Consider the following 44,082-nt stretch of genomic DNA (forward strand, 5'->3'; position numbering starts at 1 on the left):
CGACATGTTCATGCTCATGGCGCCGACCTCGCTGCTGGTGCCCGCCAAGACGCCCGATGCCGTGGTGGAGAAGCTGAGCCGCGAAGTCGCCGCGGTGGTGAAGCAGCCCGAGGTGCAGCGCCGCATCGAGGACATGGGCGCCGAGCCCATCGGCAACACGCCGGCGGAAGCCACGGCAGCCTACAAGGCGTTCCTGCCCGTGTCGCTGAAGCTCACGCGGGCCACGGGCGTCACGCTGGACTGATTGCGCCGCCGGCCGAGAACCGTGCATCACCCGCCTCCCGATTTCGAACCCCGGGTGTACACCCCGCAGCGCATCGCCGCGATCGTCGCCACGCTGGCCTCGGACGGCATCCCCGCCGCACAGGCCCTGGCCGGCAGCGACCTCGACGAGGCCGCGCTGCGCGATCCCGGCACGCGCGTGTCGTATGCGCAGACGGTCACCGTGCTGCGCAATGCGCTCGCGCTGGCACGCAACCCCACGGTGGCGCTGCGTGCGGGCGCGCGCATGCACCTCACGGCCTACGGCATGTGGGGCTATGCATTGCAGAGCAGCCCCACCTTCAGCGCGTTGATCGAGTTCGCCATCACCTACCGCCGCGCCATCGGGCCGCTGGCCGACATGCACCACGACCCCGCGCGCGCGCCCGGCACCTGCAGCTTCGAGGTGCTGGTGTCGCCCGACCCGCGCGACCCGCTCTACCGCTTTGCGCTGGCCTTCACCTTCGCGGCCCACCTGACGCTGGCGCGCGACCTGTACGGCGATGGCTTCGGCTTCACGGGCCTGCGCCTGGCCTGCCCCGCGCCCGAGCACGGCGCCAGCGTCTGGGAGGCGTGGTTCCAGTGCCCCGTGCAGTTCGACCAGCCCGACAACGCACTGCAGTTCGACGAGGCCTGGTGCACGCGCGCGCCGCGCCTGCACGATCCGCTCACGCACGCCATGGCCAGTGAGAGCTGCCAGCAATTCGTGGCCGGGCTCGCGCATGCCGGCGGCATCGCCGCGGCGGTGCGGCGCACGCTGGTGGAGCAGATGCCGTGGCGTTTTCCGAGCATCGAGTCGATGGCCCGCACGCTCGCGCTGGAGCCGCGCACGCTGCGGCGGCGGCTCGCCACGCACGGCACCACGTACCGGTCGATCCTCAACGAGGTGCGCCTGCGGCTGGCCATCGAGTACCTGCGCAAGACCCGCATGACCACCGAGGAGATCGCGGAGCGCCTGGGCTACAGCGAGGCGGCCAACTTCCGGCATGCCTTCGTGCGCTGGACCGGCACCAGCCCGCACGCCTACCGCCTGAGCTGCGCGCCGTGCTGAGGCTTCAGCTCAGTCTTCCGCGGCGATGCGGTGCAGCCGAGGCAGGTCGACCACGGTGACCAGGCGGTAGCCCTCGTTGCAGCCGAGCACGCCCTCGTCCTTGAACTGCGCCAGTTCCTTGCCGACGGTCTGGCGCGACACGCCCAGCATGTTCGCCAGGTCGGTCTGCGAAACGCGCAGCTCGGTGTCGCACGGCGCGCCGCTCGCGTCCCCGTAGCGATACACCATGTTGAGCAGCGTGATCGCCGTGCGCCGGCGCACCGAGCCCAGCACCTGGTCCTGCAGGATCTCGGCGCTCATGCGATAGCGCCGCAGCATGGTCTGGGCGATGCTGCGCCACAGCACCGGCTCCGCATCGAGGATGCGCCGCATGGCGGCACCGGGGATGTGGATGATGTGCGAATCGGCGCGCGCATCGAAGGCGAAGATGGGCTGCATGTCGTCGATCAGGTGCACCATGCGCGTGATCTGGCCGGCCCCGAGCACCGAGAGGATGTACTTGTCGCCGGCCGCGTTGGTGGCCGCGATCTCGATCGAGCCCGACACGATCACGAACACCTCCCGCTGGTGGTTGCCGCGGCTCACGAGCGGCGTGCGGCGCCGGTAGTGCCTGGCGCGCGCGGCGTTCGCCAACTCGCGCAGCCGGTCTTTCGGCCAATCGAGAAACACCGCGCACGTGCTCAGCCCGTGCTCGATCTCTTCCCTTGTGCTCTGCGATACGGGTTGCGGGTATTCCATGGGATGACTCAGCAAAAACTGTTGCCTGGTTGACGGATTCGAAGAGCAGCGATTCCTATCATAGGACCGGCCAATCAAAGAACAACGAGGAACTCCCTAAGTGAGACATGCACGTTCCCTGCCTGCACGCCTGCCGCTGTTTCGCAGCACCGCGGCGCGTTCATTGATCCGGCTTCTTGCGTCGCGCATGCGACGCGATGCGCGAACGACGAGACCCCTGCGCAGCATGCGCGGCTCGCGCGACGCGATGCGAATGCCGTGATGCGCGGCCACACGCCCTGCGTGCGCGGCTAGAGGCCGCCCCCCTTTTTCCCGAAGTCCCCGAAGGGCATCCGCCCTTCGGAACACCCGAGCCCTGGAACGCAGCGATGCGCACCAGCGGACTCGTTCATCCCTGAAGAAGCAAGCAAAGCAAGACCTGCCATGAAACATCACTCCCTGGCCGCACTGGCTCTCCTCACCGCCGCCGGTACCGCGTCGGCGCAATCGTCCGTCACGGTGTTCGGCATCGTCGACGTCGGCATCAGCCGCTACACGTCCAAGAGCACGTACCACAGCCCCAACCCCTTCGCGCTGCCACCGGCGAACGCCGCGGGCGGCAGTGCCAAGACGAGCCAGACCGCGCTGTCGAACTCGGGCTATGCGGGCAGCCGCGTCGGCTTTCGCGGCACGGAGGACCTGGGGGGTGGCCTGGCGGCGAGCTTCTGGCTGGAGTCGGGCATCACCAACGACGACGGCGCCAAGGGCATCACCAACTTCAACCGCCGCTCGACGATGAGCCTGTCGGGTCCATTCGGCGAACTGCGCCTGGGCCGCGACTACGCCGCGACCTTCTGGAACGACACCGTCTTCGATCCCTTCGGCACCAACGGCGTGGGCACCAACCTCATCGCCAACATCAACAGCCGCATCGCCGCCATCGCCGGCCCCGGCTCCGTCGTGGCCGCGACCGACAACTACATCCGCACCGGCAACTCGATCGGCTACTTCCTGCCGCCGAACCTGGGCGGCGTCTACGGCCAGCTGCAGTACACGCTGCACGAGAACACCAAGCGCAGCGACCAGCCCGGCACGCCATCGGCCAAGGGCCGCTACGTGGGCGGCCGCCTGGGCTATGCCAGCGGACCGCTCGGCATGGCCATCGCCTACGGCCAGAGCACCGCCGCCGACAGCACCACGCTCAACGCGCTGGGCATCGCGACCGCCACGCAGGAGCGCAAGATCAACGCGCTGAACCTGGGCGCGTCGTACAACTTCGGCCCCGCCAAGCTGTTCGCCGAGGTCTCGCGCGTGCAGGACAAGAACGAGACCGGCACGCTGCAGAACCTGCCGGGCCTGGCGGTCCCGTTCATGAACACCGCCACGCGCAAGGACAAGTACAACGGCTACATGCTGGGCGTGACCGTGCCCGTGGGCCCGGGCCTCATCCGCGCGTCGTACGCCTCGGTGAAATACAAGAACGGCGCACCGGCCGCGACCGACCTGAACAGCCTGCTGTGGGGCCTGAACGGCAACCGCGACACCACGGCCAACCAGATCTCGCTGGGCTACGTGCACAACCTGTCCAAGCGCACCGCGCTGTACGCCTCGGTGTCGCGCATCCGCATCAAGGACGGCTGGAACAACTCCGGCGTGATGGGAGCCATCACCGGCGGCTCGGCCGCCTACCTCACGGGCGGCACCGCGCAGGCCGCGGGCTGGGCGCCGCGCTCGTCGATGGGCTACGACTTCGGCATCCGCCACGCGTTCTGAGCGCATGCGAAAAGAGGTACCCATGGCTTTGAAACACCTGTCGCCGCTGCTCGTGGCGGCCCTGCTCGCGGGCGGCTGCGCCACGCCGCCCGCGCCGACCACCTCGGCGGCCGATGTCGGCGAAACACGCCCGGGGTCGGGCTATCTCAAGGGCTACCTGGCCTCGGCCGAGATGCCCGACAGCCTGGCGCTGCTGCCACCGCCGCCCGAGGCCAACTCGGCCGCGCTGGCGGCCGACGTCGCCGCGTTCCGCAGCCTCACCGCGCTGCAGGGTTCGCCGCGCGGCGCGCTCGCGGTGCGCGATGCCAACCTGCGCTTTCCGGAGGCGGCCTCCACCTTCTCCTGCGCGCTGGGCGTGCGCATTTCCGAGCAGCAGACGCCGCACCTGAACATGCTGCTGCGGCGCACGCTGGCCGATGCCGGCGGCGCCACCTACAAGGCCAAGGAGAAGTACCAGCGCACGCGGCCCTTCGTGGCGCTGAAGGCCGCCAGCTGCACGCCGAAGGAAGAGGCGCACCTGGCCAAGGACGGCTCCTACCCCTCCGGGCACTCGGCGCTGGGCTGGGCCTGGGCCCTGGTGCTGACGGAGCTCGCGCCGGAGCGCGCGGACGCGCTGCTGCAGCGTGGCCGCGCCTTCGCGCAAAGCCGCGGCATCTGCGGCGTGCACTGGCGCAGCGACATCGAAGCGGGACGCCTGATCGGCGCGGCGACCGTGGGCCGGCTGCACGCCAACCCGGTGTTCACGGCGCAGATGAACGCGGCGAAGAACGAGATCGCGCAGGCACGCAGCCGCCCGGACAGCGCCCCGCCTGCCGCCGACTGCGCGGCCGAGGCGAATGCGATCGCGGGCTCCGCGGCGCTGACGCCCTGAGCACGCGCCGCGCCCCTCGACCACCTCGCCCACGGCCGGCGTGTGTGCGGGTTGTCGAGGGGAACGCTGCGTGTGCGAAGCGGGTAGCCTCGCCAACTCCAACCACTCCAAGGAGACCTCGCATGCGCCATCGTTCCGTTCTGTCATGGGGTGCCGCGGCCTCGGCGGTCGCACTCCTCGCTGCATGCGGCGCCATGTCTTCGGGCAAGGACGCCAACCCGATGAGCTTCTTCATCACGAGTGCCAATCCCGGCAAGGGCGGCGACCTCGGCGGCCTGGCCGGCGCGGACCGCCAGTGCCAGGCGCTGGCCGCGAGCGCCGGTGCGGGCGGCAAGACCTGGCGTGCCTACCTGAGCGCCACCGAAGCGGGCGGCCAGCCGGCCGTCAACGCACGCGACCGCATCGGCGCCGGGCCGTGGCGCAATGCCAAGGGCGTGGTCGTGGCCACCAGCGTGGCCGACCTGCACAGCGCGAACGCCAAGCTCGGCAAGGACACCTCGCTGACCGAAAAGGGCGAGGTGGTCTCGGGCTTCGGCGACCCGGTCAACCGGCACGACATCCTCACCGGCTCGCGCCCCGACGGCACGCTCGCGCCGGCCGCCGCCGGCAAGGACACCACCTGCGGCAACTGGACGCGCAGCGTCGACGGCTCGGCCATCGTCGGCCACCACGACAAGAAGGGCACCAACCCCGACCCGGTCGCCAACGCCTCGTGGAACGCGTCGCACGGCACGCGGGGCTGCAGCGTCGACCAGCTCAAGCAAAGCGGCAGTGCCGGCCTGATGTACTGCTTCGCCGTGAACTGAGCCCGCAGGGCGGCGCCCCGGCCCGTGCGTCGATCCACGGGCGGGCGCGCTGCGATGTGCCACAGACGACCCATCGGAGGACTTCATGATCCAAGCCACCCAGCCCCTTCGTGCAGCGCCGCGGCGCCTGCTTCTTTGCCTGGGTGCCGCGGCACTCGGCCTGGGCGCCTTCGGGGCAAGCCCCGCGTGGGCACAGACGGCCTGGCCCAGCAAATCGGTCACGCTGCTGATCGGCTTCCCGCCCGGCGGGCAGACCGACTTCGCCGGCCGCGTGTTGACGAACGGCATGCAGGGCGCGCTCGGCCAGCCCGTGGTCATCGACAACAAGGCCGGCGTGAACGGCAACATCGCGTCCGTCGAACTCATGAAGGCACCGCCAGACGGCCACAAGCTGCTGGTGGGCAACGGCTCGATGACGATCATGCCGCACGTGTACACCAAGCTCGGCATCGTCGATCCGCAAAAGATGACCCCCATCGGCATCATGCTGCAGTCGCCGCTGGTGCTGGTGGTGCCCGCCACGTCGCCGATCAAGACCTATGCGCAGTTCGCCGAAGAGGTGAAGTCGCGTGCCAAGAGCGGCAAGGGCATCGACTACGGAACGGGGGGCGCAGGCTCGCTGATCCACGTCACGATGGAACTGCTGCGCGAGCGCCTGGGCAACCCGGCGATGAACCATGTGCCCTACAAGGGCAGCAGCCCGGCGATGGTCGACCTGATGGCCGGTCGCCTCGACGCCATGTTCGACGCCACCTCCGTCGTCGCGCCGTTCGTGAAGTCGGGGCAGTTGCGGCCCCTGCTGGTGACCAGCGACAAGCGTTCGCCGATGCTGCCGAACGTGCCCACCGCCGCGGAAAGCGGCATCAAGGACTTCAGCATCATCTCCTTCATCGGCCTGTACGGACCGCCCGGGTTGAGCCCCGAGGTCGTGAAGAAGGCCAACAGCGCGATGAACGCGGCACTGAAGGAGCCGACCGTCGTCAAGAGCATCGTCGATCGCGGGGACGAGCCCGGTGGCGGCTCGCCCGAGCAGCTCGGCGCGATGACCCGCGACCAGTACAAGATGTGGGGCGCCGTCGTGAAGGCGAACAACATCACGGCCGACTGAGCTTCGGCCCCGCGCCTCGCATCAGGCGCTGAGCACTTCGCGCAAGTGCTCGACGAAAGCGCGCGCCGCATCGGGCAGGCGCCGACCGGCCATGCTCTGCACCTCGAAATGCCGCTCGTTCATCTCGCGGTCGCGCAAGGCGCGCGCCACGATCGTGCCGTTCTCGAGTTGCTGGCGCAGCGCGAGCTCGCCGCAGAAGGTCACGGCCTGGCCGTGCGCCGCGTAGTGCACCAGCGGGTAGAGGTGATCGCTGGTCAGTGCCGCCTCGAGCGGCAGGCGCTGGCGGGCGCAGCTGATGTTGAGCAGCTGGCGCAGCGTCGACGTGGGCGCCGGCAGCGCGAGCGGGTAATGGACCACCTGCGCCAGCGACACCTGCCGCCGCTCGGCCAGCGGATGCGAAGGCGCCATGACCGCGCACACGGGCGAGGGATGCCGGATCTCGACGTCCAGGCCGTGCTCCGAGCCCAGGCTCACCGTCACGCCTAGGTCGACCAGGCCTTCGCGCACGCGGCGCGCCACTTCGCGCTGCACGCACATGTCGAGCGAGAAGCGGATACCGGGACAGCGCGCCTGGAACGCAGCCACCAGGGCCGGCAGGAACTCGTAGGCGAAGCCCTCGGTCGCGGCCACGCGCACCTCGCCCTTGCGCAGGCCGCGCAGCGCGAGGATGTCGTCGGTCACGCGCTCGATGTCGAGCCAGGCCCGGCGCGCGTGCGCCGCCAGCAGCTCGCCGGCTGAGTTCAGCGCCATGCCGCGGGCGCGGCGCTCGAACAGGAGGGTGTCGAGTTCGCGCTCGATCCGGCCGATCTGGCGGCTCACGGCCGACGGCGCCACGTTCAGCCGCACGGCCGCCTCGGTGACCGAGCCGACGCGCGCCACCTCCAGGAAGTAGCGCATCGACTCCTCCTGGAGCACGCGCTGGTTGATCGGGCGTTCGGTGCGCGCCCCGGTGCGGGCGGTGGCGGGAGGCTTGGAAGTGGGAGGTTTCATCGGGATGGTCTGCGTTGCGCCTGCAGCAACGCAACCTTCCAATCATTGTGCTTGCTACACCGCAAGGCGTGCCCCAGCATTTCCCCTCCCCCTCTTCTCTTCGCTCTACGGAAGGACCCTGTCAATGAACGCTCCCCGTTCGCAAGCGCCGCAGCGGCGCTGGTGCTGTGCCGTCCTCGCGGGCCTGGCCGCCTGCCTCGGCACGGCCCTGCCCGCGCAGGCACAGGCGCAGGCGCAACCGGCCTACCCGACGCGCCCCGTCACGCTGGTGGTGCCGTACCCGCCCGGCGGCAGCGCGGACACGGTGGGGCGCCTGGTCGGCCAGCGCCTGTCGGAGGAACTGGGGCAGCCGGTGCTCATCGACAACCGCCCCGGTGCCGGCACGGCGGTCGGCGCCGCGTTCGTGGCCAAGGCATCGCCCGACGGCTACACGCTGCTGCTCGGCTCGGGCTCGACCCTCACGATGAACCCGGCCATCCGCCCGAACCTGCCCTACGACGCCCTCGGCAGCTTCGAGCCGGTCGCGATCGTCGCGCGCATTCCGCTGATCCTGCTGGCCAACAAGAACGTGCCCATCGGCAACGTCAAGGAGTTCGCCAGCGCGGTGCGCGCAGCGCCCGACAAGTACTCGTACGCGTCCTTCGGCACGGGCACGTCCTCGCACTTCACCGGCGAGATCATCCTGCAGGCGGTGGGCGCGAAGATCATGCACGTGCCCTACCGGGGCAGCGCACCGGCCATGACGGACCTGATCGGCGGCCAGGTGCCGTTCTCGGTGGACACCGTCACCGCCGCCATTCCGCAGCTCAAGGGCGGCAAGGTCAAGGCGATCGCCGTGACCACCCGGCAGCGCTCCTCGCAGCTGCCGCAGGTCCCGACCTTCGCCGAGGCGGGCTACCCCGAGGTCGATGCCGACACCTGGATCATGGTCGTCGCGCCGAAGGGCACCCCCGCGCCGGTGCGCGAACGGCTGGAGAAGACGCTCGCCAAGATCGTCGCCACGCCCCAGGCCCAGGCGGCCCTGCAGGCCCAGGGCGCGGAGCCGGCCTTCGCCGGCGCCGCCGCCTCGCTCGCGCAGATCGAACGCGAACTTCCGCTCATGCGCGCCGTCGCCCGGCGCGCCAACATCCAGGCCGACTGAGTGCGGCACATTCCGAAAGCCATGACCCAAACTTTCTCTTCTTCCTCCTCCGATCTCGTCGAACTCTCCGCAGTGGAGCTGCGACGGCTGATCGGCACACGCGCCCTCTCGCCGGTCGAGCTGCTCGAGGCCTGCATCGCGCGCATCGAGCAGCTCAACCCCTTCGTCAACGCCGTGACCGCCACCTGCTACGAGCGCGCCCGCGCCGAAGCCCGCGCCGCGGAGCGGGCCGTGAAGAGCGGCGAGCCCCTGGGCCTGCTGCACGGCCTGCCGCTGGGCGTGAAGGACCTCGAGCCGACGGCGGGCCTGCTGTCCACCATGGGTACGCCCGCCTTGCGCAACCATGTGCCGTCGAACGACATCGAGCTGGTGCGCCGCTTGCGTGCCGCCGGCGCGATCGTGGTGGGCAAGACCAACGTGCCCGAGATGGGCGCCGGCGCCAACAGCCGCAATCCGGTCTGGGGGGCCACGGGCAATCCCTTCGACCCCAACCTCAATGCCGGTGGCTCTTCGGGCGGTTCGGCCGCGGCGCTGGCGCTGGACATGCTGCCGGTGTGCACCGGCTCCGACACCGGCGGGTCGCTGCGCATCCCGGCCGCCAAGTGCGGCGTGGTGGGCCTGCGGCCGTCGCCGGGCATCGTGCCCAGCGTGCGCAAGAGCCTGGGCTGGTCGCCGATCTCGGTGGTCGGTCCGATGGGCCGCGATGTGGCCGACGCCTGCCTCCAGCTCGCGGCCACTGCGGGCCCGCATCCGGGCGATCCCTTGAGCTATCCGCTGGAGGCGACGGCCTTTGCGCGGCCGGCGCCGCTGGACCTGTCGCGCCTGCGCGTGGCCTGGACCACCGACTTCGGCCTGTGCGATGTCGACCCGTCGATCCGCCGGACGATGCACGATCGCATGGCCGCCATGCGCGGGCTCTTTGCGGCCTGCGACGAGGTGCGCTTCGACCTGGGCGAGGTGCACCGCTGCTTCGACGTGCTGCGCGCGGAGGCCTTCGTCGCCGGCATGCGCGAAGCCTACGAACGCGCACCCGAGAGCCTGGGCCCGAACCCGCGCAGCAACTACGAGATGGGCGCGCGCATGAGCCTGCCGGACGCGGCCTGGGCGCAGACGGAACAGACGCGCATCCTCCAGCGCTTCCAGAAGGTGTTCGAGAACTACGACCTGGTGCTCTCGCCCACGACGCCGGTGTCGCCCTTTCCCTGGACGCAGTCGCATGCGCTGCAGATCGACGGCCGCCAGCAGGAGAACTACTACCGCTGGCTCGCACTGACCTACGTGGTGACGCTGACCACCCACCCTGCGATCAGCCTGCCGTGCGGCACCGACGAGCGCGGCATGCCCTTCGGCCTGCAGGTGGTGGGTCGCTTTCGCGGCGACCTCGCGCTGCTGTCGGCCGCGCAGGCGATGGAACAGGCCTTCGCGCCCGACCCGCGGCTGCGCCGGCCGCGGCCCGATCTCGCACGCCTTCGCAAGGCCGAGCCGGCCCTCGACTCGATCGTGACCGCGCCGCCCGACGACCGGCACGCCAGCGTGCCCAGCGACGGCGCCCCGGCACCGGTGGTCTGAGGTCCGCGCCGCGTCAGGCGCCTGGCTTCAGCAAGGTGGCCAGAAGTGCCAGGGCCCCGGTCAGCTCGTCGAAGCCGGGGCCGCCCAGGCAGATCCGCAGGCCACTCGCCTTGTCCTTCGGGTTCGCCATCAGGGTCTGCGGCGGGGTGAGCTTCACGCCGGCTTGCGCCGCCGCGGCCACGACACCCTCGGCGGCATCGCGTCGCATCGGCAGCCAGACGTTGTAGGCATCGGGATGCCAGACCAGTTCGCTGGCACCGAGCAGCGAGACGGCCAGCCTGGAACGCCGCCGGGCCTCGTGGCGCAGATCGCGCTGGACCGAGGCGACCACACCGGTGGCCAGCCATTCATCGACCACCGCGCAGGAGAACGCCGACGGCGCCATGGGCACATCCTGCAGAAGCTCCTGCGCCGGACCGCACAGTTCGGGCGGCAGTGCCAGCACGCCGACCTGCAATCCCGGGCCGAGCGACTTGGAGAGCCCGTTCACATGCAACGCGATGTCGGGCGCCAATGTGGCCAGCTGGGGCAAGCCGTCGGAGGCCGCTGCGTACACGCCGTCTTCGATGATCCAGGCGCCCGCGCGGCGGCACACCGCCACGATGGCGCGCCGTCGCTTCGCGCTCATCGTGGCTGTCGTCGGGTTGTGCAGCGTCGGGGTGAGGTAGACCGCCGTGTCACCGGCGGGCGCCGCGCCGTCGAGCGCCTGTGCGAGCGCCTGCGGCACCATCCCTTCCGCATCCATCTCGACGCCCTGGATGCGACACCCCTTGCGCCGGGCCAGCGCGAGGGCGCCGGGATAGGTGATCCGTTCGGTGAGCAGCAATCCTTGCCGTCCGCACACCAGCTCGAAGGCCAGCGACAGCGCCTGGCGTGCGCTGCTGGTCAGCACCAGCTGCGACGGATCGACGGCCAGGCCGATCGTTTCGAGCCAGCGAGCGAGAACGCGGCGATGTTCCAGGTGCCCGCCGGGTGGCGCATACAGGTTGAAGTGATCCGCGTCGATCTTGCGCGCGATGCCCGTCAACGTGCGCGCCAGCACGCGCGCACCGAGCGCGGCCGGCGGCGCATTCGACGACAGATCGATCTGCCGGTCGCCGTGCGCTTGATGGATCGCCACGAAGGTTCCCCGGCCCTTGACGCTGCGCGTCAGGCCCCTGCGCTCCAGCATGGCATAGGCCTTCGTCACGGTGCCCAGGCCGATCTGCAACGTCTTCGCCAGGTCCCGATGGGCAGGCAGGCGATCGCCGCCCGCGAGCCGCCCCTCGACGATGTCGTTGGCCAGGGCCAGCACCACCCGCTCGGTGGCATTCGTGCCGTTGCTTGCCAGACGGGGCGTCCAGGAGGATCGAAGGAGCACGTGCGCGGCCTCGCAAATAAAAGTGTCACGTGACACTTTTCGAATATTCCAATAGTGTAACTTTCACTCCTCGGCCGCCGAAAGGCAGGCCGCCGAAGACACCCTTGGTTTTGGAGCACCCGCATGGCCGTCAGCCAGATCGCACTCGTCTACGGGACGTACCTCATCGCCACCGCCAGTCCGGGGCCGAGCAACATGGCCATCATGGGCACCGCGATGCGTGACGGCCGCCGCCCTGCGCTCGCGCTTGCGGCCGGCGTGGTCACGGGCTCGCTCTTCTGGGCGATCCTGGCGGCGACCGGCGTTTCCGCGGTCCTGACCGCGTATGCGCAGGCACTCGTCGTGCTCAAGATCGCCGGCGGCCTCTACCTGCTGTACCTGGCTTTTCGCGCGGGCCGGTCCGCCATGCGACCTGGCACCGACGCGGTGAAAAACAGCGCGGAACGCGGCGCATTGCGCTACCGCACCCTCTACCGCCAGGGCGTGCTCATGCACATCGGCAACCCGAAGGCGATCATGTCGTGGATCGCGATCATCTCGCTCGGTGTGCGCCAGGACACGCCCGCCGGCGGGTTGCCGGCGATCGTGGGCGGTTGCGTGTGCCTCGGCATCATGGTGTTCGGCGGCTACGCCATCGTCTTTTCCACCGCGTCGATGATTGCGCTGTATGCGCGGCTGCGACGCTGGATCGAAGGCGTGCTCTCGGCGGTGTTCGCGGCCGCAGGGCTCAAGCTGCTGGCCTCACAGAACTGAACTCGATGAATCCAAGCGAAAGACCACGCTCATGAGCATCACCGTCCACATGGTCGACGTCTTCGGCGCCGGCCCGCTCTCGGGCAATCCGCTGGCGGTCGTCACCGGCGCCGATGCCCTCGCCACGCACGACATGCAGCAGCTGACGCGCTGGTTCAACCTCTCGGAAACCGCGTTTGTCTTCGCACCCACGCATCCAGAAGCGGACTACCGCGTGAGGATCTTCACCCTCGACCGGGAGATGCCTTTTGCAGGGCACCCCACGCTCGGCAGCTGCCACGCCTGGCTGTCGGGCCAAGGCGCGCCCAGGCAGCAAGCCACGGTGATCACGCAGGAGTGCGGCGCAGGGCTGGTCCAGATCCGGCGCGACCAGGGACGGCTTGCGTTCGCCGCGCCGCCGCTGATCCGCTCGGGCGCACCGACCCCGGCCGAACTCGACGACGCACGGCGGCTGCTGGGCATCGAAGCGGACGACATCCAGGACGCGGCCTGGATCGACAACGGTCCCGGATGGTTGGGGATTCGGCTGGCCTCGGCCGAGAAGGTGCTGTCTCTGGAGCCGGCCCGACGCTGGCCCACCCGCATCGACGTCGGCGTGGTCGGCCCTCATGCCGAGGGCGGCGATGCAGCCTTCGAAGTGCGCGCCTTCTTCACCGACCATCTGGGCGCCATCGTCGAAGACCCCGTCACGGGAAGCCTCAATGCCTCGCTCGCGCAGTGGCTCTTCGCCACGGGCGTGGCACGCGACGACTATGTCGCCGCGCAGGGCACACGCCTGGGCCGGCAGGGCCGCATCCACCTGACCCGCGACGACGCCGGCCAGGTCTGGGTCGGCGGCGACACGCGCACGCACGTCAAGGGCGAACTGGACGGCCTCTGATCCGTTCACGCAAGGCCTGCACAGACTTCACTCTGACTTCACCTGCGTTGCGCACACTACGTTTCGACAGCGGTTCGGCGCTGGTAGAGGCAAGGGGAAGAAAAAAATAGCTCAGGGAAACGCCTCGATGCCGACCGCTGTCACCTTTCATCGCCCAGCGAGAAAGGCGCAGGCGCACTCATCGCAAGAAAGGGCCACGGGCCAAGGATTACCATCGGCCGGGCGCACGCCGCGCCTCCCACGCCCATGACCGTCGCCACCGCCCCTGTGCCTCCCGCCATCGCCCAAGAAATGCCCGCCCCCGACGGCCCGCTGTCGCGCGCGAGGCCGGGGCGCGAACGCATCATGGCGGCCATCCGCACGGCGGCGGTGACCGAGTTCAGCCTGCACGGCCTGAAGGGCACCTCCACCCAGGCCATCGCCGCGCGCGCCGGCCTCACCAAGCCCCAGCTGCACTACTACATCGCCGGCAAGGAAGAGCTCTACGAAGAGCTGCTGATGCAGGTGCTGCATGCCTGGAAGGTGGTGTTCTCGTTCGAGGACGCCAGCGACCCGGCCACGGTGCTGGGCGACTACATCCGCAAGAAGCTCGACCACGCGTTCGACAACCCGGAGATCTCGCGCATCTTCACGCGCGAGGTGCTCGACGGGGGACGCAACCTCGACCGCTACTGGCCCAACGCGCAGGCGTGGACGCAGAAGAAGGTCGACATCATCAACGGCTGGATCGCGCGCGGGCAGATGCGCCCGCTCGATGCGCGCCTGCTGCTGATGCACATCTGGGCCATGACCCAGAGCTACGCCGACTACGCGATCCAGACGCGCGTGATGCTCGGCCTGCCGCCCGAGGCGCCGATCGACCGCGAACCGATCGCGCGGGAGCTGGTGGCGTTCGTCCTGGGCGGCTGCGGCATCAAGGCCTGAGTTCCGCACCGCCCTCGCTCAGCCCACGCGCGCCTCCCAGACCTGGCCCGTCGGGTCGGCCAGCGCAAGCCGCATCATCTCGATGAAGCGGCGCAGGCGCGCCGGCTGGAAGCGCGCGTGCGGGTAGGTCAGGTAGACCGGCAGCGGCGCCACATGCCATTGCGGCACGAGCTGCACCAGCCGTCCGGCGGCGATGTCCTCGTTCAGCAGCCAGGCCGAACCCAGGCAGGCGCCCAGGCCCATGCGCGCCGCGCTTTGCAGCGCATAGAGGCTGTCGGTGCTCATGCGCGGACGGATCGGCACGCGCGCGATCTCGCCGGTCGGCCGGTGCGTGAGCAGCACCTCGTTGCGATAGAAGGTGCGCAGCGCGAGCCACGGCAGCTCGGCCAGCTCTGCTGCGTGCGCGGGCGGTGAGCGCCCCTCCAGCAGCGAGGGCGCGGCGACCACCACGCGCGGAACCTCCGAGACCTTGACCGCCACGGCCATCGCGTCGGTCATCTCGCCGACCTGGATCGCGCAGTCGACGCCTTCGGCGATGAAGTCGGGCCGGCGGTCGTTCAGCAGCCATTCGACGGACACGCGCGGATAGGCGCGCAGGTACTCGGCCAGCGGACCGACCAGCAACAGCTGGCCCAGCGCATGCGGCGCCACCACCCGCAGCGTGCCCTCGGGCTCGTCGCCCACGCCGCGCAGGTCGGCCTCGAAGGCGTGCCAGTCGGCGATCAGCTCCCGGGCCCGCTCGTAGCAGCGCTCGCCATCCTCCGTGAGCTTCATGGCGTGCGTGGAGCGACGCAGCAGCCGCACGCCCAGCGAGCGCTCCAGCGCCTGCAGGCGACGGCTCACGGTGGGCTGGGTCGCGCCCATCCGGAGCGCGGCGGCCGACAGGCTGCCGGCCTCGACGATGTGAAGAAAGGTCTGCATCAGCTCGATGCGGTCGACAGCAGGGGACGTGGACATGGCCTCATTTATGCGTTTTGCGTATGGGCATTGTGCGATCCACGGGACTACCAAGCCAAGCCCCCAACGGGCACATTCCAACCCTTGCTTCGATAATCGAGGGTTAACACCATGTCTTCCATTCAAACTACGCATGCACCGGCCACCGCGCCGGGGCACGGCCTGCCGGCCTCGCTGATCCTGCTGCTGGCCGCCGGCGCGGGCCTGTCGGTGGCCTCGCTCTACTACGCCCAGCCGATGCTCGGGGTGCTGGGCGCCGACATCGGCGCCTCCACCCGTGCGGTGGGCTTCATTCCCACGCTCACGCAACTGGGCTATGCGCTGGGCATCCTGCTGCTGGCGCCGCTGGGCGACCGCTTCGACCGGCGCCGCATCGTGCTGATCAAGGCAGGGGCGCTGTGCGCCGCACTGCTGGTGGCCGGCGCGGCACCGTCGATCGGCGTGCTGCTGGCGGCCAGCCTCGCGATCGGGCTGGCAGCCACGATGGCGCAGGACCTCGTGCCCGCCGCCGCCACGCTGGCGCCCGACGCCACGCGTGGCAAGACGGTCGGCACGGTGATGACGGGGCTGCTGCTGGGCATCCTGCTGTCGCGCGTGGTAAGCGGCTTCGTGGCCGAGCACTTCGGCTGGCGCGCCATGTTCATCGCGGCCGCGGCCAGCATCGCGCTCATCGGCGTCGCGGCCTGGCGCGGGCTGCCGCGCTTTCGGCCGACCACGCACTTGGCCTACGGCGCCCTGCTCGGCTCGCTGGGCACGCTGTGGTCGCGCCACGGCACGCTGCGCCGCGCGGCGCTGGCCCAGGCGCTGCTGGCCGTGGGGTTCAGCGCCTTCTGGTCGACGCTGGCCGTGATGCTGCACGGCGAGCCCTTCCACCTGGGCAGCGCGGCGGCAGGCGCCTTCGGCCTGGCCGGCGCGGCGGGCGCGCTGGCGGCGCCGCTGGCCGGACGGCTGGCCGACCGGCGGGGACCGGAACTGGTGACGCGCCTGGGCGCGGGGCTGGCGCTGGTGTCGTTCGCGGCCATGGGGCTGGCACCGCTGATGGCGCCGCATGCGCAGCTGTGGCTGCTGGCGCTGGCCGCGGTCGGCTTCGACCTGGGCATGCAGGCGGCGCTGATCGCCCACCAGACGATCGTCTACGGCATCGAGCCCGGTGCGCGCAGCCGGCTCAACGCCGTGCTGTTCACCAGCATGTTCATCGGCATGGCGACCGGCTCGGCGCTGGGCGCGCTGGTGCTCGCCGCGTGGGGCTGGGCCGGCGTGACGGCGCTGGCGACCGCCACGGCCACCGCCGCGCTGGCGGTGCGGCTCTGGCCGCGCCAGGCAACGTAGTCGCATCAGCCGCGGGCTGACGCCCGCCTCCCCAGTCCGGTGCACCCGGACTGGCACGTCGCTTGCATAACCTGACCAGTTGCTCTGATTGATTGGTCAAATTCATGCACGTCCGCGTTGCCTGCTGTCTGTCGATGGAAACCAGCGCCCCCGCAGGCCCGGCGGGAGCGCGTTTCGCATGAACGCGCCCACGCTGCTGGACAACGCACGGCTGCCGCGCTGGCTGCTGCCCGCCGACTGGCCGCAGCGCCGCGGGGTACCCGAACTCGCACGCATCGGCATCGAAGCCGGCCGCGTCCGCTCGGTGCAGCCCGCGAGGGACATCACGCCGGGCGCCGGCTGGGACCTCGCCGGCACGCTCGCCCTCCCCGCCTTCGTCGACGCGCACACGCACCTGGACAAGGCGTTCACGCTGGCGCGCATGCAAAAGGTGCAGCCCGGCCTGCTCGGCGCAATCGACGCGATGCTGACCGACCGCGTGCACTGGACGCCCGCCGACGTGCGCGAACGTGCATCGCGCGGCCTGCAATGGGCCTGGGCATGCGGCACCGCCCATGTGCGCACGCACGTCGACTGGTGGGAGCCCGACGCGCTGCCCACGGCCTGGCCCGTCATGGCCGAGCTGGCGCAGGAATGGGCCGGCCGGGTGCGGCTGGAGCAGGTCGCCCTCATCAAGCTGCCCCTGTTCGAAGACGCGTCGCAGGCGCTGCGCCTGGCCCGGCAGGTGAAGGCCACCGGACCGCACGCATTGCTCGGCGGCTTCGTGCACTCCACCAACTGGAGCGAGAACGCGCTGCGCAACCTGCTGCTGGCGGCGCAGGCCTGCGAGCTCGACATTGACCTGCACGTGGACGAGGAACTCGACGCCTCGGCCGTGGGCCTGCAGACCACCGCGCGCCTGCTGCGCGAGATCGGCTACGAAGGCCGCGTGGTCTGCGGCCACCTCTGCGCGCTGGCGGCCCAGCCCGAGGCGCAGGCCTTCGCCACGCTGGACGCCGTGGCGCGCGCGCCGATCACCGTGGTGTCGCTGCCCGCCACCAACCTGCTGCTGCAGGACGCCGTCACCGGGCGCACGCCGCGCCAGCGCGGCATCACGCTGGTCAAGGAAGCGCATGCGCGCGGCATTCCGCTGCTGTTCGCGAGCGACAACGTGCAGGACCCGTTCTGCCGGCTCGGCAGCTTCGACCCCGTCGAGGCACTGGGCACGGCCGCGCTGGTCGCGCAGCTCGACGAGCCCTTCGACACCTGGTCGCAGGCGCTGTGCCGCAGCGACTGGCTGGAACGCGCGCCCGCCACGACGGCGCCCACGCTGGTCGGCGCGAAAGCCGACCTGGTGCTGTTCACGCAGGCCGACCGCCACGGCTGGCCCTCGCGCAGTGCCACCCGCGTGGTGCTGCGCGACGGCCGCGTGACGCACGGCGATGCATCGCCTTTCTTCCCTGAATAAAGAACAAGCAAGGACCCCCATGCTCCACGGCTACATCCCGCCCCACCGCTTCCTGCCCTACCTGAGCTGGACCGAAATCGCCGCGCTGCCCGACCGCGAGAACACCGTCATCGTGCTGCCGTGCGGCGCGATCGAGCAGCACGGCCCGCACCTGCCGTGCTCGGTCGACAGCGTGATCGCCTCGGGCGTGATGGGCAAGGCGCTGGAGAAGCTGCCGGCCGAGGTGCGCGCCTTTGCCCTGCCGCCGATCACCTACGGCAAGTCGGAAGAGCACCTGCACTTTCCCGGCACGGTGACGCTCACGGGCACCACGCTGCTGTCGACCGTGATCGAGATCGGCGAATCGGTGTATCGCTCGGGCTTTCGCAAGCTGCTGTTCGCCAACGGGCACGGCGGCCAGCCGCAGGTGCTGGAGATGGCGGCGCGCGAACTGCGCCTGCGCCATGGCGACTTCGTGATCGTGCCGCACGGCGTGTCGCGCCTGCCCAGCGCGGCAAGCCGGCAGGTGAGCGAGCAGGAGAAGAAGCTCGCGATGCACGCGGGCCATTCCGAAACCGCGCTGATGCTCGCGCTGGCGCCCGACACCGTGCACATGGAACGCGCGGTGGCCAACTTTCCGCCGCCCTTCCCGATCAAGCTGCTGTCGGCCGACGGCCGCCCGGCCTGCGCCTGGACCGCGCGCGACTTCGGCCCCAGCGGCGTGATCGGCGACCCGACCAGCGCCACGCGCGAACAGGGCCTCGAAATCCTGGACACGCTCTCGGACAGCTGGGCGCAGGCGCTGACCGAGCTTCATGCGCTGCGCTGGGTCGTGCGCGAGGAAGCCACCTGGGAGCGCGGCCACCAGCAGGGCTTCATCCAGCAGTCGTTCGTGCCGGCCTGAGGCGCGCTCCTTGCAACGGCTTCGTTCTTCTTTTTCATCCCGCCTTCGAGAGGTCCCCACCATGCGTTCCTTCGCTCTTTCCCTGGCCGGCGCCGCCGCGCTCTCGCTCCTCACGGCCGTTGCACCCGCACAGGCCCAGGACAAGTTCACCTACATGACCAACTGGTATGCGCAGGCCGAGCACGGCGGCTTCTACCAGGCGGTGGCGCAGGGCATCTACAAGCAGCACGGCCTGGACGTGACCATCCGCATGGGCGGCCCGCAGGTCAACATCACGCAGATGATGGCCGCGGGCCAGGCCGACTGCATCATGGGATCGAGCGACATCCAGATGATGCAGGTGCGCGAAGGCGGCGTGCCCGTGGTCAACGTGGCGGCCTTCTTCCAGAAGGACCCGCAGGTGCTGATCGCGCACGACGACGTCAAGAAGTTCGAAGACCTCAAGGGCAAGACGCTGCTGATCGGCGCGCAGGCCAACCGCGGCTACTGGCCGTGGCTCAAGGCCCGCTTCGGCCTGAAGGACGAACAGACGCGCCCCTACACCTTCAACATCCAGCCCTTCGTGGCCGACCCGAACACCGCGCAGCAGGGCTACCTGACCTCCGAGCCCTACGCCATCCAGAAGGCCGGCGTGAAGAGCACGGTGCTGATGTTCAGCGACCACGGCTACCCCTCCTACGCGGTCACCGTGTCGTGCATGGACAAGACGGTGAAGGAGCGCAGCAAGCAGGTCGCGGCCTTCGTGAAGGCCTCGGCCGAAGGCTGGAAGAGCTACCTGGCCGACCCGGCACCGGCCAACGCGCTGATCAAGAAAGACAACCCCAACATGACCGACGACCAGCTGGCCTACAGCGTGGCCAAGCTGAAAGAGATGGGCATGGTCACGGGCGGCGACGCGGCCAAGCTGGGCATCGGCGTGATGACCGACGCGCGCGCCAAGGCGAGCTACGACTTTCTCGTGGCCTCCAAGCTGCTCGATCCGGCCAAGGTCGACTTGGCCAAAACCTACACGACCGAGTTCGTGAAGGACGCCAAGGTCTTGCCCTGAACCTCGCCGCGCCATGAACCGCATCGAACCCCACACCCTCGCGCCGCCGGTGGCGCCCGCCGTGCCCGCCGTCGAAATCCTCTCGGCCGAGAAGACCTACCCCAACGGCACGCAGGCGCTGCTGCCGGTGGACCTGTCGATCGCCGAAGGCGAGTTCGTCACGCTGCTGGGCCCCTCGGGCTGCGGCAAGAGCACGCTGCTGAAGATGGTGGCGGGCATGCTGGAGCCCAGCGATGGGCGCCTGCTGGTGTGGCGCAAGCCCGTGGCGCAGTTGCACGACTGCCCGCACAAGATGTCGTTCGTGTTCCAGTCGCCCACGCTGATGCCGTGGGCCAGCGTGCAGACCAATGTCCGGCTGCCGCTGGATCTGGCCGGCGTGCCGCGCAAGGAGGCCGACGCGCGGGTGACGGAATCGCTCGCGCTCGTGGGGCTGGAGAAGTTCGCCGGTGCGCTGCCGCGCGCGCTGTCGGGCGGCATGCAGATGCGCGTGTCGATCGCGCGCGGGCTGGTCACGCAGCCTGACCTGCTGCTGATGGACGAACCCTTCGGCGCGCTGGACGAGATCACGCGCCACAAGCTCGACGCCGACCTGCTCGAGCTGTGGCGCAAGAAGAAGCTCACGGTGATCTTCGTGACGCACTCGATCCACGAGGCGGTGTTCCTCTCGAGCCGCGTGGTGATGATGGCCGCGCGACCAGGTCGCGTGGTCGAGCAGTTCCAGATCGACGAGCCCTATCCGCGCCAGGCCGACTTCATGGTCACGCCCGGGTTCGCGCGCCACGCGAAGCAGTTGCAGGACAGCCTGCTGCGCGCCAGCACCACAGAAGAAGAGGAGGCCGCGCCATGAAGACAGCGACAAAGCCCGCGGCGCCCCTGCTGAGCCAGCCGCGCGTGCAACGCGTGCTCTACCCGGTGCTCATCGGCGTGGTGCTGGTCGCGCTGTGGCAATGGATGGTGGTGGCCATGGAACTGCCGCCCTACCTCGTGCCCTCGCCCTGGCTGATGGTGCAGACGCTGGTGACCGACTGGGCGCCGCTGGGCAGCGCGCTCCTGGTCACGCTGAAGATCACGGTGCTGTCCTTCGCGCTGGCCACGGTGGCGGGCGTGCTGATCTCGTTCCTGTTCGTGCAGAGCAAGCGCATCGAGACCGCGCTCTTTCCGTACGCGGTGCTGCTGCAGGTGACGCCCATCGTGGCCGTGGCGCCGCTGATCATCATCTGGGTGAAGAACCCGGTGGCGGCCATGACGGTGTGCGCGGCGCTGGTGGCGCTGTTTCCGATCATCAGCAACACCACGCTGGGCCTGCGCAGCATCGACCCCGACCTGCAGAGCTACTTCAAGCTGAACCGCGCCACGCGCTGGCAGCAGCTGGTGCGCCTGCGCATTCCGAGCGCGCTGCCCTACTTCTTCGGCGGGCTGCGCATCTCCAGCGGCCTGGCGCTGATCGGCGCGGTGGTGGCGGAGTTCGTGGCCGGCACCGGCGGCTCGGGCGCGGGGCTGGCCTACCAGATCCTGCAGGCGGGCTTCCAGCTGAACATTCCGCGCATGTTCGCGGCCCTGCTGCTCATCTCCCTCACCGGTGTCGCGCTCTTCGTGCTGATGGCCTGGCTCACCAAGGTGGCGCTGGGCTCGTGGCACGCGAGCGAACTTTCCCAGGATTGAAATCGACCATGAATGCTCCCGCTTCCACCATCGAACAACTGCTGCTCGAACTCCCCGACCTCGACTGGATCACCGACGAAGGCCGTGTCACGCGCCTCTCGCAGGACTTCTCCTGGTTCAGCCCGGTGCTCACGCGCCAGCTGAAGGACAAGCGCGCCGACGTGGTGGTGCGCCCGCGCACCGAAGAAGACATCCGCGCGGTGGTCGGCGCCTGCGCACGCCGCGGCGTGCCCATCACGATCCGCGGCAGCGGCACCGGCAACTACGGCCAGACCACGCCGCTCGCCGGCGGCGTGGTGCTCGACATGACAGGCTACAACGCCTGCCTGTGGGTGCAGCCCGGCGTGGCGCGCGCGCAGGCCGGCATCCGCCTGGGCGAACTCGAGAAGCAGACGAAGCCCACCGGCCAGGAGATGCGCTGCGTGCCCTCGACCTACCGCAGCGCGACGCTGGGCGGCCTGTTCGGTGGCGGCTTCGGCGGCGTGGGCTCGATCAACTACGGGCCGCTGGGCGCGCCCGGCAATGTGCTGGGCATTCGCGCGATGACCATCGAGGCCGAGCCGCAGGTGATCGAACTGCGCGGCGCCGAAGCGATGCGCATGCACCACCTGTGGGGCACCAACGGCCTCGTGCTGGAGCTGGAGATCGCGCTGGCGCCGGTGCATCCGTGGCTCGAGACGCTGGTGACCTTCGACGACTTCGAGAACGCACTGAACTTCGCGGACAAGCTCGCGCATGCGCCGGGCATCGTGAAGCGCGGCGTCACCTTCTTCGCGGCGCCCATCGCCGACCACCTCGCGCAGCTGGCGACGCACCTGCCGAAGGGCTGCCACACCGTGCTGTCGCTGGTGGCCGAGCAGAGCGAGCCGGCCATGATGCTGCTGGTGCAAGCCCACGGCGGCACCGTGGGCTACCGCAAGACGGCGGCCGAGGTGCAGAAGAGCAACCGCACGCTGATGGAGTTCACCTGGAACCACACGACGCTGCACGCGCTGAAGATCGACCCGACGCTGACCTACCTGCAAAGCGGGTTCATCCCCGGCCGGCATGTCGAGCAGGTCATCGAGATGGAGAAACTGCTGGGCGGCGAGGTCATGATGCACGTCGAGTTCCTGCGCAACGCGGCGGGGCTGCTGACCTGCAGCGGGCTGCAGCTGGTGCGCTTCAGCACCGAGCAGCGGCTGAACGAAATCATCGACATCCACCGTGCGCACCAGGTGCACATCAACAACCCGCACGTGAACATCGTGGAAGACGGCAAGGCCGGCGGGCCGCTGCCGCCGGAAGTCATCGAGGTGAAGAAGCGCTTCGACCCGATGGGCTTGCTGAACCCGGGCAAGCTGCGCGACTGGCCGGTGAAGGCGACGACCGCGAACTGAAAACGGCCTCAGCGAGCGTCCTTCATCCCTTGCGCGCCGCGCTGCTTCGCTGCGCCGGCGCCAGTGCCTTGAGCGCCTGCACGAACTCCTCGAGGAGTGGGGAGCGGTAGGTATTCGGACGTGAGAAAAGCGAGATGCGCCTCGGAATCGACAGCGCCTCGACAGGAATCACCTTGACGCCACGCGCCTGGGGCAGTGCGAGCACGGAGACCGGGACGATGCCCATCAGATCGGTCGCTGCAAGCACCGGCAGCGACCACGACGCATTGAAGTGCACCTCGATCGCGCCTTGCGGCGGCGTCGCGCCCGCGCAGCGAAATACCTCGTCCAGCTTCGCGCGTGCAGCCGAATGAACGGACGGCAGCACCCAGGAAAATTTCGACAGATCGCCCATCGTGAGACGGCGACGCGCAAAGACCGGATGCCCCACGCGCGCCACGGCGACGAGCGCATCGGTCAGGAGATCCTCATGCACCAGGCCGTGCGGCATGGATTCATAGGTCGGAATCACGGCGACATCGAGCAGGCCCTGGCGCGTCCAGTCGATCAACTCGTCCGAGGACGCCACTTCCAGGCGCACATGCATGCCCGGGCGACGGGGCTGCAGCGCCGCAAGCGCCGGTGAAAGCACGGCATCCAGAACCGCCAGCGTCGCGCCCACACGGATGAGCCCGGCACGTCCTGCACGAACGTCGCCCGCATGACGAAGCGCCTCGTCGTGCTCTGACTTCATGCGTTGCGCACGTTCGCGGAACGCAACGCCGAACGGCGTGAGCGTCATGCCGTGGCCCGAGCGCTCGAAGAGACCGAGCCCCATCTCGTCCTCCAGCCGACGGATCGCCTTGGAAAGCGCCGCGGCCGTCACCGTCAGGCTGGTTGCTGCACGGGCCAGCTGCCCATGGCGCGCCACTTCCAGGAAGTAGTCGAGGTCACGTGCCGAGAAGGACATGAATAAAAGTTAACGAAAACTTCCTAAACGGAAACACCCGAATCCTAGCCGTTCCTAGACTGCAGTCGCAATGAGTCCCTCCATGAACCCACCCAACATCGTTCTCATCCTGGCCGACAACCTCGGCTGGGGCGAGCTCGGCTGCTACGGCGGCGGGGCGCTGCGGGGCGCGCCCACGCCACGCATCGACGCGCTCGCCAGCCAAGGCCTTCTGCTGCAGAACTTCAATGTCGAGAGCGATTGCGTGCCGACACGCTCCGCGCTGATGAGCGGGCGGCATCCGATTCGTACGGGCTGCCTGCAATCGGTGCCGCCCGGCCTGCCTCAGGGCCTGGCACGCCGCGAGATCACGCTGGCGCAGTTGCTCTCGGCACAGGGTTATGCGACTGCGCACTACGGCAAATGGCACCTGGGCGATGTTCAAGGCCGCTTCCCGAGCGACCGGGGATTCGACGAGTGGTACGGCATTCCGCGCACCACGGACGAGAGCCAGTTCACGGCCAGTGTCGGCTACGACCCGAGCGTGGCGGACATCCCGTACATCATGCAGGGCCGTGCCGGTGCGCCTTCGGAGAACGTGGAGGAATACAACCTGGATTCGCGCCGACGCATCGATGAGACGCTGACGAACCGGGCCCTGGCATTCATCCAGCGCAACCACGCGGCACAGAAGCCGTTCTTCCTTTATCTGCCGCTCACGCACCTGCATTTCCCCACCCTGCCTCACCGCGATTTCGCGGGTCGCACCGGCCATGGCGATTTCGCCGATTCCATGGTCGAGATGGACCACCGCGTGGGCCAGGTCATCGACGAGATCGAGCGCCTCGGCATGTCAGAAGACACCCTCTTCATCTTCGCGAGCGACAACGGCCCCGAGTTCCGCGCCCCTTACCGCGGCACGGCCGGCCCCTGGCGCGGCACCTATCACACGGCCATGGAAGGCAGCCTGCGCGTGCCGTGCATCGTGCGCTGGCCAGGCAAGATCGCCGCGGGCCGGGTGAGCAACGAGATCGTGCACGTCACCGACCTCTTCTCCACGCTGGCACGCGCGAGTGGCGCCCGCATTCCCGAGGACAGGCCGATCGATGGCATCGATCAGATGCCTTTTTTCCTCGGCGAGCAGAAGTCCTTGCGCGAGGGCTTTCTCTTCCATATCAAGAACGAGTTGCGCGCGGTGAAGTGGCGCGACTGGAAGCTGCATTTCTATTGGGAGCCCGAGGTGAACGAAGGCAAGGGCAAGCTCGAGTCGCCCTATCTCTTCAACATCACGCGCGACCCCAAGGAGGAGTCGGATGTGCTCGTCTACAACACATGGGTCCTGGGGCCGATCCAGCGGATGGTCCGCGCGTTCCATCAGAGTGCGACAGCACATCCTCACACGGCGCCGGGCGCGCCGGACTGAGGCCGCGGAATCCCTGACGCGCTCGCGCATCTCTCCACCGTCCCAGAAGGCTCACCCCATGTCCAAGCATCCAGGCGGCCGCCGAGGCCTCTTTCTGATCTTCTGCGCACTCACGGCGCTGGCGTCTTCTGCGACGCTCGCGCAAGAGAAGTACCCCTCGCGAGCGATCACCTGGGTCGTCGGCTACCCACCCGGGGGCAGCGTCGATGTTGTCACGCGCCTTGTCGCCCGCAAGCTGGAAGCGACGCTCGGCCAGCCCATCGTGGTCGACAACAAGCCCGGTGCCACGGGCTCGCTCGCGCTGCGGTATGTGGCAACCCAGCCGGCCGATGGCTATACCCTGGTGACGGTTCCCGGCCCGGTGCTCACGAGCATCCCGATGCCGCAGATCGGCAAGGAGATGAGCGCCATCGCCATGCTCGCCAAAGGCTCCACCGTCCTCGTGGGACCGGCACGGCCCGATGCGCCCAAGGACCTCAAGGCCCTGCTTGCAGACGCATCCGCCCACCCGGACAAGTACAGCTACGGCTCCTCCGGCAACGGCACCGGCCAGCACCTGACCGGAGAACTCATCCAGGCACTGACGGGTGTGACGATGACGCATGTGCCCTACAAGGGCGGCAACCAGGCTGTGACCGACGTGATCGGTGGACAGATCCCGCTGGCCGTGCTGGGCATCACGCCCGTGCTGCCGCACATCAAGTCCGGCAAGCTCAAGGCATATGGGGTCTCCACGGCGACGCGCTCCACCTCCTTGCCCGAGGTGCCGACACTCAGGGAAGCTGGCATCGCCAACTTCGAAGCCAGTCAGTGGTTCGTCCTCGCTGCGCGCACGGGCCTCCCGACAGAGCGAAGCGATCGCCTCAACGAAGCGGTGGCACAAGCCCTGAAGGACCCGGAGGTGACGAAAGGCTTCGAGAACATCGGGATGTTTCCCGAAGCCAGCAGCGCGAAGCAGACCGCCGACTACATCCACACCGACATGCGGCGCTGGGCAGACCTCGTGAAGAAGAACAAGATCGCGATCGACTAGGGATGTGGGGCGCACCCCATCGATGAGACCGCGGGGGTCGTCCAAACAAAGCCGTCTGGCCAATGAAAAAGGGCGTTCACTGAATTTCAGTGAACGCCCTAGGTCGTTGTGTGGTGGAGCTGGGGGGATTTGAACCCCCGTCCGCAAGCCTTCATCGCGCAGTTCTACATGTGTAGTGATCTGATTTAAGTCTCGCTTCCGGAGTCGCGCAGTCACACGCTAAACCGGACGCCAGCACCCTATTTTCTCGCCCCGACCCAAGGTACCCGGATCGGAGCCAGCCCATGTAATTATCCTTGCAGCCGGGAGGTCAGGATTGCTCCAGACCCCCTTGCCCAGCCCATCGGCCAACTGTTGCAAGGCTCACTGGCAATTAAGCAGCGAGTGCGAAACGTTCGTCGTTTGCAGTTAGTTTGTTTGAATCTGTTTTACGAGCGCATTCAGCTCGACATGCCCCGCTGCGACTCCGAACCCACGTCGAAACCAGTGCAGCCCCAAGCGACTCATTTTAGGCGCTATTGAGTAACTTCAAGAGCTCCAGGGGCGAAGAGATTGAGGCATCGGCTTTCCACAGCGCCGCATCGGCCTGCGAACCCATGTAGCCGTAGGTGGCCGCCACGGTTCCCATGCCCGCGGCGCGGCCCGCGATGATGTCGCGCTCGTCGTCTCCCACGTAGATGCAGGCCTCGGGCACCACGCCGAGACGGCGCGCCGCCTCGTGCAACGGCTCGGGGTGCGGCTTGGCGAACGGCGTGGTGTCGCCGCTCACGATCGCGCCGGCGCTCGCGAAGAGCGGCATCGCGGCGGTCAGCGGTTCGGTGAAGCGGGCCGACTTGTTGGTGACCACGCCCCAGCGCAGGCCGCGCTCGCAGATCGCCTCGATCAGCGGCGCGACGCCGTCGAACACCAGGGTGTTGAGCAGCATGCGGCGTTCGTAGCCGACGTAGAACTCCTCGCGCAGCGCATCGAACTCCGGCGCATCGGACGTGATGCCGAAGGCAATGCCGAGCATGCCGCGTGCGCCGGCGCCGGCCATCGGGCGGTAGCGCTCCAGCGGGTAAGGCGCCAGGCCGCGGTCGGTGCGCATCTTGTCGGCCGCCGCGCCCAGGTCGGGCGCGCTGTCGATCAGCGTGCCGTCGAGGTCGAACAGGATGGCCTGTGTGGTCGTGCTCCCGATCTTCATCATCCCTGCGCCTCCGGCAGCGCCGGCTTCTGGGTCGCGAAGAGGTAGTTGACGCTGGTGTCGGCGCTGAGCCAGTAGCGGCGGGTCAGCGGGTTGTATTCCATGCCCCGGGTGTGGCGCAGGTCCAGGCGGGCAGCGCGGCAGTAGCCGGCCAGTTCGCTGGGACGGATCAGCTTGGGGTACTCGTGCGTGCCGCGCGGCAGCATGCCCAGGACGTACTCGGCGCCCACGATCGCCAGCATGAAGGACTTCAGGTTGCGGTTGATGGTCGAGAAGAACACCCAGCCGCCCGGCTTCACCAGCGTGGCGCAGGCCTGGATCACCGACGCCGGATCAGGCACGTGCTCCAGCATTTCCATGCAGGTGACCACATCGAAGCTGCCGGGCTGCTCGGCCGCCAGCGCCTCGGCACTGATTTCGCGGTACTTGACGCCGCGCGTCCCGGCTTCGAGGGCGTGCAGTTGGGCGACCTTGAGCGCCTTGGTCGCGAGGTCGACGCCCAGCACATCGGCGCCCTTGCGCGCCATCGAATCGGCCAGGATGCCGCCGCCGCAGCCGATATCGACCACGCGCTGGCCCGAAATAGGCGCAATACCGTCAATCCATTCCAGCCGCAATGGATTGATTTCGTGCAGCGGGCGGAATTCGCTCTCCAAATCCCACCACCGGTGTGCGAGCTCCGAAAACTTGGCCAGTTCGGCCGGGTCTGCATTCACGTTTTCTGTCATGGGGCAATTATGAAGCGAGCAAAGCCCGGCTCGAACGCAATGGGCTTGCATCGGGCACGGCCGCAAATACGGCAGGCATAAAAAAACCCCGCCGAGGCGGGGTTTTCATTCGTCGATGGAATCGATCGATCAGTTGGCGCGGGTGCCAACCACTTCGATTTCCACGCGACGGTTCTTGGCGCGGCCTTCCTTGGTGCGGTTGTCAGCCACAGGTTGCTTCTCGCCCTTGCCTTCGGTGTAGACGCGGTTGCGTTCGATGCCCTTCGAGACCAGGAAGGCCTTGACGGCTTCGGCGCGACGCACCGACAGACGCTGGTTGTAGGCGTCGGTACCGATGGAGTCGGTGTGACCCACAGCGATGATGACTTCGAGGTTCACGCCACGGATCTTCTCGACCAGGTCGGTCAGCTTGGCGCGACCTTCGGGCTTCAGCACCGACTTGTCGAAGTCGAAGAAGGCGTCAGCAGCGAAGGTGACCTTCGAAGCAGCGACTTGAGCCGGGGGAGCCACGGGAGCCACGCCAGGAGCGGTGGGCACAGCAGCCGGAGCAGCCGGAACCAGGGCGCCGTCGCAACCGGCGGCAGCCGTTGCGGGCGTCCAGTTGGCATCGCGCCAGCACAGTTCGTTCGTGCCGTTCTTCCAGACCAGTTCGCCGGTGCCGTTTTGCCAGTTGTCGATCGTAGGACCGCCGTTCGCAGCGGTGACACGGGTCTGCGCGCCGGCGGCAGTGGCGAGCGCAGCGACTGCAAACATCATCGCCACTTTATTCAGTTTCTTCATGGTTCTCCTCTTGGGGAAAAAGCCGCAGCCGCGCTGCGAATCAAGGACGCTTTAAGTGACCACCACCCAAAACGTTGAGACGATTGTGCCATAGGGTCTTTGGCAAACAGGCCGCTGGACGCCCCTGAAGCGTAGGACGGAGGCGGAATAGAGCCCTTGTGTTGCGGCGGTGCGACACCCCTCACAGCGTAAAATTTCGCCTTCCTGCCGCCAGCCTCTTGCTCATGACCTCCTTCGCCAAAGAAACCCTGCCCATCAGTCTCGAAGAGGAAATGCGCAGCAGCTACCTCGATTACGCCATGAGCGTGATCGTCGGCCGGGCGCTTCCCGACGCCCGCGACGGCCTCAAGCCGGTGCACCGGCGCGTGCTGTACGCGATGCACGAGCTCAACAACGACTGGAACCGGCCGTACAAGAAGTCGGCCCGTATCGTCGGCGACGTGATCGGTAAGTACCACCCGCACGGCGACCAGTCGGTCTACGACACCATCGTCCGGCTGGCCCAGGACTTCTCGATGCGCCACATGCTGGTCGACGGCCAGGGCAACTTCGGGTCGGTCGACGGCGACAACGCCGCCGCAATGCGTTATACGGAAATCCGGCTGGCCAAAATTGCGCACGAAATGCTGGCCGATATCGACAAGGAAACTGTCGACTTTCAGGACAATTACGACGGCTCCGAAAAAGAACCGAAAGTTTTGCCCAGCCAGCTGCCGAATTTGCTGGTCAATGGCTCCGGCGGTATTGCGGTCGGCATGGCCACCAATATCCCGCCGCACAACCTGAATGAAGTGGTGGATGCCTGCCTGTATCTGCTGCGCAATCCGCAGGCGAGCATCGATGAGCTGATGGAAATCGTGCCGGCGCCCGACTTCCCCACCGCCGGCATCATCTACGGCATCAACGGCGTGAAGGACGGCTACCGCACCGGCCGCGGCAAGGTCGTGATGCGCGCCAAGTGCCACTTCGAGGACATCGACCGCGGCCAGCGCCAGGCGATCATCGTCGACGAGCTCCCCTACCAGGTCAACAAGAAGACGCTGCAGGAGCGCATGGCCGAGCTGGTGCACGAGAAGAAGATCGAAGGCATCAGCCACATTCAGGACGAATCCGACAAGTCGGGCATGCGCCTGGTGATCGAGCTCAAGCGCGGCGAAGTGCCTGAGGTGGTGCTCAACAACCTCTACAAGCAGACCCAGCTGCAGGACACCTTCGGCATCAACATGGTGGCGCTGGTCGACGGCCAACCCAAGCTGTGCAACCTGAAGGACCTGATCGAGGTCTTCCTGCAGCACCGCCGCGAAGTGGTCACGCGCCGCACCGTCTTCACGCTGCGCAAGGCCCGCGAACGCGGCCACGTGCTCGAAGGCCTGGCGGTGGCGCTGGCCAACATCGACGAGTTCATCCGCATCATCCGCGAGTCGCCCACCCCGCCGGTCGCCAAGGCCGAGCTCATGACCCGCAGCTGGGACAGCAAGCTGGTGCGCGAAATGCTCACGCGTTCGCGCGCCGACGGCGGCGTGATCAACGCCGACGACTACCGCCCCGAAGGCCTTGAGCGCGAGTACGGCATGGGCGGCGACGGCCTGTACCGCCTGTCGGAAACGCAAGCGCAGGAAATCCTGCAGATGCGTCTGCAGCGCCTGACCGGCCTGGAGCAGGACAAGATCGTTGCCGAGTACAAGGACGTCATGGCCGAGATCGACGACCTGCTCGACATCCTGGCCAAGCCCGAGCGCGTCTCGATCATCATTGGCGACGAACTCGGCGAGATCAAGCAGGAGTTCGGCCAGTCGAAGATCGGCGCCCGCCGCAGCCTGGTCGAGCACAGTGCCTACGACCTCTCGACCGAAGACCTGATCACGCCGACCGACATGGTCGTCACGCTCTCGCACAGCGGCTACATCAAGAGCCAGCCGCTGGGCGAGTACCGCGCGCAAAAGCGCGGCGGGCGCGGCAAGCAGGCCACGTCCACCAAGGACGACGACTGGATCGACCAGCTCTTCATCGCCAACACGCACGACTACATCCTGTGCTTTTCCAACCGCGGCCGGCTGTACTGGCTCAAAGTGTGGGAAGTGCCGGCGGGTTCGCGCGGTTCGCGCGGACGCCCCATCGTCAACATGTTCCCGCTGCAGGAAGGCGAGAAGATCAACGTCGCCCTCGCCCTCACCGGCGAGAAGCGCAACTTCCCGGCCGACCAGTACGTGTTCATGGCGACCTCGATGGGCACCGTCAAGAAGACGGCGCTCGACGAATTCAGCAACCCGCGCAAGGGCGGCATCATTGCCGTGAACCTCGATGAAGGCGACTACCTCATCGGCGCGGCACTCACCGACGGCAAGCACGACGTGATGCTCTTCAGCGACAACGGCAAGGCCGTGCGCTTCGACGAGGAAGACGTCCGCCCTCTGGGCCGCAACGCCCGCGGCGTGCGCGGCATGTCGCTGGAGCCCGGCCAGGGCGTGATCGCCATGCTGGTGGCCGAGGACGAGCAGCAGAGCGTGCTCACCGCCACCGAAAATGGTTACGGAAAACGCACAAGCATTACCGAATACACGCGTCATGGCCGCGGAACCAAAGGCATGATCGCGATTCAACAGAGTGAGCGCAACGGCAAGGTCGTTGCCGCCACGCTCGTTCATGCGGACGATGAGATCATGCTCATCACCGACAAGGGTGTGCTCGTGCGCACCCGTGTGGCCGAGATTCGCGAACTGGGTCGGGCGACGCAAGGCGTCACGCTGATCGGGCTCGACGAAGGCGCCAAACTCAGCGGGCTTCAACGCATCGTCGAAAACGACGCGAACGGCGAAGGTGAGCCGGACGCAGACGACACTTCCACATCTTCAACGGAGAATCCTCAGTGAAAAAACAACTCAAGCTCGCACTCCTGACCGCTGCCCTCGCCGGCTCGTCCATGGCCGCCATGGCCCAGGACAAGGCCACGCTGATCAAGCAGTTCATCGAGATCCAGCGCCCCGGCATCGAGTCGCTGGCACGCGGCCTGATCGAGCAATCGAGCGCCCCCATCGCGCAAGCCGGTTCGCAGTACCTGCAGACCCAGGTGCCCGAAGCCAAGCGCGAATCCGCCGCCAAGGCCGCCGACGCCGAGCTGAAGAAGTACTTCGACGACGCCTACCCGCTGGTGCGCGACAAGGCCGTGCAGATCGCCCCTGGCGCCCTCACGCCCATCCTCGAGCAGAACTTCAGCGAAGACGAACTCAAGCAGCTGCTGGCCTGGATCAACTCGCCCCTGAGCAAGAAGTACCAGGAACTGAACCCGAAGATGCAGACCGCTCTGACGGAAAAGCTGGTGACCGAAACCCGCGCAACCATCGAACCCAAGATGCGCGCACTCGACACCAACGTCGCCAAGGCCCTCGGTGCTCCGACCGACGGCGCAGCAGCTCCCGCCAAGGCGCCCGCCGCCAAGGCTCCCGCCAAGAAGTAAAGCAACGTGACCCAGCAGCAGACGCCGGCCGGCAAGCGCCCCTACAACTTTTCGGCCGGTCCGGCTGCCATGCCGGAGGCGGTGCTGCAACGCGCCGCTTCCGAGATGCTCGATTGGCAGGGCAGCGGCATGAGCGTGATGGAGATGAGCCATCGCGGCAAGGAATTCGGTGCCATCTGCACCCAGGCCGAAGCCGACATCCGCACGCTGCTGGCCATCCCCTCGCACTTTCACATCCTGTTCATGCAGGGTGGCGGCCTCGGCGAGAACGCCATCGTGCCGCTGAACCTGTCGCGCGGCGGCGTTGCCGACTTCGTCGTCACCGGCAGCTGGAGCGCCAAGTCGCACAAGGAAGCGCAGCGCTACTGCACCGCCCGCGTGGCGGCCAGCAACGCCGACAACCAGCACACACAGCTGCCCGATCCCGCCAGCTGGCAGCTGTCCGCCGATGCCTCGTACGTGCACGTGTGCAGCAACGAGACCATCAACGGCATCGAGTTCCAGCAACTGCCCGACCTGGCCGCGCTCGGCAGCAAGGCGCCGCTGGTCATCGATTTTTCTTCCCACGTCGCCTCGCGCAGCGTCGACTGGAGCCGCGTCGGCCTGGCCTTCGGCGGCGCCCAGAAGAACCTCGGCCCCGCCGGCCTGACCATCGTGGTCGTGCGCGACGACCTGCTGGGCCACGCGCTCGAGATCTGCCCGAGCGCGTTCAACTACAAGACCGTGGCCGACAACCACTCCATGTACAACACCCCGCCGACCTGGGGCATCTACATGGCAGGGCTCACGTTCCAGTGGCTGCTGCAGCAGACCGAAGGCGCGCTCACCGGCGTTGCCGCCATGGAGCAGCGCAATGTCGAGAAGGCGAAGCTGCTGTACGACTTCATCGACGGCTCCGACTTCTACGCCAACCGCATCGACGCCAACTGCCGTTCGCGCATGAACGTGCCGTTCTTCCTGGCAGACGAGGGGCGCAACGAGGCCTTCCTGGCCGGCGCGCGCGAAGCCGGGCTGCTGCAGCTCAAGGGCCACAAGTCGGTCGGAGGCATGCGCGCGAGCATCTACAACGCCATGCCGCTGGCAGGGGTGCAGGCCTTGGTGGCCTACATGAGAGAATTCGAGCGATCGCATGCGTAGGCGCATGCCCTGTTGCTCGCACCGATGACCGCCTCTGCCCCCACACCACCCACCACCCCCGACAATTCCGAAAGCCTGGCCGGTCTGCGCGTGCAGATCGACTCCCTCGACCAACGGCTGCTGAGCCTGCTCAATGAGCGCGCCCATGTGGCCGAACTGGTCGGCGAGGTCAAGAAGCGCGAAGGCACGCCCTTCTTCCGCCCCGACCGCGTCGCCGCGGTCATCGACAAGATGCAGAAAAGCAATGGCGGTCCGCTCAAGGACCTCCATGTCGCGGCCATCTGGCGCGAGATCATGTCGGCCTGCCTGGCACTCGAATCGCCCCAGCGCGTGGCCGTGCTCGGCCCCGAAGGCACCTTCTGCGAACAGGCCGCCATCGAGTACTTCGGCGGCGCCGCCGACCTGATCTACTGCGCCAGCTTCGACGAGGTGTTCCACGCCACCGCCGCAGGCAGCGCCCAGTACGGCGTGGTCGGCGTCGAGAACTCGACCGAGGGCGTGGTCACACGCTCGCTCGACCTGTTCCTGCACTCGCCCACCCATGTGGTCGGCGAAGTCAGCCTGCTGGTGCGCCACCACCTGATGCGCAGCAGCAACTCGCTCGAAGGCGTCGAGGCCGTGCTGGCCCATCCGCAGGCGCTGGCGCAGTGCCAGACCTGGCTGTCCAAGCACCTGCCCAACGCCGAGCGGCGCGCCGTGTCGAGCAACGCCGAAGGCGCGCGCCTAGCGGCCACCAACCCGGCCTGGGCCGCGCTGGCCGGCGAACGCGCCGCCACCCGCTTCGGCCTGCACATCGTGGCGCACGCCATCCAGGACGATTCGTACAACCGCACCCGCTTCTCGGTGATCTGCCTGCCGCAGACGCTGGCCATGCCGCCGGCCTCGGGCAAGGACTGCACGAGCCTGATCGTCTCGGTGCCCAACCGCCCCGGCGCGGTGCACGACCTGCTGGTGCCCCTGAAGGCCAACAACGTGTCGATGACGCGCTTCGAGTCGCGCCCCGCGCGCACCGGCCAGTGGGAGTACTACTTCTACATCGACCTCGACGGCCACCCCTCGCAGCCCAACGTGGCCGCGGCGCTGGCCGAACTGCGCGGCCTCTGCGCCTTCTACAAGGTGCTCGGCGCCTACCCGATCAAAGCCTGAGCCGAACGGACCGACGCGATGTTCGAGCAACTGGGATTGATCGGCTGCGGCCTCATGGGCGGCTCCTTTGCGCTCGCGCTCAAGCGCGCGAAGCTGGTGAAACGGGTGGTGGGCTACAGCAAGTCGCCCTCCACCACCGAGCGGGCGCGCCAGCTCGGCGTGATCGACGTGGCGGCGCCCTCGGCGCTGCTGGCGGTGTCGGGCGCCGACATCGTGCTGCTGGCCGTGCCGGTGGCCGCCTCGGAAGCCACCTTCAAGGCGATCCGCCACGGCATCTCGGCCGACACGCTGGTGATGGACGTGGGCTCGACCAAGGGCGACGTGATCGAGGCCGCGCGCAACGGCCTGCAAAAGCAGTTCGCCAGCTTCGTGCCGGCGCATCCGATCGCCGGCAAGGAAGTCTCCGGCATCGAGCATGCCGAAGCCTCGCTTTTCACCGGCCGCCAGGTCGTGCTGACCCCCGTCAAGACCACGCTGCGCTCCAACGTGCAGCGCGCCTCGCAGGTGTGGAGCGGCATCGGCGCCAACGTCGTCACCATGACGCACGAGGAGCACGACGCCGCCTTCGCCGCCGTGAGCCACCTGCCGCACCTGCTGGCCTTTGCGTACACCAACGCGCTCATCGGCCAGCCGCAGGGCGACCGCTTCCTGAGCCTCGCGGGACCGGGCTTTCGCGACTTCTCGCGCATCGCCGCCAGCGACCCCGTCATGTGGCGCGACGTGCTGCTCGCCAACCGCGAGCAGGTGCTGCGGCAGTCGCAGGCCTTCCGCAAGGCGCTCGACGACCTCGAGACGCTGATGACCGCCGGCGACCTGCAGGGCCTGGAGCAATCCATCGCCGCCGCCAGCAAGGCACGCGCCGCCTGGCGGCCGAATTCGAGCACCGACGCTCTGGCCCAGCAGGACAGCTGACATGTTCTCGACCGCCTTCCTCGACCTCCCGCCCCTCGCGGGCGCCGCCGGCACGGTCCGGCTGCCGGGCTCCAAGAGCATCTCCAACCGCGTGCTGCTGCTGGCGGCGCTCGCCAGCGGCACCACCACGATCCACGACCTGCTCGATTCCGACGACACGCGCGTGATGCTCGACGCCCTGCGCGCGCTGGGCTGCGGCATCGAGCCGGCCGGCGCCTCGCTGCGCATCACGGGCCTGGGCGGCCAGCTGCCGCCGTCGCTGGGCGCGACGCTGCTGCCGCTGTTCTTGGGCAATGCCGGCACCGCCATGCGTCCGCTGACGGCGGCGCTGTCGCTGCTCGGCGGCGAATTCGAGCTCAGCGGCGTGCCGCGCATGCACGAGCGCCCGATCGGCGACCTGGTCGACGCCCTCACGCAACTCGGCTGCCGCATCGACTACCTCGGCAACCCCGGCTACCCGCCGCTGCGCATCCACCCGGTGTCGCACGACGAACTGGCGCTGGGCGCGCCGATCCGCGTGCGCGGCGACGTGTCGAGCCAGTTCCTGACCGCCCTGCTGCTGGCGCTGCCGCTGGCGGCGGCCGACGACATCGTGATCGAGGTCGTCGGCGAGCTGATCTCCAAGCCCTACATCGAGATCACGCTGAACCTGCTGGCGCGCTTCGGCATCACGGTGCAGCGCGACGGCTGGGAGCGCTTCACCATCCCCGCCGGCAGCCGCTACAGCTCGCCGGGCGAGATCCACGTCGAGGCGGATGCGTCGTCTGCTAGCTATTTCATAGCACTTGGCGCCATTGCAACGGGCGTTTCGGGGCAGAACGGCATCCGCATCGAAGGCGTCGGCGCGGCCTCGATCCAGGGCGACATCCGCTTCATCGACGCCGCCCAACAGATGGGCGCGCGGGTCGACAGCGGCCCGAACTGGCTCCAAATCCGCCGCGGCGCCTGGCCCCTGAAGGCCATCGACCTCGACGCGAACCACATCCCCGACGCCGCCATGACGCTGGCCGTCATGGCGTTGTACGCCGACGGCCCCACCACGCTGCGCAACATCGCGAGCTGGCGCGTGAAGGAAACCGACCGCATCGACGCCATGGCGAACGAGCTGCAAAAGCTCGGCGCGACGGTCGAGGCCGGCCCCGACTTCATCCGCGTCCACCCGCTGCCCGCCGCCGACTGGCGGCCCGCCAGCATCCGCACCTACGACGACCACCGGGTCGCCATGTGCTTTTCGCTCGCGGCCTTCAACCCCGCCGGCGTGCCGGTGCGCATCCTCGAGCCGCATTGCGTCGCCAAGACCTTCCCCGACTACTTCGAGACCCTGTTCTCGGTGGCCGAGGCTGCCGACGTGCCCGTGATCTGCATCGACGGCCCGACCGCCTCGGGCAAGGGCACGCTGGCCGCCGAGGTGGGGCGCCTGCTGGGCTACCACTACCTCGATTCGGGGTCGCTGTACCGCGTGACCGGGCTTGCCGCGCGCCGTGCCGGCCTGGAGGCCAACGCCGCGAACGAAGCGCAGATCGCCGCCCTCGCCGCCGCCCTGCCCCTGCAGTTCACCGAGGGCAAGGTGCTGCTGGCCGGCGAAGACGTGAGCGACGACATCCGCACCGAAGCCGCCGGCATGGACGCCTCCCGCGTCTCCGCGCTGCCCGCCGTGCGCGAGGCGCTGCAAGACCTGCAGCACCGCTTTCGCCGCCTGCCCGGCCTGGTGGCCGACGGGCGCGACATGGGCACCGTGATCTTCCCCGACGCAGCGCTCAAGGTGTTCCTCACGGCGGGAGCCGCCCAGCGCGCCGAACGGCGGCATAAGCAGTTGATTTCAAAGGGTATTTCGACTACACTCGACAGTCTTCGCTCCGACTTGGAAGCACGTGACGCCCGGGACTCTTCCCGCAGCGTCGCCCCTCTGAAGCCGGCGCAGGACGCTCGCCACCTCGACAACTCCCAGCTGTCCATCGAACACTCGATCGACACGGTGTTGAACTGGTGGCAGCAGGTTCAACCGTTCAAGTCCGCTTGAGCGGATTGAAGTGCAGCCTTTCAAGTCCGCTTGAAAGGCTTGCGTCCCCCGGGTGTTCCGGGTGGCGTCTACCGCTCCAGCAGGCTCCTTCCGCGCGACAGCGCACCGGCCTGCTGGTTGTTCAACCAACCGGGCTCACGCCCACAACCTAACCGCCGTCTACAGACCTCCAGCAGCCGCACGCAATTTCGCAAGAGCGCCTGCCAACCCTGCCTGACGGAAGGAACCATAAATGTCTGAATCTTTTGCCGACCTATTCGAAGAGTCCCTGAAGCGTTCCGAAATGCGCAGCGGCGAGGTCATCACGGCCGAAGTCGTGCGCGTCGAACACAACCACGTCGTCGTCAACGCCGGTCTGAAGTCCGAAGCGTATGTGCCGATCGAAGAGTTCAAGAACGACAAGGGCGAACTCGAAGTCCAGGCCGGCGATTTCGTTTCCGTTGCCATCGGCAGCGTTGAAAACGGCTACGGCGACACCATCCTCTCGCGCGACACCGCCAAGCGTCTGGCTTCGTGGCTCGCCCTCGAGAAGGCCCTGGAATCGGGCGACTTCGTCACCGGCACCACCAGCGGCAAGGTCAAGGGCGGTCTCACCGTCCTGGTCAACGGCATCCGCGCATTCCTGCCGGGTTCGCTGATCGACACGCGTCCGATCAAGGACCTGACCCCGTACGAAAACAAGACCCTCGAATTCAAGGTCATCAAGCTCGATCGCAAGCGCAACAACGTCGTGCTGTCGCGCCGTGCCGTGGTCGAAGCCAGCATGGGCGAAGAACGCGCCAAGCTGATGGAAACCCTGAAGGAAGGCGCAGTCGTGCGCGGCGTGGTCAAGAACATCACCGAATACGGTGCGTTCGTGGACCTCGGCGGCATCGACGGCCTGCTGCACATCACCGACATGGCATGGCGCCGTGTCCGCCACCCGAGCGAAGTCGTTCAGGCCGGCCAGGAAATCACCGCCAAGATCCTCAAGTTCGACACCGAAAAGAACCGTGTCTCGCTGGGTCTGAAGCAAATGGGTGACGACCCGTGGATGGGCGTTTCGCGCCGCTACCCGCAATCGACCCGCCTGTTCGGCAAGGTCACGAACATTGCCGACTACGGCGCGTTCGTCGAACTCGAACCCGGCATCGAAGGCCTGGTGCACGTCTCCGAAATGGACTGGACCAACAAGAACATCGCTCCGAACAAGATCGTCTCGCTGGGCGACGAAGTCGAAGTCATGGTCCTGGAAATCGACGAAGACAAGCGCCGCATCAGCCTGGGCATGAAGCAGTGCAAGGCCAACCCGTGGCAAGAGTTCGCTCAGAACACGAAGCGTGGCGACCGCGTCAAGGGCCCGATCAAGTCGATCACCGACTTCGGCGTGTTCGTGGGTCTGGCTGCCGGCATCGACGGCCTGGTTCACCTGTCGGACCTCTCGTGGAACGAAACCGGCGAAACCGCCGTTCGCAACTACAAGAAGGGCCAGGAAGTCGAAGCGATCGTGCTGGCTGTCGACGTCGACCGCGAACGCATCTCGCTGGGCATCAAGCAGCTCGACAGCGATCCGTTCACCACGTTCACCACCGTGAACGACAAGGGCCAGATCGTGACCGGCAAGGTCAAGACCGTGGACGCCCGCGGCGCTGAAATCGACCTCGGCGAAGACATCATCGGCTACCTGCGTGCTTCGGAAATCTCGCGCGACCGCGTCGAAGATGCCCGCAACGTGCTCAAGGAAGGCGACGAAGTCACGGCCATCGTGGTGAATGTGGATCGCAAGACCCGCAACATCCAGCTGTCGATCAAGCAGAAGGACATGGTTGACGAACAAGGCGCCATGGCCAGCCTGAGCCAGCAGTCGGCACGCGAAAACGCGGGCACGACCAGCCTGGGCGCCCTGCTGCGCGCCAAGCTCGACAACAGCGACAACAAGTAAGCTGAGTCCGAAGACAGAGGCAGGCCCCCGGGGCCGCTCTGTCTTTTTTTTCGTCCACGTTTTTCGTTTATGTTTGGCCTATGACCCGCTCAGACCTCGTCGAAGAACTCGCAGCCCGTTTCGCGCAGCTCACGCACCGCGATGCCGAATACGCCGTCAAGACCATCCTGGACGCCATGAGCGACGCGCTGGTGCGTGGCCACCGCATCGAGATCCGTGGCTTCGGCAGCTTCTCGGTCAACCGCCGTCCGCCGCGCATCGGCCGCAACCCGCGTTCGGGCGAGAGCGTGCAGATTCCCGAGAAGCGCGTGCCGCACTTCAAGCCGGGCAAGGCGCTGCGCGAAGCCGTCGACGCGAAGACCGCTGAGCTCGATGCAGGCAAGGAAGCCGCCGGCCGCAAGGCCTGATGCAAATGAATGCAAACGTAGAATGCTCCCGGCAACGGGAACAGCTATGAAGTACCTCCTGTGGCTGCTCAAGGCAGCCATTTTTTTTACGCTCTTCGCCTTCGCGCTGAACAACCAGCACGACGCGACCGTCTACTTCTTCTTCGGAACCCACTGGCGCGCGCCGCTGGTGCTCGTCGTGCTCGCGGCCTTTGCCGGCGGGCTCGTGGTCGGCGCGCTGGGCATGCTGCCCGGCTGGTGGAAACACCGCGCCGCCGCGGCGCAAGTGCCTGCCACCACCGAAGCCCCCTCGCCCGCACCGCTGGCCACTGCGACCGCCTCCGCGGCAACGCCGTCCATCTCCGCCACCGACCTTCCCGCCGTACGTCAACATGGACTTTGATCCCAGCTGGCTGCTGATCGGCCTGCCCGTCGCCTTCGTGCTGGGTTGGCTCGCATCGCGCTTCGACATCCGCCAGCTCAAGCTCGAGAACCGGCAGGCGCCCAAGGCCTACTTTCGCGGCCTGAACTTCCTGCTCAACGAGCAGCAGGACCAGGCCATCGACGCCTTCATCGAGGCCGTGCAGAACGACCCCGACACGCAAGAGTTGCACTTCGCGCTCGGCAACCTGTTCCGCCGCCGCGGCGAGTACCAGCGCGCCGTGCGCGTGCATGAGCACCTGCTGGGCCGCGGCGACCTGAGCCGTGCCGACCGCGAACGCGCACAGCACGCGCTGGCGCAAGACTTCCTGCGCGCCGGCCTGCTCGATCGCGCCGAAGCGGCGCTGCAGAAGCTCGAAGGCACGCGCTACGAGAACGAGGCCCGGCTCGCGCTGCTGGCCATCTACGAACGCTCGCGCGAATGGGCGCAGGCCGCCGACGTGGCGCAGAAGCTCGACGAGTCCGACCAGGCCAGCTACAGCACGCGCCGCGCCCACCACCTGTGCGAGCAGGCCAACGAACGCGTCGCGGCCGGCGACCTGCAGGGCGCCGGCGACCTGCTCACGCAGGCCCGGGCCCTGGCGCCGCAGGCACCGCGCCCGGCCATCGACACCGCCACCTTGCAGCTGCGCAACGGCGAAGCCGCCGCGGCCTTCGACACGCTCGAAGGGCTCAGCGACACGGCGCCGCTGGCGCTGCCGCTGTACGCCGCAGCACTGCAGAAGGCGGCCGTGGCCGCGCAGCGCGAAGGCGAGGCGCTGGCATTGCTGCAACGACGCTATGCCGAGTCGCCGTCGATCGACGTGCTCGAAGCGATGATCGCGCTCGGCGGCACACCCGACGCCACGCCATCGGACACGCCCACCGAAGCCCCCACGCCGCGCGACAGCTACATCGCCCACCTCGCGCACCAGCCCTCGCTCGTCGCGGCGTCGCGCTGGCTGGCCGGCGAGCGCTTCGAGCACGAGCAGTTCCACCCGCAGGTGCAACGCGCGCTCGACCAGGCGACTCGCCCGCTCATGCGCTACCGCTGCGCGGCCTGCGGCTTCGAGGCGCACCAGTACTTCTGGCACTGCCCCGGCTGCCAGGCCTGGGACAGCTACCCGCCGCGGCGCGTGGAAGAACTCTGACCACGGTTCGGAACAATCGTCACACGGGGCCCTTGGCCCCGTTTTCACGTCAACTGCCGCGCGCGCCCTCTCGTTGAGCCGAAGCCGATATTCCTGTCGGCATAGCCATACCAACGATTGAAGAGGGAGTTTCACCATGTTCAAGAAAGTCATCGCCACGCTCGCCATGTGCTTCGCGGCCGTCTCGTTCGCCGCCGTCGACGCCAACAAGGGCAGCGCCGCCGACCTCGACGGCCTCAAGGGCGTCGGCCCGTCGCTGTCCAAGCGCATCCTCGACGCGCGCAAGGAAGGCGAGTTCAAGGACTGGCCCGACCTCATGCAGCGCGTGAAGGGCGTGAAGGAAAAGAGCGCGGCCAAGCTGTCGGCCGAGGGCCTGACGGTCAACGGCCAGAGCTTCAACGGCGCGGCGGCCCCGGCCAAGGCAGGCAAGGCCGCCAAGGTGGCCGAGGCGAAACCCGCCAAGCAGTGACCTCACCCTGAACCGAAGAAACCGCCCTCTAGGCGGTTTTTTCATGCCCGCAGCTGGTGCCGCATCGACACCACATGGCAGGGAAATGCCTCAGCGAATGGCCCGGAATTTGCACGTATGCTTTTCTTTCATTCAGCTTTGACTACATTCCGGAGCGCGTCCATGAATCACAAGTTCGGCATTGCCCTGGCGGGCCTCACCCTTGGCGCCGCCGCCTTCGCGCAAACCAAGTGGGACCTGCCCACCGCCTACCCCGCGACCAACTACCACACCGAGAACATCACGCAGTTCGCCAAGGACGTGGACGCGGCCACCGGCGGCAAGCTGAAGATCACGGTGCATGCCAACGCGTCGCTGTTCAAGGCACCCGAGATCAAGCGCGCCGTGCAAAGCGGCCAGGCCCAGGCCGGCGAGATCCTGCTGGCCAACTACGCCAACGAGAACCCGATCTACGCACTGGACGGCGTGCCCTTCCTGGCCACCACGTATCCCGCGGCCCGCAAGCTCTACGACGCCTCCAAGCCCGCGATGGACAAGCTGCTCGCCGCCCAGGGCATCAAGGTGCTGTTCGTGGTGCCGTGGGCGCCGCAGGGCATCTACACCAAGAAGGAGATCGGCTCGGTGGCCGACCTGCGCGGCATCAAGTGGCGCGCCTACAGCCCGGCCACCGCCAAGATCGCCGAGCTCATCGGCGCGCAGCCGGTGCAGATCCAGCAGGCTGAACTGAGCGCCGCCATGGCCACCGGCGTGATCGAGAGCTACATGAGCTCGGGCTCTACCGGCTACGACACCAAGACCTTCGAGCACATCAAGAACTTCTACGACACGCAGGCGTGGATTCCGAAGAACGCGATCCTGGTCAACGCCAAGGCCTTCGATGCACTCGACGCCGCCGGCAAGGCCGCCGTCACCAAGGCCGCGGCCGATGCCGAGGCACGCGGCTGGAAGGTCGCGCAGGAGAAGAACGACGAGTACAAGCGCCTGCTCGCCGAGCGCGGCATGAAGGTGCACAAGCCTTCGCCCAAGCTGGACACCGACATGCGCCAGGTCGGCGGCATCATGCAGGCCGACTGGCTCAAGGCTGCTGGTGCAGACGGTGCTTCCATCGTCGACACCTACAAGAAAAAGTAAGCCGTGCGCCGCTTCCTCGACCGCCTGTACGACGGTGCAGGCGCGCTGGGCGCTTTCTGCGTCTTCCTGATCTTCGTGCTGATGATCGTGGCCGGTGTGGGCCGCCAGATGAACTGGCACGTGAGCGGGCTCAATGACGCGGTGGCGTGGCTGTGCGCGGCGGCGGCCTTCTTCGCGATGGCGCATGCGTTCCGGCACGGCGACTTCGTGCGCGTCACGCTGCTGCTCGATGCCGTGCCGCCGAAGGTGCGCCGCGTGCTCGACGTGGCCTGCCTGCTGGTCGCCGCCGTGTCGGTCGCCTACCTGACCTACTGGGCCACCAGCTTCACCTACGAGAGCTACGAGTTCAAGGAGATGGCCACGGGCCTGCTCGTGATCCCGATCTGGATTCCGCAGTCGAGCTTCGTGATCGGCTGCTGGCTGCTCTTGATCGCCATGGTCGATGAACTCGTCGGCGTGGTGCGCGGCGAGAAGCCCAGCTACCAGCGCGCCGTCGAAGAGCGCCATGCTGCGGGCGACTTCTCTTCCGACGTCTGAACGACAACAACAAAAGACACCGATGCTCGAAACCCTTCTGATGGGCGCGCTGCTGCTCGGCATCATGCTGTTGCTGCTCGCCGGCGGCGTCTGGATCGCCATGACCCTGGCCATCGTCGGCTGGGTCGGCCAGGCCTTCTTCACCAACACGCTGCCCGGCAAGAACCTGTTCTCGGCCTTCTGGGAAAGCAATGCGAGCTGGGAGCTGGCGGCGCTGCCCCTGTTCATCTGGATGGGAGAGATCCTCTTCAGAACCAAGCTCAGCGAAGAGATGTTCGAGGGGCTGAGGCCGTGGCTCAACCGCGTGCCCGGCCGGCTCATGCACACCACCATCCTGGGCTGCGGCGTGTTCGGCTCGGTCTCGGGCTCCTCGGCCGCCACCTGCGCCACCATCGCCAAGGTGGCGCTGCCCGA

General features: G+C 67.9%; 42 protein-coding genes and 1 other RNA gene (1 of these 43 running past the window's edge). 34 read left to right on the top strand and 9 right to left on the bottom strand.

Going from position 1 to position 44,082, the window contains the following annotated elements; translation table 11 throughout:
• Positions 1-244: the final stretch of a Bug family tripartite tricarboxylate transporter substrate binding protein gene (locus AC07SQ_RS27865; protein WP_495273576.1), read on the top strand. The gene continues 752 nt to the left of window position 1, outside the view; only the last 244 of its 996 coding nucleotides appear in the window; its start codon lies off the left edge, out of view; the stop codon is at positions 242-244.
• Between the two features lie 21 nt (positions 245-265).
• Entirely contained in the window at positions 266-1,312 is a 1,047-nt protein-coding gene (locus AC07SQ_RS27870) for an AraC family transcriptional regulator (protein ID WP_495273577.1), read from the top strand.
• Positions 1,313-1,321: 9 nt separating this feature from the next.
• Here AC07SQ_RS27870 and AC07SQ_RS27875 read toward each other — a convergent pair whose 3' ends face one another.
• Positions 1,322-2,050: a Crp/Fnr family transcriptional regulator gene (locus AC07SQ_RS27875; RefSeq protein WP_082817968.1), complete on the bottom strand. Its 729-nt coding sequence runs from the start codon at positions 2,048-2,050 to the stop codon at positions 1,322-1,324.
• Between the two features lie 423 nt (positions 2,051-2,473).
• Here AC07SQ_RS27875 and AC07SQ_RS27880 point away from each other — a divergent pair, with 423 nt between their 5' ends.
• From AC07SQ_RS27880 to AC07SQ_RS27895, 4 genes are all read left to right on the top strand, one after another.
• Positions 2,474-3,802 carry a porin gene (locus AC07SQ_RS27880; protein ID WP_495273578.1) on the top strand — a complete coding sequence of 443 codons (1,329 nt, stop codon included), beginning with the start codon at positions 2,474-2,476 and terminating at the stop codon, positions 3,800-3,802.
• 22 nt (positions 3,803-3,824) lie between these two features.
• A complete protein-coding gene (locus AC07SQ_RS27885; RefSeq protein ID WP_495273579.1) occupies positions 3,825-4,673 on the top strand; it encodes an acid phosphatase in 849 nt (282 codons plus the stop codon).
• 122 nt (positions 4,674-4,795) lie between these two features.
• Positions 4,796-5,479 (top strand): hypothetical protein, encoded by a 684-nt coding sequence (locus AC07SQ_RS27890; RefSeq protein WP_095744436.1) that lies wholly within the window; start codon positions 4,796-4,798, stop codon positions 5,477-5,479.
• A gap of 85 nt (positions 5,480-5,564) precedes the next feature.
• Positions 5,565-6,587 carry a Bug family tripartite tricarboxylate transporter substrate binding protein gene (locus AC07SQ_RS27895; protein WP_062470813.1) on the top strand — a complete coding sequence of 341 codons (1,023 nt, stop codon included), beginning with the start codon at positions 5,565-5,567 and terminating at the stop codon, positions 6,585-6,587.
• 21 nt (positions 6,588-6,608) lie between these two features.
• On the opposite strand, the gene AC07SQ_RS27900 is transcribed toward AC07SQ_RS27895, so the two are convergent.
• Positions 6,609-7,514, bottom strand: coding sequence for a LysR family transcriptional regulator (locus tag AC07SQ_RS27900; protein ID WP_062470965.1), 906 nt, complete (start codon positions 7,512-7,514; stop codon positions 6,609-6,611).
• A gap of 187 nt (positions 7,515-7,701) precedes the next feature.
• Here AC07SQ_RS27900 and AC07SQ_RS27905 point away from each other — a divergent pair, with 187 nt between their 5' ends.
• Positions 7,702-8,718 carry a Bug family tripartite tricarboxylate transporter substrate binding protein gene (locus tag AC07SQ_RS27905; RefSeq protein WP_495273580.1) on the top strand — a complete coding sequence of 339 codons (1,017 nt, stop codon included), beginning with the start codon at positions 7,702-7,704 and terminating at the stop codon, positions 8,716-8,718.
• A 21-nt stretch (positions 8,719-8,739) separates the two neighbouring features.
• Positions 8,740-10,287, top strand: a complete 1,548-nt coding sequence (locus AC07SQ_RS27910; protein WP_495273581.1) for an amidase — start codon at positions 8,740-8,742, stop codon at positions 10,285-10,287.
• 13 nt (positions 10,288-10,300) lie between these two features.
• Here the strand turns inward: AC07SQ_RS27910 and AC07SQ_RS27915 are convergent, their stop codons facing one another.
• Positions 10,301-11,647: an aminotransferase-like domain-containing protein gene (locus AC07SQ_RS27915; protein WP_495273600.1), complete on the bottom strand. Its 1,347-nt coding sequence runs from the start codon at positions 11,645-11,647 to the stop codon at positions 10,301-10,303.
• Positions 11,648-11,770: 123 nt separating this feature from the next.
• Between AC07SQ_RS27915 and AC07SQ_RS27920 the strand changes: the two genes are divergently transcribed.
• The 3 genes from AC07SQ_RS27920 to AC07SQ_RS27930 all read left to right on the top strand — a co-directional run bounded on the left by AC07SQ_RS27920 (position 11,771) and on the right by AC07SQ_RS27930 (position 14,204).
• Complete coding sequence (locus tag AC07SQ_RS27920) at positions 11,771-12,400, top strand: LysE family translocator (protein WP_495273582.1); 630 nt, start codon at positions 11,771-11,773, stop codon at positions 12,398-12,400.
• Positions 12,401-12,431: 31 nt separating this feature from the next.
• Positions 12,432-13,280 carry a PhzF family phenazine biosynthesis protein gene (locus AC07SQ_RS27925; RefSeq protein WP_495273583.1) on the top strand — a complete coding sequence of 283 codons (849 nt, stop codon included), beginning with the start codon at positions 12,432-12,434 and terminating at the stop codon, positions 13,278-13,280.
• Between the two features lie 291 nt (positions 13,281-13,571).
• Positions 13,572-14,204 carry a TetR family transcriptional regulator C-terminal domain-containing protein gene (locus tag AC07SQ_RS27930; protein WP_062470962.1) on the top strand — a complete coding sequence of 211 codons (633 nt, stop codon included), beginning with the start codon at positions 13,572-13,574 and terminating at the stop codon, positions 14,202-14,204.
• A gap of 18 nt (positions 14,205-14,222) precedes the next feature.
• Here the strand turns inward: AC07SQ_RS27930 and AC07SQ_RS27935 are convergent, their stop codons facing one another.
• A complete protein-coding gene (locus AC07SQ_RS27935) occupies positions 14,223-15,161 on the bottom strand; it encodes a LysR family transcriptional regulator (RefSeq protein ID WP_159277806.1) in 939 nt (312 codons plus the stop codon).
• A gap of 111 nt (positions 15,162-15,272) precedes the next feature.
• Here AC07SQ_RS27935 and AC07SQ_RS27940 point away from each other — a divergent pair, with 111 nt between their 5' ends.
• The 7 genes from AC07SQ_RS27940 (at position 15,273) to AC07SQ_RS27970 (ending at position 22,909) form a co-directional block, all read left to right on the top strand.
• A complete protein-coding gene (locus AC07SQ_RS27940) occupies positions 15,273-16,490 on the top strand; it encodes an MFS transporter (protein ID WP_495273584.1) in 1,218 nt (405 codons plus the stop codon).
• Between the two features lie 178 nt (positions 16,491-16,668).
• Positions 16,669-17,937: an amidohydrolase family protein gene (locus AC07SQ_RS27945; protein ID WP_495273585.1), complete on the top strand. Its 1,269-nt coding sequence runs from the start codon at positions 16,669-16,671 to the stop codon at positions 17,935-17,937.
• Positions 17,938-17,956: 19 nt separating this feature from the next.
• On the top strand, positions 17,957-18,820 hold the full coding sequence (locus AC07SQ_RS27950; RefSeq protein ID WP_062468630.1) for a creatininase family protein: 864 nt from the start codon (positions 17,957-17,959) through the stop codon (positions 18,818-18,820).
• Positions 18,821-18,881: 61 nt separating this feature from the next.
• A complete protein-coding gene (locus AC07SQ_RS27955) occupies positions 18,882-19,868 on the top strand; it encodes an ABC transporter substrate-binding protein (RefSeq protein ID WP_495273586.1) in 987 nt (328 codons plus the stop codon).
• Between the two features lie 13 nt (positions 19,869-19,881).
• Positions 19,882-20,715, top strand: a complete 834-nt coding sequence (locus AC07SQ_RS27960) for an ABC transporter ATP-binding protein (RefSeq protein ID WP_495273587.1) — start codon at positions 19,882-19,884, stop codon at positions 20,713-20,715.
• Positions 20,712-21,530: an ABC transporter permease gene (locus AC07SQ_RS27965; RefSeq protein WP_095744426.1), complete on the top strand. Its 819-nt coding sequence runs from the start codon at positions 20,712-20,714 to the stop codon at positions 21,528-21,530. Before AC07SQ_RS27960 ends, AC07SQ_RS27965 begins: the two co-directional genes overlap by 4 nt.
• Positions 21,531-21,538: 8 nt before the next feature.
• A complete protein-coding gene (locus tag AC07SQ_RS27970) occupies positions 21,539-22,909 on the top strand; it encodes an FAD-binding oxidoreductase (RefSeq protein WP_495273588.1) in 1,371 nt (456 codons plus the stop codon).
• Between the two features lie 22 nt (positions 22,910-22,931).
• Here the strand turns inward: AC07SQ_RS27970 and AC07SQ_RS27975 are convergent, their stop codons facing one another.
• Positions 22,932-23,858, bottom strand: a complete 927-nt coding sequence (locus tag AC07SQ_RS27975) for a LysR family transcriptional regulator (RefSeq protein WP_495273589.1) — start codon at positions 23,856-23,858, stop codon at positions 22,932-22,934.
• An 82-nt stretch (positions 23,859-23,940) separates the two neighbouring features.
• On the opposite strand from AC07SQ_RS27975, the gene AC07SQ_RS27980 reads away from it, so the two are divergent.
• Together AC07SQ_RS27980 and AC07SQ_RS27985 are read left to right on the top strand one after the other, a co-directional pair.
• On the top strand, positions 23,941-25,260 hold the full coding sequence (locus AC07SQ_RS27980; RefSeq protein ID WP_495273590.1) for an arylsulfatase: 1,320 nt from the start codon (positions 23,941-23,943) through the stop codon (positions 25,258-25,260).
• Positions 25,261-25,318: 58 nt separating this feature from the next.
• Entirely contained in the window at positions 25,319-26,293 is a 975-nt protein-coding gene (locus AC07SQ_RS27985) for a Bug family tripartite tricarboxylate transporter substrate binding protein (RefSeq protein ID WP_495273591.1), read from the top strand.
• 111 nt (positions 26,294-26,404) lie between these two features.
• Here the strand turns inward: AC07SQ_RS27985 and ssrA are convergent.
• The 4 genes from ssrA to ompA form a co-directional block, all read right to left on the bottom strand.
• Positions 26,405-26,789, bottom strand: a transfer-messenger RNA (tmRNA) gene (gene ssrA, locus AC07SQ_RS27990).
• 12 nt (positions 26,790-26,801) lie between these two features.
• Positions 26,802-27,479, bottom strand: coding sequence for an HAD family hydrolase (locus AC07SQ_RS27995; RefSeq protein WP_495273592.1), 678 nt, complete (start codon positions 27,477-27,479; stop codon positions 26,802-26,804).
• Positions 27,476-28,204 carry a bifunctional 2-polyprenyl-6-hydroxyphenol methylase/3-demethylubiquinol 3-O-methyltransferase UbiG gene (gene ubiG / locus AC07SQ_RS28000; protein ID WP_062468650.1) on the bottom strand — a complete coding sequence of 243 codons (729 nt, stop codon included), beginning with the start codon at positions 28,202-28,204 and terminating at the stop codon, positions 27,476-27,478. Before ubiG ends, AC07SQ_RS27995 begins: the two co-directional genes overlap by 4 nt.
• Before the next feature lie 129 nt (positions 28,205-28,333).
• Positions 28,334-28,984 (bottom strand): outer membrane protein OmpA, encoded by a 651-nt coding sequence (gene ompA / locus AC07SQ_RS28005; RefSeq protein WP_070064005.1) that lies wholly within the window; start codon positions 28,982-28,984, stop codon positions 28,334-28,336.
• Positions 28,985-29,208: 224 nt separating this feature from the next.
• Between ompA and gyrA the strand changes: the two genes are divergently transcribed.
• From gyrA to AC07SQ_RS28075, 14 genes are all read left to right on the top strand, one after another.
• The gene (gyrA, locus tag AC07SQ_RS28010; RefSeq protein WP_062468652.1) at positions 29,209-31,854 is read left to right on the top strand and encodes a DNA gyrase subunit A; all 2,646 of its coding nucleotides are present in this window, start codon (positions 29,209-29,211) and stop codon (positions 31,852-31,854) included.
• A complete protein-coding gene (locus tag AC07SQ_RS28015) occupies positions 31,851-32,438 on the top strand; it encodes a DUF2059 domain-containing protein (RefSeq protein WP_235926701.1) in 588 nt (195 codons plus the stop codon). The genes gyrA and AC07SQ_RS28015 overlap by 4 nt, the downstream gene beginning before the upstream one ends.
• A 6-nt stretch (positions 32,439-32,444) precedes the next feature.
• On the top strand, positions 32,445-33,575 hold the full coding sequence (gene serC / locus AC07SQ_RS28020) for a 3-phosphoserine/phosphohydroxythreonine transaminase (RefSeq protein WP_495264067.1): 1,131 nt from the start codon (positions 32,445-32,447) through the stop codon (positions 33,573-33,575).
• 24 nt (positions 33,576-33,599) lie between these two features.
• On the top strand, positions 33,600-34,721 hold the full coding sequence (gene pheA / locus AC07SQ_RS28025) for a prephenate dehydratase (RefSeq protein ID WP_062468655.1): 1,122 nt from the start codon (positions 33,600-33,602) through the stop codon (positions 34,719-34,721).
• A gap of 18 nt (positions 34,722-34,739) precedes the next feature.
• Positions 34,740-35,633, top strand: a complete 894-nt coding sequence (locus tag AC07SQ_RS28030; protein ID WP_495273593.1) for a prephenate dehydrogenase — start codon at positions 34,740-34,742, stop codon at positions 35,631-35,633.
• Position 35,634: 1 nt separating this feature from the next.
• Positions 35,635-37,653 (top strand): bifunctional 3-phosphoshikimate 1-carboxyvinyltransferase/cytidylate kinase, encoded by a 2,019-nt coding sequence (locus AC07SQ_RS28035; RefSeq protein WP_495273594.1) that lies wholly within the window; start codon positions 35,635-35,637, stop codon positions 37,651-37,653.
• Between the two features lie 232 nt (positions 37,654-37,885).
• Positions 37,886-39,574, top strand: coding sequence for a 30S ribosomal protein S1 (rpsA, locus tag AC07SQ_RS28040; RefSeq protein WP_062468664.1), 1,689 nt, complete (start codon positions 37,886-37,888; stop codon positions 39,572-39,574).
• Positions 39,575-39,654: 80 nt separating this feature from the next.
• On the top strand, positions 39,655-39,981 hold the full coding sequence (locus AC07SQ_RS28045; protein WP_056582668.1) for an integration host factor subunit beta: 327 nt from the start codon (positions 39,655-39,657) through the stop codon (positions 39,979-39,981).
• Between the two features lie 46 nt (positions 39,982-40,027).
• Positions 40,028-40,363 (top strand): LapA family protein, encoded by a 336-nt coding sequence (locus AC07SQ_RS28050; protein ID WP_062468665.1) that lies wholly within the window; start codon positions 40,028-40,030, stop codon positions 40,361-40,363.
• A complete protein-coding gene (gene lapB, locus AC07SQ_RS28055) occupies positions 40,353-41,531 on the top strand; it encodes a lipopolysaccharide assembly protein LapB (protein ID WP_495273595.1) in 1,179 nt (392 codons plus the stop codon). Before AC07SQ_RS28050 ends, lapB begins: the two co-directional genes overlap by 11 nt.
• A 136-nt stretch (positions 41,532-41,667) precedes the next feature.
• Positions 41,668-42,000, top strand: a complete 333-nt coding sequence (locus tag AC07SQ_RS28060) for a ComEA family DNA-binding protein (protein ID WP_095744337.1) — start codon at positions 41,668-41,670, stop codon at positions 41,998-42,000.
• Positions 42,001-42,162: 162 nt separating this feature from the next.
• On the top strand, positions 42,163-43,131 hold the full coding sequence (locus tag AC07SQ_RS28065; RefSeq protein ID WP_495273596.1) for a TRAP transporter substrate-binding protein: 969 nt from the start codon (positions 42,163-42,165) through the stop codon (positions 43,129-43,131).
• Positions 43,132-43,134: 3 nt separating this feature from the next.
• A complete protein-coding gene (locus AC07SQ_RS28070; protein ID WP_492729291.1) occupies positions 43,135-43,668 on the top strand; it encodes a TRAP transporter small permease in 534 nt (177 codons plus the stop codon).
• 22 nt (positions 43,669-43,690) lie between these two features.
• The coding region (locus AC07SQ_RS28075) for a TRAP transporter large permease subunit (RefSeq protein ID WP_495273597.1) at positions 43,691-44,082 on the top strand (392 nt) is incomplete at its 3' end.

It is taken from the genome of Variovorax sp. GW821-FHT06D12, from assembly GCF_059419205.1.

Coding starts and splice junctions, on each gene's coding strand:
- AC07SQ_RS27905 (WP_495273580.1), top strand. CDS start 7,702: ATGAACGCTCCCCGTTCGCAAGCGCCGCAGCGGCGCTGGTGCTGTGCC.
- AC07SQ_RS27880 (WP_495273578.1), top strand. CDS start 2,474: ATGAAACATCACTCCCTGGCCGCACTGGCTCTCCTCACCGCCGCCGGT.
- AC07SQ_RS27940 (WP_495273584.1), top strand. CDS start 15,273: ATGTCTTCCATTCAAACTACGCATGCACCGGCCACCGCGCCGGGGCAC.
- AC07SQ_RS27910 (WP_495273581.1), top strand. CDS start 8,740: ATGACCCAAACTTTCTCTTCTTCCTCCTCCGATCTCGTCGAACTCTCC.
- AC07SQ_RS27890 (WP_095744436.1), top strand. CDS start 4,796: ATGCGCCATCGTTCCGTTCTGTCATGGGGTGCCGCGGCCTCGGCGGTC.
- AC07SQ_RS27885 (WP_495273579.1), top strand. CDS start 3,825: ATGGCTTTGAAACACCTGTCGCCGCTGCTCGTGGCGGCCCTGCTCGCG.
- AC07SQ_RS27955 (WP_495273586.1), top strand. CDS start 18,882: ATGCGTTCCTTCGCTCTTTCCCTGGCCGGCGCCGCCGCGCTCTCGCTC.
- AC07SQ_RS28050 (WP_062468665.1), top strand. CDS start 40,028: ATGAAGTACCTCCTGTGGCTGCTCAAGGCAGCCATTTTTTTTACGCTC.
- AC07SQ_RS27895 (WP_062470813.1), top strand. CDS start 5,565: ATGATCCAAGCCACCCAGCCCCTTCGTGCAGCGCCGCGGCGCCTGCTT.
- AC07SQ_RS27970 (WP_495273588.1), top strand. CDS start 21,539: ATGAATGCTCCCGCTTCCACCATCGAACAACTGCTGCTCGAACTCCCC.
- AC07SQ_RS27875 (WP_082817968.1), bottom strand. CDS start 2,050: ATGGAATACCCGCAACCCGTATCGCAGAGCACAAGGGAAGAGATCGAG.
- AC07SQ_RS27920 (WP_495273582.1), top strand. CDS start 11,771: ATGGCCGTCAGCCAGATCGCACTCGTCTACGGGACGTACCTCATCGCC.
- AC07SQ_RS27995 (WP_495273592.1), bottom strand. CDS start 27,479: ATGATGAAGATCGGGAGCACGACCACACAGGCCATCCTGTTCGACCTC.
- AC07SQ_RS28035 (WP_495273594.1), top strand. CDS start 35,635: ATGTTCTCGACCGCCTTCCTCGACCTCCCGCCCCTCGCGGGCGCCGCC.
- AC07SQ_RS27985 (WP_495273591.1), top strand. CDS start 25,319: ATGTCCAAGCATCCAGGCGGCCGCCGAGGCCTCTTTCTGATCTTCTGC.
- lapB (WP_495273595.1), top strand. CDS start 40,353: ATGGACTTTGATCCCAGCTGGCTGCTGATCGGCCTGCCCGTCGCCTTC.
- AC07SQ_RS28060 (WP_095744337.1), top strand. CDS start 41,668: ATGTTCAAGAAAGTCATCGCCACGCTCGCCATGTGCTTCGCGGCCGTC.
- AC07SQ_RS28045 (WP_056582668.1), top strand. CDS start 39,655: ATGACCCGCTCAGACCTCGTCGAAGAACTCGCAGCCCGTTTCGCGCAG.
- AC07SQ_RS27980 (WP_495273590.1), top strand. CDS start 23,941: ATGAACCCACCCAACATCGTTCTCATCCTGGCCGACAACCTCGGCTGG.
- gyrA (WP_062468652.1), top strand. CDS start 29,209: ATGACCTCCTTCGCCAAAGAAACCCTGCCCATCAGTCTCGAAGAGGAA.
- pheA (WP_062468655.1), top strand. CDS start 33,600: ATGACCGCCTCTGCCCCCACACCACCCACCACCCCCGACAATTCCGAA.
- AC07SQ_RS27975 (WP_495273589.1), bottom strand. CDS start 23,858: ATGTCCTTCTCGGCACGTGACCTCGACTACTTCCTGGAAGTGGCGCGC.
- AC07SQ_RS27930 (WP_062470962.1), top strand. CDS start 13,572: ATGCCCGCCCCCGACGGCCCGCTGTCGCGCGCGAGGCCGGGGCGCGAA.
- rpsA (WP_062468664.1), top strand. CDS start 37,886: ATGTCTGAATCTTTTGCCGACCTATTCGAAGAGTCCCTGAAGCGTTCC.
- AC07SQ_RS27945 (WP_495273585.1), top strand. CDS start 16,669: ATGAACGCGCCCACGCTGCTGGACAACGCACGGCTGCCGCGCTGGCTG.
- AC07SQ_RS27960 (WP_495273587.1), top strand. CDS start 19,882: ATGAACCGCATCGAACCCCACACCCTCGCGCCGCCGGTGGCGCCCGCC.
- ubiG (WP_062468650.1), bottom strand. CDS start 28,204: ATGACAGAAAACGTGAATGCAGACCCGGCCGAACTGGCCAAGTTTTCG.
- AC07SQ_RS27950 (WP_062468630.1), top strand. CDS start 17,957: ATGCTCCACGGCTACATCCCGCCCCACCGCTTCCTGCCCTACCTGAGC.
- AC07SQ_RS27925 (WP_495273583.1), top strand. CDS start 12,432: ATGAGCATCACCGTCCACATGGTCGACGTCTTCGGCGCCGGCCCGCTC.
- AC07SQ_RS28065 (WP_495273596.1), top strand. CDS start 42,163: ATGAATCACAAGTTCGGCATTGCCCTGGCGGGCCTCACCCTTGGCGCC.
- ompA (WP_070064005.1), bottom strand. CDS start 28,984: ATGAAGAAACTGAATAAAGTGGCGATGATGTTTGCAGTCGCTGCGCTC.
- AC07SQ_RS27935 (WP_159277806.1), bottom strand. CDS start 15,161: ATGTCCACGTCCCCTGCTGTCGACCGCATCGAGCTGATGCAGACCTTT.
- AC07SQ_RS28030 (WP_495273593.1), top strand. CDS start 34,740: ATGTTCGAGCAACTGGGATTGATCGGCTGCGGCCTCATGGGCGGCTCC.
- AC07SQ_RS27965 (WP_095744426.1), top strand. CDS start 20,712: ATGAAGACAGCGACAAAGCCCGCGGCGCCCCTGCTGAGCCAGCCGCGC.